49 protein-coding genes are annotated in these 57,541 nt (G+C 72.4%); 27 read left to right on the plus strand and 22 right to left on the minus strand.

Going from position 1 to position 57,541, the window contains the following annotated elements:
- Both BLT82_RS28880 and ctaC read right to left on the minus strand, forming a co-directional pair.
- On the minus strand, nt 1–1,383 hold a 1,383-nt coding region (locus BLT82_RS28880), incomplete at its 3' end, for a cbb3-type cytochrome c oxidase subunit I (protein ID WP_093660103.1).
- The gene (gene ctaC / locus BLT82_RS28885; RefSeq protein ID WP_385944425.1) at nt 1,380–2,384 is read right to left on the minus strand and encodes an aa3-type cytochrome oxidase subunit II; all 1,005 of its coding nucleotides are present in this window, start codon (nt 2,382–2,384) and stop codon (nt 1,380–1,382) included. The genes BLT82_RS28880 and ctaC, both read right to left, overlap by 4 nt.
- 285 nt (nt 2,385–2,669) lie before the next feature.
- Here ctaC and BLT82_RS28890 point away from each other — a divergent pair, with 285 nt between their 5' ends.
- A complete protein-coding gene (locus BLT82_RS28890) occupies nt 2,670–4,034 on the plus strand; it encodes a cysteine desulfurase/sulfurtransferase TusA family protein (RefSeq protein WP_093660105.1) in 1,365 nt (454 codons plus the stop codon).
- Between the two features lie 112 nt (nt 4,035–4,146).
- On the opposite strand, the gene BLT82_RS28895 is transcribed toward BLT82_RS28890, so the two are convergent.
- On the minus strand, nt 4,147–5,121 hold the full coding sequence (locus tag BLT82_RS28895) for a carbohydrate kinase family protein (RefSeq protein WP_093660107.1): 975 nt from the start codon (nt 5,119–5,121) through the stop codon (nt 4,147–4,149).
- Nucleotides 5,122–5,251: 130 nt separating this feature from the next.
- Between BLT82_RS28895 and BLT82_RS28900 the strand changes: the two genes are divergently transcribed.
- Both BLT82_RS28900 and BLT82_RS28905 read left to right on the plus strand, forming a co-directional pair.
- Nucleotides 5,252–5,482: a hypothetical protein gene (locus BLT82_RS28900; RefSeq protein WP_093660109.1), complete on the plus strand. Its 231-nt coding sequence runs from the start codon at nt 5,252–5,254 to the stop codon at nt 5,480–5,482.
- A 108-nt stretch (nt 5,483–5,590) separates the two neighbouring features.
- Complete coding sequence (locus BLT82_RS28905) at nt 5,591–7,078, plus strand: hypothetical protein (protein WP_093660111.1); 1,488 nt, start codon at nt 5,591–5,593, stop codon at nt 7,076–7,078.
- A 67-nt stretch (nt 7,079–7,145) separates the two neighbouring features.
- On the opposite strand, the gene erpA is transcribed toward BLT82_RS28905, so the two are convergent.
- A complete protein-coding gene (erpA, locus tag BLT82_RS28910; RefSeq protein ID WP_093660113.1) occupies nt 7,146–7,502 on the minus strand; it encodes an iron-sulfur cluster insertion protein ErpA in 357 nt (118 codons plus the stop codon).
- A gap of 298 nt (nt 7,503–7,800) precedes the next feature.
- Here erpA and nadA point away from each other — a divergent pair, with 298 nt between their 5' ends.
- Nucleotides 7,801–9,021 carry a quinolinate synthase NadA gene (nadA, locus tag BLT82_RS28920; RefSeq protein ID WP_404205473.1) on the plus strand — a complete coding sequence of 407 codons (1,221 nt, stop codon included), beginning with the start codon at nt 7,801–7,803 and terminating at the stop codon, nt 9,019–9,021.
- 206 nt (nt 9,022–9,227) lie between these two features.
- On the opposite strand, the gene BLT82_RS28925 is transcribed toward nadA, so the two are convergent.
- The 5 genes from BLT82_RS28925 to BLT82_RS28945 all read right to left on the minus strand — a co-directional run bounded on the left by BLT82_RS28925 (nt 9,228) and on the right by BLT82_RS28945 (nt 15,910).
- On the minus strand, nt 9,228–12,386 hold the full coding sequence (locus BLT82_RS28925; RefSeq protein ID WP_093660117.1) for an efflux RND transporter permease subunit: 3,159 nt from the start codon (nt 12,384–12,386) through the stop codon (nt 9,228–9,230).
- Between the two features lie 172 nt (nt 12,387–12,558).
- Nucleotides 12,559–13,245: a response regulator gene (locus tag BLT82_RS28930; RefSeq protein ID WP_093660119.1), complete on the minus strand. Its 687-nt coding sequence runs from the start codon at nt 13,243–13,245 to the stop codon at nt 12,559–12,561.
- A complete protein-coding gene (locus tag BLT82_RS28935; RefSeq protein ID WP_093660122.1) occupies nt 13,242–14,510 on the minus strand; it encodes a sensor histidine kinase in 1,269 nt (422 codons plus the stop codon). Before BLT82_RS28935 ends, BLT82_RS28930 begins: the two co-directional genes overlap by 4 nt.
- A gap of 320 nt (nt 14,511–14,830) precedes the next feature.
- On the minus strand, nt 14,831–15,109 hold the full coding sequence (pspAA, locus tag BLT82_RS28940; protein ID WP_093660124.1) for a PspA-associated protein PspAA: 279 nt from the start codon (nt 15,107–15,109) through the stop codon (nt 14,831–14,833).
- Nucleotides 15,110–15,121: 12 nt separating this feature from the next.
- Entirely contained in the window at nt 15,122–15,910 is a 789-nt protein-coding gene (locus tag BLT82_RS28945) for a PspA/IM30 family protein (RefSeq protein WP_093660126.1), read from the minus strand.
- A gap of 288 nt (nt 15,911–16,198) precedes the next feature.
- On the opposite strand from BLT82_RS28945, the gene BLT82_RS28955 reads away from it, so the two are divergent.
- From BLT82_RS28955 to BLT82_RS28965, 3 genes are all read left to right on the plus strand, one after another.
- Nucleotides 16,199–16,795, plus strand: a complete 597-nt coding sequence (locus BLT82_RS28955; protein WP_093660128.1) for a DUF3043 domain-containing protein — start codon at nt 16,199–16,201, stop codon at nt 16,793–16,795.
- 149 nt (nt 16,796–16,944) lie between these two features.
- Nucleotides 16,945–17,682 carry a class I SAM-dependent methyltransferase gene (locus BLT82_RS28960; RefSeq protein ID WP_244529716.1) on the plus strand — a complete coding sequence of 246 codons (738 nt, stop codon included), beginning with the start codon at nt 16,945–16,947 and terminating at the stop codon, nt 17,680–17,682.
- A 134-nt stretch (nt 17,683–17,816) separates the two neighbouring features.
- On the plus strand, nt 17,817–19,676 hold the full coding sequence (locus BLT82_RS28965; RefSeq protein WP_093660130.1) for an ABC transporter ATP-binding protein: 1,860 nt from the start codon (nt 17,817–17,819) through the stop codon (nt 19,674–19,676).
- A gap of 160 nt (nt 19,677–19,836) precedes the next feature.
- Here BLT82_RS28965 and BLT82_RS28970 read toward each other — a convergent pair whose 3' ends face one another.
- The gene (locus BLT82_RS28970; RefSeq protein WP_093660132.1) at nt 19,837–20,043 is read right to left on the minus strand and encodes a hypothetical protein; all 207 of its coding nucleotides are present in this window, start codon (nt 20,041–20,043) and stop codon (nt 19,837–19,839) included.
- 116 nt (nt 20,044–20,159) lie between these two features.
- On the opposite strand from BLT82_RS28970, the gene BLT82_RS28975 reads away from it, so the two are divergent.
- From BLT82_RS28975 to BLT82_RS37620, 3 genes are all read left to right on the plus strand, one after another.
- On the plus strand, nt 20,160–21,359 hold the full coding sequence (locus BLT82_RS28975; protein ID WP_167746118.1) for a bifunctional adenosylcobinamide kinase/adenosylcobinamide-phosphate guanylyltransferase: 1,200 nt from the start codon (nt 20,160–20,162) through the stop codon (nt 21,357–21,359).
- Between the two features lie 264 nt (nt 21,360–21,623).
- Nucleotides 21,624–22,757, plus strand: a complete 1,134-nt coding sequence (gene cobT / locus BLT82_RS28980; protein ID WP_093660133.1) for a nicotinate-nucleotide--dimethylbenzimidazole phosphoribosyltransferase — start codon at nt 21,624–21,626, stop codon at nt 22,755–22,757.
- A gap of 391 nt (nt 22,758–23,148) precedes the next feature.
- Nucleotides 23,149–23,868 carry a hypothetical protein gene (locus tag BLT82_RS37620; protein WP_208868073.1) on the plus strand — a complete coding sequence of 240 codons (720 nt, stop codon included), beginning with the start codon at nt 23,149–23,151 and terminating at the stop codon, nt 23,866–23,868.
- On the opposite strand, the gene BLT82_RS28990 is transcribed toward BLT82_RS37620, so the two are convergent.
- The gene (locus tag BLT82_RS28990; protein WP_093660135.1) at nt 23,787–24,575 is read right to left on the minus strand and encodes a hypothetical protein; all 789 of its coding nucleotides are present in this window, start codon (nt 24,573–24,575) and stop codon (nt 23,787–23,789) included. The genes BLT82_RS37620 and BLT82_RS28990 overlap by 82 nt on opposite strands.
- A gap of 68 nt (nt 24,576–24,643) precedes the next feature.
- Here BLT82_RS28990 and BLT82_RS28995 point away from each other — a divergent pair, with 68 nt between their 5' ends.
- On the plus strand, nt 24,644–25,438 hold the full coding sequence (locus BLT82_RS28995) for an adenosylcobinamide-GDP ribazoletransferase (RefSeq protein WP_093660137.1): 795 nt from the start codon (nt 24,644–24,646) through the stop codon (nt 25,436–25,438).
- Between the two features lie 130 nt (nt 25,439–25,568).
- Here BLT82_RS28995 and BLT82_RS29000 read toward each other — a convergent pair whose 3' ends face one another.
- The 4 genes from BLT82_RS29000 to BLT82_RS29015 form a co-directional block, all read right to left on the minus strand.
- Nucleotides 25,569–26,372: an endo alpha-1,4 polygalactosaminidase gene (locus tag BLT82_RS29000; protein WP_093660139.1), complete on the minus strand. Its 804-nt coding sequence runs from the start codon at nt 26,370–26,372 to the stop codon at nt 25,569–25,571.
- Nucleotides 26,373–26,385: 13 nt separating this feature from the next.
- Complete coding sequence (locus BLT82_RS29005) at nt 26,386–27,801, minus strand: hypothetical protein (RefSeq protein WP_093660141.1); 1,416 nt, start codon at nt 27,799–27,801, stop codon at nt 26,386–26,388.
- Complete coding sequence (gene pelF, locus BLT82_RS29010) at nt 27,798–29,363, minus strand: GT4 family glycosyltransferase PelF (RefSeq protein WP_093660143.1); 1,566 nt, start codon at nt 29,361–29,363, stop codon at nt 27,798–27,800. The genes BLT82_RS29005 and pelF overlap by 4 nt, the downstream gene beginning before the upstream one ends.
- Before the next feature lie 152 nt (nt 29,364–29,515).
- Nucleotides 29,516–31,666: a hypothetical protein gene (locus BLT82_RS29015; RefSeq protein WP_093660145.1), complete on the minus strand. Its 2,151-nt coding sequence runs from the start codon at nt 31,664–31,666 to the stop codon at nt 29,516–29,518.
- Between the two features lie 300 nt (nt 31,667–31,966).
- On the opposite strand from BLT82_RS29015, the gene BLT82_RS29020 reads away from it, so the two are divergent.
- The 6 genes from BLT82_RS29020 to BLT82_RS29045 all read left to right on the plus strand — a co-directional run bounded on the left by BLT82_RS29020 (nt 31,967) and on the right by BLT82_RS29045 (nt 41,942).
- A complete protein-coding gene (locus BLT82_RS29020; protein ID WP_093660147.1) occupies nt 31,967–33,475 on the plus strand; it encodes a leucyl aminopeptidase in 1,509 nt (502 codons plus the stop codon).
- Between the two features lie 401 nt (nt 33,476–33,876).
- Nucleotides 33,877–35,265: a dihydrolipoyl dehydrogenase gene (gene lpdA / locus BLT82_RS29025; protein WP_093660149.1), complete on the plus strand. Its 1,389-nt coding sequence runs from the start codon at nt 33,877–33,879 to the stop codon at nt 35,263–35,265.
- A gap of 95 nt (nt 35,266–35,360) precedes the next feature.
- The gene (gene sucB / locus BLT82_RS29030; protein ID WP_093660151.1) at nt 35,361–37,160 is read left to right on the plus strand and encodes a 2-oxoglutarate dehydrogenase, E2 component, dihydrolipoamide succinyltransferase; all 1,800 of its coding nucleotides are present in this window, start codon (nt 35,361–35,363) and stop codon (nt 37,158–37,160) included.
- A 109-nt stretch (nt 37,161–37,269) separates the two neighbouring features.
- Nucleotides 37,270–37,893: a GntR family transcriptional regulator gene (locus tag BLT82_RS29035; RefSeq protein ID WP_093660153.1), complete on the plus strand. Its 624-nt coding sequence runs from the start codon at nt 37,270–37,272 to the stop codon at nt 37,891–37,893.
- 240 nt (nt 37,894–38,133) lie between these two features.
- A complete protein-coding gene (aceE, locus tag BLT82_RS29040) occupies nt 38,134–40,818 on the plus strand; it encodes a pyruvate dehydrogenase (acetyl-transferring), homodimeric type (protein ID WP_093660155.1) in 2,685 nt (894 codons plus the stop codon).
- A 131-nt stretch (nt 40,819–40,949) separates the two neighbouring features.
- A complete protein-coding gene (locus tag BLT82_RS29045; RefSeq protein ID WP_093660337.1) occupies nt 40,950–41,942 on the plus strand; it encodes a helix-turn-helix transcriptional regulator in 993 nt (330 codons plus the stop codon).
- On the opposite strand, the gene BLT82_RS29050 is transcribed toward BLT82_RS29045, so the two are convergent.
- Nucleotides 41,933–42,853, minus strand: coding sequence for an SDR family oxidoreductase (locus BLT82_RS29050; RefSeq protein ID WP_093660157.1), 921 nt, complete (start codon nt 42,851–42,853; stop codon nt 41,933–41,935). The genes BLT82_RS29045 and BLT82_RS29050 overlap by 10 nt on opposite strands.
- 169 nt (nt 42,854–43,022) lie before the next feature.
- On the opposite strand from BLT82_RS29050, the gene BLT82_RS29055 reads away from it, so the two are divergent.
- On the plus strand, nt 43,023–43,541 hold the full coding sequence (locus BLT82_RS29055) for a DUF4240 domain-containing protein (protein ID WP_093660159.1): 519 nt from the start codon (nt 43,023–43,025) through the stop codon (nt 43,539–43,541).
- Between the two features lie 180 nt (nt 43,542–43,721).
- Nucleotides 43,722–44,387, plus strand: coding sequence for a TetR/AcrR family transcriptional regulator (locus BLT82_RS29060; protein ID WP_093660161.1), 666 nt, complete (start codon nt 43,722–43,724; stop codon nt 44,385–44,387).
- A gap of 23 nt (nt 44,388–44,410) precedes the next feature.
- Here the strand turns inward: BLT82_RS29060 and BLT82_RS29065 are convergent, their stop codons facing one another.
- Nucleotides 44,411–44,938 carry a GNAT family N-acetyltransferase gene (locus tag BLT82_RS29065; RefSeq protein WP_093660339.1) on the minus strand — a complete coding sequence of 176 codons (528 nt, stop codon included), beginning with the start codon at nt 44,936–44,938 and terminating at the stop codon, nt 44,411–44,413.
- Nucleotides 44,939–44,972: 34 nt separating this feature from the next.
- Between BLT82_RS29065 and BLT82_RS29070 the strand changes: the two genes are divergently transcribed.
- Together BLT82_RS29070 and BLT82_RS29075 are read left to right on the plus strand one after the other, a co-directional pair.
- Nucleotides 44,973–45,875 carry a TIGR01777 family oxidoreductase gene (locus BLT82_RS29070; RefSeq protein WP_093660163.1) on the plus strand — a complete coding sequence of 301 codons (903 nt, stop codon included), beginning with the start codon at nt 44,973–44,975 and terminating at the stop codon, nt 45,873–45,875.
- Between the two features lie 375 nt (nt 45,876–46,250).
- Nucleotides 46,251–47,585 carry an NAD(P)/FAD-dependent oxidoreductase gene (locus BLT82_RS29075; RefSeq protein ID WP_093660165.1) on the plus strand — a complete coding sequence of 445 codons (1,335 nt, stop codon included), beginning with the start codon at nt 46,251–46,253 and terminating at the stop codon, nt 47,583–47,585.
- Nucleotides 47,586–47,616: 31 nt separating this feature from the next.
- Here the strand turns inward: BLT82_RS29075 and BLT82_RS29080 are convergent, their stop codons facing one another.
- Nucleotides 47,617–49,068 carry an NsdA family TPR-like regulatory protein gene (locus BLT82_RS29080; RefSeq protein WP_093660167.1) on the minus strand — a complete coding sequence of 484 codons (1,452 nt, stop codon included), beginning with the start codon at nt 49,066–49,068 and terminating at the stop codon, nt 47,617–47,619.
- A gap of 270 nt (nt 49,069–49,338) precedes the next feature.
- On the opposite strand from BLT82_RS29080, the gene lipB reads away from it, so the two are divergent.
- The 4 genes from lipB (at nt 49,339) to BLT82_RS29100 (ending at nt 52,438) form a co-directional block, all read left to right on the plus strand.
- Nucleotides 49,339–50,190, plus strand: a complete 852-nt coding sequence (gene lipB / locus BLT82_RS29085; RefSeq protein WP_093660169.1) for a lipoyl(octanoyl) transferase LipB — start codon at nt 49,339–49,341, stop codon at nt 50,188–50,190.
- Nucleotides 50,191–50,292: 102 nt separating this feature from the next.
- Nucleotides 50,293–51,282 (plus strand): lipoyl synthase, encoded by a 990-nt coding sequence (lipA, locus tag BLT82_RS29090; RefSeq protein ID WP_093660171.1) that lies wholly within the window; start codon nt 50,293–50,295, stop codon nt 51,280–51,282.
- A gap of 234 nt (nt 51,283–51,516) precedes the next feature.
- A complete protein-coding gene (locus tag BLT82_RS29095; protein WP_093660173.1) occupies nt 51,517–51,720 on the plus strand; it encodes an SCO2195 family GlnR-regulated protein in 204 nt (67 codons plus the stop codon).
- Nucleotides 51,721–51,739: 19 nt separating this feature from the next.
- Entirely contained in the window at nt 51,740–52,438 is a 699-nt protein-coding gene (locus BLT82_RS29100) for a DUF4191 domain-containing protein (protein ID WP_093660175.1), read from the plus strand.
- A 315-nt stretch (nt 52,439–52,753) separates the two neighbouring features.
- On the opposite strand, the gene BLT82_RS29105 is transcribed toward BLT82_RS29100, so the two are convergent.
- Nucleotides 52,754–53,221, minus strand: a complete 468-nt coding sequence (locus tag BLT82_RS29105; protein ID WP_093660177.1) for an RDD family protein — start codon at nt 53,219–53,221, stop codon at nt 52,754–52,756.
- A gap of 300 nt (nt 53,222–53,521) precedes the next feature.
- Here BLT82_RS29105 and glnA point away from each other — a divergent pair, with 300 nt between their 5' ends.
- Nucleotides 53,522–54,931, plus strand: a complete 1,410-nt coding sequence (gene glnA / locus BLT82_RS29110) for a type I glutamate--ammonia ligase (protein WP_093660179.1) — start codon at nt 53,522–53,524, stop codon at nt 54,929–54,931.
- A 575-nt stretch (nt 54,932–55,506) separates the two neighbouring features.
- Here the strand turns inward: glnA and BLT82_RS29115 are convergent.
- From BLT82_RS29115 to BLT82_RS29125, 3 genes are read right to left on the minus strand one after another with little or no spacing between them, the layout of a single operon-like run.
- A complete protein-coding gene (locus BLT82_RS29115) occupies nt 55,507–55,779 on the minus strand; it encodes a hypothetical protein (RefSeq protein WP_093660181.1) in 273 nt (90 codons plus the stop codon).
- Complete coding sequence (locus BLT82_RS29120; RefSeq protein WP_093660183.1) at nt 55,721–55,963, minus strand: hypothetical protein; 243 nt, start codon at nt 55,961–55,963, stop codon at nt 55,721–55,723. The genes BLT82_RS29115 and BLT82_RS29120 overlap by 59 nt, the downstream gene beginning before the upstream one ends.
- A 4-nt stretch (nt 55,964–55,967) precedes the next feature.
- The gene (locus BLT82_RS29125) at nt 55,968–56,537 is read right to left on the minus strand and encodes a DUF5994 family protein (protein WP_093660185.1); all 570 of its coding nucleotides are present in this window, start codon (nt 56,535–56,537) and stop codon (nt 55,968–55,970) included.
- A 295-nt stretch (nt 56,538–56,832) separates the two neighbouring features.
- On the opposite strand from BLT82_RS29125, the gene BLT82_RS29130 reads away from it, so the two are divergent.
- Nucleotides 56,833–57,393: a DUF5994 family protein gene (locus BLT82_RS29130; protein WP_093660187.1), complete on the plus strand. Its 561-nt coding sequence runs from the start codon at nt 56,833–56,835 to the stop codon at nt 57,391–57,393.
- Nucleotides 57,394–57,541: the final 148 nt, after the last annotated feature.

The raw sequence follows: 57,541 nt of genomic DNA on the forward strand, positions 1-57,541 counted from the left end.
CATGCCCTCGGCGCCCAGCCAGTGCTGGACCAGGAACGTGCCGTGGAAGCCGATGAACAGCGTCCAGAACGTGATCTTGCCGAGGCGCTCGTCCAGCATCTTGCCGGTGAACTTCGGCCACCAGAAGTGGAATCCGGCGAACATCGCGAAGACCACGGTGCCGAACACGACGTAGTGGAAGTGCGCGACGACGAAGTACGAGTCGGAGACGTGGAAGTCCATCGGGGGCGAGGCCAGGATGACACCGGTCAGACCACCGAAGGTGAAGGTGATCAGGAAGCCGATCGTCCAGAGCATCGGGGTCTCGAAGGACAGCGAGCCCTTCCACATGGTGCCGATCCAGTTGAAGAACTTCACACCGGTCGGGACCGCGATCAGGAAGGTCATGAAGGAGAAGAACGGCAGCAGCACTCCGCCGGTGACGTACATGTGGTGGGCCCACACGGTCACGGACAGGCCGGCGATCGCGATCGTCGCCGCCACCAGGCCGATGTAGCCGAACATCGGCTTCCGGCTGAACACCGGAACGACCTCCGAGACGATGCCGAAGAACGGCAGCGCGATGATGTACACCTCCGGATGGCCGAAGAACCAGAAGAGGTGTTGCCACAGCAGGGCGCCGCCGTTGGCCGCGTCGAAGATGTGGGCGCCGAACTTGCGGTCCGCCTCCAGGGCGAACAGCGCGGCCGCCAGCACCGGGAAGGCCAGCAGCACCAGCACACCGGTCAGCAGGACGTTCCAGGTGAAGATCGGCATGCGGAACATCGTCATGCCCGGGGCGCGCATGCAGATGATCGTGGTGATGAAGTTGACCGAGCCGAGGATCGTACCGAAGCCGGAGAAGGCCAGACCCATGATCCACAGATCGGCGCCGACACCCGGCGAGCGGACCGCGTCCGACAGCGGGGAGTAGGCGAACCAGCCGAAGTCGGCAGCACCGTTGGGGGTGAGGAAGCCGCCCACCGCGATGAGCGAGCCGAAGAGGTACAGCCAGTACGCGAACATGTTCAGCCGCGGGAACGCCACGTCGGGCGCGCCGATCTGCAGCGGCATGATCCAGTTGGCGAATCCGGCGAACAGCGGCGTCGCGAACATCAGCAGCATCACGGTGCCGTGCATCGTGAACGCCTGGTTGAACTGCTCGTTCGACATGATCTGCGTACCCGGCCGGGCCAGTTCGGCGCGCATGAAGAGCGCCATGACGCCGCCGATGCAGAAGAAGAAGAACGAGGTCGCCAGGTAGAGCGTGCCGATCGTCTTGTGGTCGGTGGTGGTCAGCCACTTCACGACCACGTTGCCGGGCTGCCGGCGCCGGACGGGGAGCTCGTTCTCGTACGAGTCGTCGGCCGTCGCGGCACCCTGGGGTTCGTTGAGGATGCTCACAGTTGGTTCTTCTCCGCATTCCGGGCCGGGTCAGACTGCGCGATGCCCGACGGGATGAAGCCGGTCTGCCCCTTCTCGGCCAGCTCCTTCAGGTGCTGCTGGTAGCGCTCCGGGGAGACGACCTTGACGTTGAAGAGCATCCGGGAGTGGTCGACACCGCAGAGCTCGGCGCACTTGCCGAGGAAGGTGCCCTCCTTGTTCGGAGTGACCTCGAAGACGTTGGTGTGACCCGGGATGACGTCCTGCTTGAACAGGAAGGGAACCACCCAGAAGGAGTGGATGACGTCCCGCGAGGTCAGGATGAAACGGACCTTCTCGCCCTTCGGCAGCCACAGCGTGGGGCCGGGGTTGCCGGTCTGCGGGTTCCGGTCGCCCGGGATGCCGGCGTCGTAGACGCCCTCGGCACCCTTCGGGAAGTCGTTGGTGTACTTGTCCGGAATCGCGTTCAGGGTCTTCTGCGCCGCGGCATCGCCGGTGGCCGGGTTCCCGTCCACGTCCTCGAGGTAGTTGAAGCCCCAGCTCCACTGGTAGCCGACCACGTTGACGGTGTGGGCGGGCTTGTCGGAGAGGGCGAGGAGCTTCGACTCGTCACGTGCGGTGAAGTAGAAGAGCACCGAGACGATGATGAGCGGGACCACGGTGTACAGCGCCTCGATGGGCATGTTGTACCGGGTCTGCGGGGGAACCTCGACCTTGGTCCGGCTGCGCCGGTGGAAGATGACGCTCCACAGGATCAGACCCCACACCAGCACGCCCACGGCGAGGGCAGCCGCCCACGAGCCCTGCCAGAGGGAGAGGATCCGGGGAGCCTCCTCCGTGACGGGGGTGGGCATACCGAGGCGGGGGAAGTCCTCCCAATTGGGGGAGCAACCCGTGGCGGTTGCCACGATCAAGCCCGCCGTCAGCACCTGCGGCAGCTTCCGCCGCATCGGGCGCCGCGACATGGGGGTACCGCCCCCGCCGTTCGGGCGGTGGGGGAGGTCGGAGCCGTTGGGACTCACGTAGCGCCTTCCCGAGAGTCTCGCCCGCGCGACCGCCCGCGGCCGTCTCGCTGGTCGGTCGCCGGCCCTGACGCGGGCAGGGGTTTGGATGTTTATGCGGACCAAACCCTACTGGACGCTATTTGGGGTCGCGCATGGAGGGTGCCCAACGCGCCGTCCGACGACCCGAAGGGGTGGACCGCACGGTTCCGGAGGCCGTGCCGCGCCTGGTCACAGGCCCCCGACTGAGCGCCCGCCACCGCCTTCTGACGACTTCTCCGAGGACCCGCGCGTTAGCGTGGACGGGTGCCCTACTTCGACGCCGCGTCCTCCGCTCCCCTGCACCCCGTCGCCCGGCAGGCGCTCCAGGCCTCCCTGGACGAGGGCTGGGCGGATCCCGCCCGCCTGTACCGCGAGGGCCGGCGCGCGCGCCTGCTGCTGGACGCGGCACGGGAGGCCGCCGCCGACGCCGTGGGCTGCCGCCCGGACGAGCTCGTTTTCACCTCTTCGGGGACACGTGCCCTCCACACGGGCATCTCGGGCGCGCTCGCGGGTCGCCGCCGGATCGGCGGTCACCTGGTCGTGTCCGCCGTCGAGCACTCGGCCGTGCTGCACGCGGCGGAGGGCCGGCCCGTCAGCGAGGTGCCCGTCGACCGCTGGGGCGCGGTGTCACCGCGCGTGTTCGGGGAGGCACTGCGCGAGGACACCGCACTGGCCTGCCTGCAGTCGGCGAACCACGAGGTGGGGACCGAGCAGCCGGTCGCCGAGGTGGCCGAGCTCTGCCGGACGGCGGGCGTCCCGCTGCTCGTCGACGCCGCGCAGTCCCTCGGCTGGGGCCCGGTCGCCGGGGACTGGTCGCTGCTCACCGCGAGCGCGCACAAATGGGGCGGTCCGGCGGGTGTGGGACTCCTCGTGGTCCGCAAGGGCGTCCGCTTCGCCTCGCAGGACCCCGCGGACGAACGGGAGTCGGGGCGCGCGCCCGGCTTCGAGAACATCCCGGCGATCGTGGCGGCCGCGGCGTCGCTGCGGGCCGTTCGGGACTCCGCCGAGACGGAGGCCCGGCGGCTGCGGGAGCTGGTGGACCGGATCCGCACCCGGGTCCCGGAGCTGGTGCCGGACGTCGAGGTGGTCGGCGACCCGGTGCGCCGGCTCCCCCATCTCGTCACCTTCTCCTGCCTCTACGTCGACGGGGAGACGGTGCTGCACGAGCTGGACCGGGCGGGCTTCTCCGTGTCCTCCGGCTCGTCCTGCACGAGTTCGACGCTCACCCCGAGCCATGTGCTGCGGGCGATGGGGGTCCTGAGCGAGGGGAACGTACGGGTGTCCCTGCCGGTGGGCACGGCGGCGGAGGACGTCGACCGCTTTCTGGAGGTCCTGCCCGGAGTCGTCGCCGGCGTCCGCCGCCACCTCGGGGCGCCGACGGCCGAGGAGCCCTCCCCCGGGTCCGAGTCCCTCGTGGTCGACGCCCTCGGCAAACGCTGCCCCGTCCCGGTGATCGAACTCGCCAAGGTCATCGGGGACGTCCCGGTCGGCGGCACGGTCACCGTCCTCGCCGACGACGAGGCGGCCCGGCTCGACATCCCGGCGTGGTGCGAGATGCGCGACCAGGAGTACGTCGGGGAGTCCCCGGCGCCGGGAGGGACGGCGTACGTGGTGCGCCGCCGGGGCTGACGCCGCGCCCGCGGCGGGGCCGCGGGTTGCGACGGCCGCCGTGGGTGCGGAAGCACCGCGCCCGCAGGGCGCGGGGCTCTGCGGGCGCGGTGTTCGGGGCGCGGCCCCTGGCTCAGGAAAGGTGCTCCCGGACGTCCGCCGCCGCGTCGTGTCCGTACGCCTTCGTGAAGCGGTCCATGAAGTGGGCGCGGCGCAGGGTGTACTCCTGGGTGCCCAGCGTCTCGATGACCAGCGTCGCGAGCATGCAGCCGACCTGCGCGGCGCGCTCCAGGCCCACGTCCCACGACAGCGCCGACAGGAAGCCCGCGCGGAACGCGTCGCCGACGCCCGTCGGGTCGACCTTGGAGTCCTCCTCGGGGCAGCCGACCTCGATCGCCGGCTCGCCCTTGCTCTCGATGCGCACGCCGCGCGAGCCGAGCGTGGTGACGCGGTGGCCGACGCGGTCCAGGATCTCCTCGTCCGTCCAGCCCGTCTTCGACTCGATGAGCCCCTTCTCGTACTCGTTGGAGAAGAGGTAGGTCGCCCCGTCCAGCAGTATCCGGATCTCGTCGCCGTTCATCCGCGCGATCTGCTGCGAGAAGTCGGCGGCGAACGGGATGCCCCGGGACCGGCACTCCTCCGTGTGGCGCAGCATCGCCTCGGGGTCGTCGGCGCCGATCAGCACCAGGTCCAGTCCGCCAACCCGGTCCGCGACCGCCTTCAGCTCGATCTGGCGCGCCTCGCTCATCGCGCCCGTGTAGAAGGAGCCGATCTGGTTGTGGTCGGCGTCGGTCGTGCAGACGAAGCGCGCGGTGTGCAGCACCTCGGAGATCCGTACGGAAGCGGTGTCGACGCCGTGCCGGTCGAGCCAGGCGCGGTACTCGTCGAAGTCGGAGCCCGCCGCTCCGACCAGGACCGGGTTGGTGCCGAGCTGGCCCATCCCGAAGCAGATGTTGGCGCCGACCCCTCCTCTGCGCACATCGAGGTTGTCGACGAGGAAGGAGAGGGAGACCGTGTGGAGCTGGTCCGCGACCAGTTGGTCGGCGAAGCGGCCGGGAAAGGTCATCAGATGGTCGGTGGCGATGGAGCCGGTGACTGCGATTCGCACGGCTGAGTGCTCCTGGTGGGGAGGCGGAGTTGACGGTTAACGCTACCCGTTGACACAGGCCCTTCTGTAGCACGGAAACTACCCGATAGTAGGGCTTTTGCCTCAGCGTAACCCTGCGTACGGTGCCCGTATGCCGAACCCCACGTCGTACATCGCCCTCCCCGAGCGCCGGTCGGCCGAGCCCGGGCAGATCGAGATCAGTCTGGCGGAGCTCCGCGGTGACAGCGCCCGGATGGCGCCGCACTGGGTGGTGCCGCCGATCGCCACGGCCGGCCCGGTGTCTCCGTCGCTGATCCACGGGGTGGTCGTCTCCCCCGCCTCCGCGCGGCTGGTCGGCTCGATGTCCGTGTACGGCGACTGACCCGTACCCCAGCGCTCCGTTACGGCACACGGCGCATTCCGGGAACCGCGCGCTCCCCCACTCCGTCCCATGGGTGTCCCCCGGAAAGGGTCCCGAAGGAGCGATGCGGTGAGCAGCACAGAGCACCCCCAGAACAGCGCCGACGGCGCCGGTGGTCCCGAGGGCACCGCGGTCCGGCGTCTTCGGAGGTCTCCGCTGGCCGTCGCGTCGGTGGCCGCCGCGGTCCTGGTCGCGGGGGGCGGCGGCGCATGGTTCGCCACGACCGCCTCCGACCGCGGGGGTGGTACGCCGGGGACGGACCCCAAGCCCCCTCCGCTGGCGCTGGACGGCGGCACGGGCATCGCGGTCGGCGAGCCCAGCCCCGGCGGCGTGGAGTACCGGGCCCGGGGCGAACTGCCGGAGGGCCCCGACTCCGCTCCCGTCCACAGGGTGAACGGGACGGTCGGCAGGGAGCAGGTCGAGGCACTGGCCGAGGCACTGGGCGTGCCGGGCACCCCCCGGCTGCAGGGCGAGGTGTGGAAGTCCGGTACGGACGGGGACGGCGGCGGCCCTCTGCTCCAGGTGAACCGGCAGGCCCCGGGGACCTGGACGTTCAGTTCCCACGGCCCCCCGAAGGGCGACGACTGCGTGAAGGGCAGGGACGTCTGCGCACCCGGCGGAACGGCCCCTTCCGCACAGCGGCTGCCGCATGCGGGGACCGTGGTGGACGAGAAGGCCGCGAAGAAGGCCGCCGCTCCCGTGCTGGCGGCGCTGGGGCTGGGCGACGCAAGGCTGGACGCGACGCAGGTGCTCGGTGCGTACCGGGTCGTCCGCGCCGACCCGCGGATCGGCGGCCTGCCCACGTACGGCTGGTCCACCAGCGTCCATGTCGGCGCCGACGGGACCGTCGGGAACGGCAGCGGGCAGCTGGTGAAGCCGTCCGCAGGACCCGAGTACCCGGTGATCGGGGCCGAGGAGGCGCTGAAGCGGCTGAACGCGGAGGGCGGGGGCGGCACGGTCGGCATCGGGGGCTGCGCGACGCCCGGGCCGCTGGCGGAGGAGGAGCCGGCCGCTCCGTGCGAGCCCGGGAGTGGCACGCCGGGCCCGGCCGAGGTGGTCACCATCACCCGGGCGGAGTTCGGACTGGCCGTGCACTCGGTCGGGGGACGGCCCGCGCTCGTGCCCTCGTGGCTGTTCACGACCGGGCCGGAGACCGGCCCGGGGGGATCCACGATCACCCGGCCGGCCGTGGCGCCGGAGTATCTGAAGCCGAAAGCCCAGCAGCCGCCCGTGCCCTCGGGGACGGCGGTGCCGTCGCCACCCGACACGTCGAAGCTGCCGGAGACGACGGTGCGGGGTGTGGAGTCGTACGCCCTGGCGAAGGACGGGCGCACCCTGACACTGCGCTTCTGGGGCGGGGTGTGCAGCGACTACTCGGCGAAGGCCGAGGAGAGCGGCGACGAGGTGAAGGTGAGGATCATCGAGTCCCGTCCGGATCCGGGACGGGTCTGCATCCTGATCGCCAAGGAGCTGACGGAGAAGGTCACACTGGGCGAGCCGCTCGGTGACCGCACGGTCGTCGACGTGGAGAGCGGCGACCCCGTGCCCCGCAAGTGAGCGCGCGGACGGACGCCGGAGGGCGGTGACCCGGGACCGGGTCACCGCCCTCCGGCGTTCGGACGGCTCAGCTGAAGGAGTCGCCGCAGGCGCAGGACCCCGTCGCGTTCGGGTTGTCGATCGTGAAGCCCTGCTTCTCGATCGTGTCGACGAAGTCGATGGAGGCGCCACCGAGGTACGGCGCGCTCATGCGGTCGGTAACGACCCTGACCCCGTCGAACTCCTTGACGACGTCGCCGTCGAGCGAGCGCTCGTCGAAGAAGAGCTGGTAGCGCAGGCCGGAGCAGCCGCCGGGCTGAACCGCGACGCGGAGCGCCAGGTCGTCCCGGCCTTCCTGCTCCAGCAGGGACTTCACCTTGGCTGCGGCGGCGTCGGACAGGAGGATGCCGTCGCTCACGGTGGTGGTCTCGTCCGATACGGACATCTGCTTCTCTCCCGGGTTGTACGGAGACTGCTTGCCGACGTTGGCAACCGGCGGGGCGCCGGATTCATTCCGGACGGGCCCCGGTCTTTCCCTTTCATGCTCGCACATGCCCTCCCTTCGGGTCATCGACCAGTGGACGGCTCGGCGCCGGGAATTGCGTCACATCGACGCTATGGACATCGTCAAACTGACGTGAAGCGGTTATGATAGATAGCGTCAAATAGACGAAAAGGCTCTCCGGTGCACCCCGGGGGTCCACCGGAGGCGGCTCCGCCGCCCCGACCGAAGAGTAGAAAGGGTGCGTGACGTGACCACCGCCCAGCCCTCCCTCACCGCGCCCGGCGCGGTAGCGGGCTCCCAGGATGTCCAGCCGACGCCGCTCGCCCTGCTGCTGCTCGGCCGCGAGGCCGACCCCAGGAGCGAACGGGGCGTCGAGTGCCCCGGCGACCTTCCCTCCCCGTCCGACCCGGACCTGGTGGAGCGCGCCCGCCTGGCGAAGGAGAAGCTCGGCGACAAGGTGTTCGTGCTGGGCCACCACTACCAGCGCGACGAGGTCATCCAGTTCGCGGACGTCACCGGCGACTCCTTCAAGCTCGCGAAGGACGCGGCGGCCCGGCCGGAGGCCGAGTACATCGTTTTCTGCGGTGTGCACTTCATGGCCGAGTCGGCGGACATCCTTACCGGTGACGACCAGAAGGTCGTCCTGCCCGACCTCGCCGCCGGCTGCTCCATGGCCGACATGGCGACGGCCGAGCAGGTCGCCGAGTGCTGGGACGTCCTCACCGAGGCCGGCGTGGCGGAACGCACCGTGCCCGTCTCCTACATGAACTCCTCCGCGGACATCAAGGCCTTCACCGGCAAGCACGGCGGCACGATCTGTACGTCCTCGAACGCCAAGCGCGCGCTGGACTGGGCCTTCGAGCAGGGCGAGAAGGTCCTTTTCCTGCCCGACCAGCACCTCGGCCGGAACACCGCCGTCCGTGACATGGGGATGTCCCTGGACGACTGCGTCGTCTACAACCCGCACCGGCCGAACGGCGGGCTCACCACCGAGCAGCTGCGCGCCGCGAAGATGATCCTCTGGCGCGGCCACTGCTCCGTGCACGGCCGCTTCTCGCTGGACTCCGTGAACGACGTCCGCGAGCGCATCCCGGGCGTGAACGTCCTCGTCCACCCCGAGTGCAAGCACGAAGTCGTCGCGGCGGCCGACTACGTGGGCTCCACGGAGTACATCATCAAGGCGCTGGAGGCGGCTCCGGCGGGCTCCAAGTGGGCGATCGGCACGGAGCTGAACCTGGTTCGCCGCCTGGCGAACCGTTTCGCCCCCGAGGGCAAGGAGATCGTCTTCCTCGACAAGACGGTCTGCTTCTGCTCGACGATGAACCGCATCGACCTGCCGCACCTGGTGTGGGCGCTGGAGTCCCTGGCGGAGGGGAACCTGGTCAACCGGATCCAGGTCGACGCCGAGACGGAGAGCTTCGCCAAGCTCGCCCTGGAGCGCATGCTGGCGCTTCCCTGACGGTGACGGACGCGCGCCCGCCGCGTCCGCAAGTCCCCACGTCGCCCCGGCACACGGTCGTCCGTGCGCCGGGGCGACGGCGTTCTCCCGCGGGGCCTCACGGGGTCCGGCGCGAGGCACGAACGGGAGCCGCCCCCGGCGGCCGGGTGGGACCCGGACACCAGGGGCGGCGAGGGGTGCGGGGACGGCCGTCCCCGCGCGCACGGCTACGCGTTGGCCGGCTCCGGGGACTCCTTCTCAGCCGGCTGCGGCGACGCCTCGCCGGACTTCCGCGCCCGCTTCGCCTCGCGCTTGGCGCGACGGCGCTCCTTGCGGAGCTCGACCATCGCGTAGAGCGTCGGCACCAGCAGCAGCGTCAGCAGGGTGGAGGTCACCAGCCCGCCGATGACGACGACGGCCAGCGGCTGGGCGATGAAGCCGCCCTCGCCCGTGACGCCCAGCGCCATCGGCAGCAGCGCGAAGATCGTCGCCAGGGCCGTCATGAGGATCGGGCGGAGCCGGTGCCGGCCGCCCTCGACGACCGCCTCGACCACGCCCAGGCCCTGCGCCCGGTACTGGTTGACGAGGTCGATGAGCACGATCGCGTTGGTGACGACGATGCCGATCAGCATCAGCATGCCGATCATGGCCGGGACGCCCATCGGTGTGCCGGTGGCGATCAGCAGACCGAGCGCGCCCGTCGCGGCGAACGGGATGGACACCAGCAGGATCAGCGGCTGGACCAGCGACTTGAAGGTGGCGACCAGCAGCATGAACACGATCGCGATCGCCGCCAGCATCGCCAGGGCCAGCGAGGCGAAGGCCTCGTCCTGGTCCTCGGAGACACCGCCGATGGACGCCGTCGCACCGTCCGGCAGATCCAGCGCGTTGATCTTCGTCTGGAGCGACGCGCTCACCGCGCCCGTGTTGTCGCCGGTCGGCTTCGCCGTGATCGTCGCGGCGCGGGCGCCGTCGATGCGGGTCATGGAGACCGGGCCCGGCACCAGCTTCACCTCGGCGATGTCACCGAGCTTCACCGGCCCGAGGGGCAGCTTCTTCAGCTCGGCCATCGTCGTCGCCGGCTTGGCCGAGGTGATGACGACATCGCGCTCGGAGTCGTCGAGGATCGCCTTGGCCGCCGGCGTACCGCGGACGGCCTGGGCGACCGCGCCGCCGAGCGTGGCGTCGTTGAAGCCCGCCTGTGCGGCCTTGGCGTTGGCCTTGACCGAGATCCGCGGCACGGACTGGGCCAGGTCGCTCTGGACGTCGGTGACGTCGTCGAGCTTCGCGACCTCGTCCCGTACCTGCTCGGAAGCGCTGCGCAGGACCTCCGCGTCGGCCGCCTTCACCACGACGCTGAGGTCCTGGTTGCCGAAGCCGTCGCCCGCCGCGATGGTCGTGTCGCCGATGCCGTCGAGCTTGCCGAGCTCCTCGTCGATGCGGTCGCGGGTCCTCTCGTACGAGGCCGCGTCCTTCAGGGTGAGCTGGTACGAGGCCTGGTTGGCGCCGGTGCCCCCGCCGAAGGCCGCCATGAAGCCGGACGAGCCGACGGTGACCTGGTAGTCCTTGATCTCGTCGATGCCGTCGAGGACCTTCTCGATCTTCTTCGCCGAGGCGTCGGCCGCCTCCAGGCTGGTGCCCGGCTTCAGCTCCTGCTTGATCGACATGACCTCCTGCTCGCCCTGGTCGAAGAAGTTCGTCTTCAGGAGCGGCGCCATGCCGAAGGTGCCGACGAGCACGACGAGCGCGATGGCCACGCTGGTGAGACGACGCCGGGTGGCGAACCGCAGCACCGGCACGTACATCCGCTGGAGAAGGCTGCGGGCCTCCTTCTGCTCGGCCTTGCGGCGCGCCTCGTCCGGATCGGCGTCCCGGACGTCCTTCGGGGCGCGCAGGAACCAGTACGAGAGCACCGGCACGACGGTGAGCGAGACGAGCAGCGACGCCAGGAGCGCGGCGGTGACCGTCAGGCTGAACGATCCGAAGAGTTCGCCGACCATGCCGCCGACCAGACCGATCGGCAGGAACACCGCGACCGTGGTGAGTGTCGAGGAGGTGACGGCGCCCGCGACCTCGCGGACGGCGGTGAGGATCGCGGCCTGGCGCTCCTCGCCGTAGCCGAGGTGGCGCTTGATGTTCTCCAGGACCACGATCGAGTCGTCCACGACCCGGCCGATCGCGATGGTCAGCGCGCCGAGGGTGAGCATGTTGAGCGACAGGTCACGCGTCCACAGCACGATCAGCGCGAGGACGACGGACAGCGGGATGGAGACCGCGGTGACCAGCGTCGAGCGGATCGAGGCCAGGAAGACCAGGATGATGACGACGGCGAACAGCAGTCCGAGCGCGCCCTCGGTCGTCAGGCCGGAGATCGACTTGGAGACGGCCGGGCCCTGGTCGGAGACGACGGACAGCTCGGCTCCGGAGCCCAGGTCCTTGCGGAGCTCGGGCAGCTTGTCCTTGACGGCGTCGGAGATGGCGACGGCACTGCCTTCCTTGTCCATCGTCGCCATCACGGCGAGGCTGGGGCGGCCGTTGGTGCGGGTGATGGAGACGCGCTGCGACTCCTCCTGCTCCACGGTGGCGATGTCGCCGAGGCGGACCGGCTTGGCGGGCTTGCCCGACTCCCCGCCCGGGGCGGCCTGCGGGGCGATCCGCAGGTCCTCGATCTGCTTCAGCGAGGTGAAGCCGCCGCCGACCTGGACGGTGCGGCTGCTGCCCGCCTCCGAGAAGGAGCCGGCGGGGATCGTGGCGCCGCCCGCCTTGAGGGCCTCGGCGAGCGCCATCGTGTTCAGTCCGGCCGCGGCGAGCTTCCGGTCGTTCGGCGTGACGGAGACCTGGAGGTCCTGCACGCCGTCGATGCCGACCTGGCCGACGCCCTCGATGTCCTCGAGCGCCGGGACGACGGTCCGCTCCAGCTGGTCGGCGAGCGCCTGCTGGTCCTTGTCGGAGCTGACGGCGAGGACGACGGTCGGGATGTCGTCGGTCGAGCCGGCGACGACCTGCGGGTCGACCTCGTCGGGCAGCTGGACCCGGGCGCGGTTCACGGCCTGCTGGACGTCGGCGACGAGCTGCTTGGTGCCCTCGTCCCCGTAGTCGAACGAGGCCATGATGACGGCGTTGCCCTCGCTCGCCGTGGAAGTGATGCCCTTGATGCCGTCGACCGCCTTGATGCTGCTCTCGAGCGGCTCGACGACCTGCTTCTCGACCACATCGGGCGACGCGCCCTGGTAGGGGGCCAGCACGGACACCATCGGCAGTTCGATGGAGGGCAGCAGCTGCTGCTTGAGCTGGGGGATGGCGATCGCTCCGAAGACGATCGCCACGATCGACATCAGCCCTATCAGGGCCCGTTGCGCGAGGCTGAATCTGGACAGCCAGGACATGGGGTCTCTCTTCTGTGGCGTGTGGCCGGCGGCGTGGAATCGCTGACGCGGGAGTGGGGCGTGGTCAGGCGCCCGTCTATACGATCAGCCATCCACGGGGGCGGATCCGTCGGCCCCAGGTCCAAATCCTTATCCGCCGCATACTCCGCATGGAGTACTGCCGGGTGGAGACTCAGTCCACCCGTGGGCGTACCAGGCCCGATTCGTACGCAATGACCACCAATTGCGCCCGATCGCGGGCGCCGAGCTTCGCCATCGCGCGGTTCACATGCGTCTTGACGGTGAGCGGGCTGACCTCCAGCCGGTCCGCGATCGCGTCGTTGGAGTGGCCACCGGCGACGAGCACGAGGACCTCACGCTCCCGGACCGTCAGCGCGGCGAGCCGTTCCGAGTACACCCCGGAGTCCTGGCCGCCCTCCGAACTGCCGCCCTGGGCGAGGAACTTGGCGATGAGGCCCTTCGTCGCCGCGGGTGACAGCAGCGCGTCGCCGGCGGCGGCGATCCGGATGGCGTTCAGCAGTTCCTCGGGTTCCGCACCCTTGCCGAGGAAGCCGGAGGCCCCGGCCCGCAACGACTGGACGACGTACTCGTCCACCTCGAACGTCGTCAGCATCACCACCCGCACGTCGGCGAGGCCGGGATCGGCGCTGATCATGCGGGTGGCGGCGAGTCCGTCCGTACCGGGCATCCGGATGTCCATGAGGACGACGTCGGCACGGGCCGAACGGGCGAGCTCCACGGCCTCGGCGCCGTCCGCGGCCTCGCCCACGACCTCCATGTCGGGCTCGGAGTCCACCAGCACCTTGAACGCGCTGCGCAGCAGAGCCTGGTCATCGGCGAGCAGCACCCTGATGGTCATACGTCCTCGTCCCCCTCCGCGCGGGCCTTGACCGGCAGTATCGCCTGCACCCGGAAGCCGCCGCCGTAGCGGGGGCCCGCGGTCAGGGTGCCGCCGAGGGCCGTGACCCGTTCGCGCATGCCGATCAGGCCGTGCCCGCCCGCCGGGGTGCCGTCCGCACCGGCGCCGTCCGGGCCCAGCCGCACGGAGCCGGCGGGGCAGCCGTCGTCGAGGACCGTGACCTCGACGGTCCGGCCCACCCGTACGACGCTCACCTCCGCCTTGGCCGCGGCACCGGCGTGCTTGCGCACGTTCGTGAGCGCCTCCTGGACGATCCGGTACGCGGCGAGGTCGACGGCGGCGGGGAGCTCGGTGTCCTGGTCGGTGCGGGCCAGCTCGACCGGCAGCCCGGCCCGCCGGAAGCCGTCGAGCAACGGGTCGAGGACGGCGAGTCCCGGGGCCGGCTCCGTGGGGGCCTCCGGGTCGCCGGACTGCCTGAGCAGACCGACGGTGACCCGCAGCTCGTTCAGCGCCGAGCGGCTCGCCTCCCGCACATGGGAGAGGGCCTCCTTGGCCTGGTCGGGGCGCTTGTCCATGACGTGCGCCGCCACTCCGGCCTGCACATTGACCAGGGCGATGTGATGGGCGACGACGTCGTGGAGGTCGCGGGCGATCCGCAGCCGCTCCTCGGCGACGCGGCGGCGGGCCTCCTCGTCCCGGGTGCGCTCGGCCCGTTCGGCACGCTCCCGTATGGCGTCGACGAAGGCGCGCCGGCTGCGTACGGCGTCGCCCGCCGCGGCCGCCATGCCGGTCCAGGCGAAGATGCCGAGGTTCTCCTGGCTGTACCAGGGGGCGGAGCCGAACAGCATCGCCGAGCCGGTCAGCACCGTCATGGTCAGCAGGCCGACCCGCCACGTCGTCGGGCGGTCGGTGCGCGACGCGACCGTGTAGAGGGCGATCACCGCGGACATGGCGACGGGCGCGGGCGGATCGCCCGCGACCAGTTCGGCGACGGACACCGCACCGGTGACCGCGAGCACGGACATGGGGCGGCTGCGCCGGAACACGAGCGCCCCGGCGGCCGCCACCATCAGGAGCAGGCTGCGGAGCTCGGGCGTACGGGTGCCGAAGGTCGGCCCGTGCGGTCCGTGGGGGTCCGCGAACGACGCGACGACCATGCACACGAGCACCGCGGCGGCGAGTCCCGCGTCGAACGCCGTCGGATGCGCGCGCAGCCAGGAGCGGGGCGGCGCGAGCCGGCTGAATCCGGTCAGAGGTGCGGTCACGACAGGCAACGGTACGGGGTCGGGCGCACACGTCACCGGGCCCGGGCCGGACGTGGGGGCGGGGCGGTGGACGGGCCGAGCCGGACGGGGCCTTCCGCGGCCGGGTGCGGCGGCGGCAGCACGTGGCCGGCAGGGGCCCAGGGGCGGCCGGGTGCGGCGGCGGCAGCGCGAGGCGGGAAGGGGGCCCGGGGCCGGGCGGAAGGGCCGAGGACCGCCGGGAGGGGGCCGAACCGCGCGGCCCGCGGCCGGATGAGTCGTCCGGGCGCGGGCCGTGGTCGGAGGGCGGGAGCCGTGGTGGGAGGGCGGGAGCCGGGGCCGGGTCAGCCCGGGATGAGCCCGTCGTCACGGAGCATGGCGCGTACCTCGTCGAGCGTCGCGTCCGGGGAGGGCAGGATCAGCGCGGAGGGCTCCAGGGCGTCGTCCGGGAGCGGTGCCCCACAGCGGCGCACCTCGTCGAGCAGGGCGCACAGGGTGCGGCGGAAGCCTTCCGCGTCACCCGTCTCCATCTCGGCGAGCAGCTCGTCGTCGCGCTTGTTGAGCTCGGCGAAGTGGCTGTCCGCCACGGTCCACTGACCCTCCCCCATGATCCGTACGATCATGACGCGCCGTCCCTACTGCTTGTCGAACTTGTGCTGGGTGCGGGCCTGGTCCTGCGTCGAACCGTCGCCTCCCTCGATGGCCTGCTGCGGCGTGCCGCCTCCGGCCAGCTCCGCCTTCATGCGCTGCAGCTCCAGCTCGACGTCCGTGCCACCGGAGATGCGGTCCAGCTCCGCGGCGATGTCGTCCTTCGCCATCCCGGTCGGGTCGTCCAGCGCACCGGACGCCAGGAGCTCGTCGATGGCACCGGCCCGGGCCTGCAGCTGGGCCGTCTTGTCCTCGGCACGCTGGATCGCCAGACCGACGTCGCCCATCTCCTCGGAGATGCCGGAGAACGCCTCTCCGATGCGGGTCTGCGCCTGGGCGGCCGTGTACGTGGCCTTGATGGTCTCCTTCTTCGTGCGGAAGGCGTCGACCTTGGCCTGCAGCCGCTGCGCGGCGAGGGTGAGCTTCTCCTCCTCGCCCTGAAGCGTCTGGTGCTGGGTCTCCAGATCGGTGACCTGCTGCTGGAGCGCGGCGCGGCGGGAGAGCGCCTCGCGCGCCAGGTCCTCGCGGCCGAGCGCCAGCGCCTTGCGGCCCTGGTCCTCCAGCTTGGTGGACTGGCTCTGGAGCTGGTTCAGCTGCAGCTCCAGGCGCTTGCGGGAGGTCGCCACGTCGGCGACGCCGCGACGGACCTTCTGCAGCAGCTCCAGCTGCTTCTGGTACGAGTAATCGAGGGTCTCGCGCGGATCCTCGGCCCGGTCAAGGGCCTTGTTTGCCTTCGCGCGGAAGATCATCCCCATACGCTTCATGACACCGCTCATGGGCTTCGCGCGCCCCCTTCTGACGGACTCAGCTCCGGCTTCTCCAGAACCCACAGTACGGGCCCTGCATCCATTACCGCACTGTTCGAGCACCGATGCGCTCATCCCCAAGGACGACCTGCGGGCCGCCCCGCTCCCGCGCAAGGAGTAGGTGGCCTTCAGGGGAGAGGCGGTCGTGTCGCCCCGTGCACGTTCCTGCGGCTTCTGACCCGTACGGACGCGCGCCGTTGCCGGATCGTTCCCCAGGGGGCTGGGGCAGCCGCCCGCCACCCCGTACCCTTGTGTTTTGTGTTCCGTAGCCGTTCCAAGGAAGAGAAGGCCCCCACCGACAAGGTGACGGCGGACCTCTCCAAGCAGCCCCGCGACCCCGAGGCCCCCAAGGGCCGCCCGACCCCGAAGCGGAGTGAGGCCCAGACCCAGCGCCGCCGGGCGCAGTCAACACCCCTCGACCGCAAGGCGGCCATGCGCCGCCAGCGCGAGGCGCGCCGTGCCGACCTGGCCAGGCAGCGAGAGGCGCTGGCCGGTGGCGACGAGCGCTACCTGCCGCCGCGCGACAAGGGCCCGGTGCGGCGCTTCGTCCGCGATTTCGTGGACTCGCGGTTCTGCATCGCCGAGTTCTTCCTGCCGCTGGCCGTGGTGATCCTGGTGCTCTCCATGATCCGCGTGCCCCAGCTGCAGAACATCGCGCTGCTGCTGTGGCTCGGTGTCATCGTGATGATCGTGATCGACTCGATCGGCATCTGGATCCGGCTCAAGAAGCAGCTGAACGAGCGCTTCCCGAACGAGCCGAAGCGCGGCGCGGTGGCCTACGGCCTGATGCGCACGCTCCAGATGCGCCGGCTGCGCCTGCCCAAGCCCCAGGTCAAGCGCGGAGAGCGGCCCTGAGCGCGGACGTCTCCTCGGTTCCCGACGTCGCCTCGAAGTCCGAAGGCTCCTCCGTGCCGGACGTCTCCGCGAAGTGCGAGGTCTCCGGCAGAGGCGACGTCTCCGGTTTCGCGAGCGGCGCCGCCGCCTGGCTGAAGGGCCTCGGCGGGCTGCGCAACACGGTCCGGCAGGAGCTCGTGGCCCGGCAGCTCGACGAGCAGCTGGCCGCCCGCTTCCCCGTCGGGCAGCGGCTGCGCGTCCTCGACGTCGGCATGGGGCAGGGCACCCAGGCCCTGCGTCTGGCACGGGCCGGGCACAAGGTCACCGGACTGGAGTCCGACGCGGGGATGCTGCAGGTCGCCCGTGAGGCGCTGGCGCACGAGCCCGAGGGCATCCGGGAGCGCTTCCGGATGATCGAGGGCGACGGCCGCGACACGGGCGTGCACTTCCTGCCCGGCTCCTTCGACGTGGTGCTCTGCCACGGCGTGCTGATGTACGTCGAGGAACGCGACGCGATGCTGGCCGGCCTGGCGCGGATGCTGGCACCGGGCGGTCTGCTGTCCCTGCTCGTGCGGAACGCGGACGCGCTGGCCATGCGGTCCGGCCTGAGCGGCGACTGGGACGCGGCGCTGACCGCCTTCGACACGGACACGTACACCAACCGCCTCGGCCTCCAGGTGCGCGGCGACCGGCTGGCGTCGCTGACGGCGACCCTCGCGGGGATCGCGGCGCCGCTGCACGCCTGGTACGGGGTGCGGGTATTCACGGACACCTCGGCGGACGACGCGGAACCGCCGTCCGGGGACGAGCTGACCCGGCTGCTGGCGGCCGAGGACCGCGCGGGCCGGTCGGACCCGTACCGTTCGGTGGCGGCGCTGCTGCATCTGTGCGGAGTGCGCGGCCAGTAGCGAGCCGCTGCTGGCCGTCCGGGCCGTGGGTACGGACGGGCAGCCGCCGGTGGGAACGGGCGCCGCGGTCGCACGCATCCGCCCGGACCCGGGACCCGCTCAGGCGGGGAGGTCTCCGGTGCGTCCGTCTCGTTGTGACCACTGCATCCGACCTGTCCACGACGGACACCCCCCGTCTGCCGGCCCGCGAGACCTTCCGGGCCCTTTACCGCCATTTCCGTCCGCACCGCTGGACCGTCGCGTTCGGGGCGGTGCTCGCCCTGCTCGGGTCCGCGAGCGGGCTGCTCCAGCCGCTGGCCGCGAAGGCCCTGGTGGACCGGCTCGGCGCGGGCGAGTCGATCGACGGGATCCTGCTGGTGCTCACCGCGCTGGTGGTCCTCGGCACGGTCGTCCACGCGTTCGGCGCCTATGTCCTGGAGCGCACCGCCGAGTCGGTCGTGCTCGCCGCCCGCCGTACGCTCGTCGGCCGGCTGCTGAGGCTGCGGATACCGGAGGTGGAGCGGACCCAGCCGGGCGATCTGATGTCCCGGGTCACCTCGGACACCACCCTCCTGCGCGCCGTCACCACCCAGTCGATCGTCTCGGCCGTCACCGGTTCCCTCGCCACCGCCGCGGCGCTCGTGATGATGGCCGTCATGGACGCCGTGCTGCTCGGCGTCACCGTGGGGGTGATCCTCCTGATCGGCGGGGCCGTCGCGCTGGCGATGCCGAGGATCGCGCGGGCCACTCAGCGTGCGCAGGAGGCGGTCGGGGAGATCTCCACCGTGCTTGAGCGGGTGTTCGGGGCGTTCCGCACGGTCAAGGCGTCCGGCGCCGAGGAGCGCGAGACCACCGTCGTGGACGCGGCGGCGCGGCGGGCGTGGCGGTACGGCGTGCGGTCGGCGAAGTGGCAGTCGGTGGCCGGGGCGTCGGTGGGGCTCGCCGTGCAGGTGTCGTTCCTGGCGGTACTGGGGATCGGCGGGGCACGGGTCGCCTCGGGGGCGATTTCCGTCTCCACGCTGATGGCGTTCCTGCTCTACCTCTTCTATCTGATCGAGCCGGTGACCGAGCTGGTCGAGGCGGCGTCCCAGTACCAGGTCGGCTCGGCTGCGGTCGCACGGATCGCGGAGGCGGAACGGCTGGAGACCGAGGAGCTGTCGCCGGCCGGCCCGCGGCGGCAGGCGGGGGCGGCGGGACCGGGGCGGCCGCTCGGCGCGGAGCGGGCGCTCGGCGCGGAACGGCCGGGTACCGAGGTGGCCGATGCACCCGGCGGCGCGGCGTCCGTGCGGTTCGAGGACGTGACCTTCCGCTACCGGGACGACCTGCCGTACGTCCACCACGGCGTCGGCTTCGAGGTGCCCGGTGCGGGGATGACCGCCTTCGTCGGCCCCTCGGGCGCCGGCAAGACGACGGTCTTCGGTCTCGTCGAGCGGTTCTACGAGGCGACCGGCGGCCGGGTGCTGGTCGACGGCAGGGACGTGCGGGACTGGCCGCTGGCCGAACTGCGCGCCGCCATCGGATACGTGGAGCAGGATGCTCCGGTACTGGCCGGGACCCTGAGGGAGAACCTGGTGTTCGCGGCACCCGGCGCGACGGAGGACGAGATCCGGGAGGTGCTCGTCCGGGCGAGGCTGGACGCGCTCGTGGACCGGTTGCCCGACGGGCTGGAGACCGTGGTCGGGCACCGCGGCTCGAAGTTGTCGGGGGGTGAGCGCCAGCGGGTCGCGATAGCCCGCGCTCTGCTGCGCCGGCCCCGGCTGCTGCTCCTCGACGAGGCGACGTCGCAGCTCGACGCGGTCAACGAACTGGCACTCCGGGACGTCGTCGCCGAGGTCGCCCGCGACGTGACGGTCCTGGTGGTCGCCCACCGGCTGTCGACCGTGACGCTGGCCGACCGGATCGTGGTGATGGACGCGGGACGGGTCCGTGCGGTCGGCACCCACGCGGAACTGGTGGCGGAGGACCCCCTGTACGGGGAACTCGCGGCGACCCAGTTCCTGTCCGCGGCGCGGTGAGGCAGCGGCCCCGCCGGACGTGAGCCCGTGGGGGCCGTGGCCCGGCCCCCGGAACGCCGGCCCTGCGGGACGCCAGCGGTGGGAGGCCGCGGCCTCGGCGGGAGGACGGGAAGCCGCGGCCCGCCGCGCCGCGTGGGCGGCACGGCGGGCCGCGGCTGCGTCAGCTCTCGGCGTTCAGGCTCATGGGGCCGTAGATGCGGCTGCCGTCCTCGTAGAGGAAGACCTGCTCGGCGCCGCCCTCCAGGAGGTCGCGCCACACCTCACCGATCCAGGACTCGGCGTCCCCCTGCGTGCTGAACTCCTCCGGCTCGACGGCCGGCTGGACCTCCGTCCCGTCGGACTTCTCGAACCGCCACGTCCATGCCATGTGCGCCTCCTGGTCCCACCACGTGATCGCTGTGCCGATGGTCCTTGCCGATCACCTTGCTGCCCGCAGCGTATCCGGGCGCGCACCCGCCGCGGGTACGCGGGAAGATCGTGACCGTGGAACTGACTCTGCTCGGCACCGGAGCCCCCACCGGGCTCCCCCGCCCCGACTGCCCCTGCGCCGTCTGCGCCGCCGCCCGCGGTGACCGGGCGCGCGCCGCGACGGCCCTGCTCGTGGACAGCGCGCTGCTGCTCGACCTGACGCCGGGTGCCGCGCTGGCGGCGGCGCGCGCGGGCCATTCACTCGTGGGCGTACGGCAGGTACTGCTGTCGCATCCGCACAACGGGCCCGCGGTGGAACTGCCCGCGGGGCTGCCGTCGGCCGGGCGGGTGCCGGACGGCCAGGAGCTGACGCTGATCAGCGGGCACCGGGTGAGGGCGGTGGCCCTGGACTCGCCGGGCACCGGCTACGAGGTCACCTCGCCCGACGGGGAGCGGCTGCTCTACCTTCCGCCCGGCGGGGCGACCGCCGGGGCCACGGACGGCGATCCCCTCCCGTACGACATGGTCGTCGCCGATGTGCTGGGGCGGCCGGACGCGCTGGCGAAGCTGCGGGCGAGGGGCGCGGTGGGGCCCACGACCGACGTCATCGCCGTCCACATCGACCACGACGTGCCGCCCGGCCCCGAGCTGGACCGGCGGCTGGCGGCGGCGGGGGCCAGGACCGTACCCGACGGTACGACGCTGTACGTCGGCGAGTACCAGGACGTGCCGGACGTGCCCCGGCGGACCCTCGTCACCGGCGGGGCGCGGTCCGGGAAGTCGCTGGAGGCGGAGCGGCGGCTGGAGACGTTCCCCGACGTCGTGTACGTGGCGACGAGCGGGACGCGCGGCGACGACACGGAGTGGACGGAGCGGGTCGCGGCCCACCGTGAACGCCGGCCGGGGAGTTGGCGGACCGTGGAGACCTGCGACCTGGTCCCGCTGCTGGCCGAGAACGGGCCGCCGCTGCTCATCGACTGCCTGGCGCTGTGGCTGACGGACGCGATGGACCAGGTGGGCGCCTGGGACGACGAGCGCTGGGAGACGGTCGGCCGTACGGCCCTGCGCCATCGCACGGCCGCCCTCGTCGAGGCCCTGCGCGCCACACGCCGCACGGTCGTCGCCGTCACCAACGAGGTCGGTTCGGGGGTCGTCCCCGCGACCGCGTCGGGTCGCCGCTTCCGTGACGAACTGGGCCGTCTGAACGCCGCGTTCGCCGCCGAGTGCGAGCATGTACTGCTGGTGGTCGCCGGGCAGGCCCTGCCGCTGCGGTGACCCCCCGGGCGGGCGGCGGACCGCGCGGGGCCGTGGCCCACCGGGCGCCCGCCGCCGTCGGAGCGGACGGACCGGGCCGCTGCCGCGGCTCCCGTACCGCCCCGCCCCAGTGCCCGACCCGGGCCCCGGGCGCCGCGGTCCGGCGGCGCGCGGCACGGTCCGGCCGGACCGCGGCCGGGAGCGCTCCGGGACACGTCCCGTCCGCCGGGATACCGACGCGGCCCGGCGGCGGAACAGCGGGCACGGGCCGGTACTGTTCGGCGAATGAGCTCGCTGAATCTCGACGACTTCTCCGACCTGATCGAGCGCCCCGACAGCGGTGTGCGGCGCGACGCCGAGGAACGCCGGGAGCGGCTGGCCGTGCCGCCCGGCGCGCTGGGGCGGCTGGACGAGCTGGGCGAGTGGCTGTCGGCGGCGCAGGGTGCCGTGCCGGTACGGGCCGTCGAACGGCCCAGGCTGGTGCTGTTCGCCGGTGACCACGGCGTGGCGGAGCTGGGTGTGTCCGGCCGCGCGCCGGGAACGGCACACGAACTCGTGCGGTCCGTGCTGGACGGTGCGAGCCCGGTCGCGGTACTGGCCCGGCGGATGGGCGTGCCGGTGCGGGTCGTGGACGCCGGTCTGGACTGCGACCCGGATCTGCTGCCGGAGGACGTCGTCCGGCACCGGGTGCGGCGCGGGAGCGGGCGGATCGACGTCGAGGACGCGCTCACCCCGGAGGAGGCCGAGCGGGCCGTACGCCTCGGTGTGGCGATCGCCGACGAGGAGGCCGACGCCGGCACCGACCTGGTCGTGCTCGGCGACCTCAGCGTCGGCGGTACGACCCCGGCCTCCGCGCTGGTGGCCGCGCTGTGCGGTACGGACGCCTCCGTCGTCACCGGCCGCGGCGGCGCCGGCATCGACGATCTGGCGTGGATGCGCAAGTGCGCGGCGATCCGCGACTCGCTGCGCCGGGCCCGGCCCGTGCTCGGCGACCAGCTGGCGCTGCTGACGGCCGTGGGCGGCGCCGATCTGGCCGCGACGACCGGGTTCCTGCTGCAGGCCGCGGTGCGGCGGATGCCGGTGATCCTGGACGGGGTCGTGTCGGCCGCCTGCGCCCTCGTCGCGCAGCGTGCCGCGTTCCGGGCGCCGGACTGGTGGCTGGCGGGGCAGGTCAGCGGGGAGCCGGCCCAGACGAAGGCGCTCGACCGGATGGCCCTGGAGCCCCTGCTGGAGCAGGGCGTCACGGTCGGGGAGGGCACCGGAGCCCTCCTCGCCCTCCCCCTCGTCCAGGCGGCCGCCGCGCTCGCGGCGGAGCTGCCCGAGCGTCCGGCGGGCGACGACCCCCAGGACGCCGAGGACACGGCCCCGGCCGAGGCGGGGAGCGAGAGCGTGGCCGCCGGCGACGGCGAGGCACGCTGAGGCGAGCGGGTACGACGGACGACCGCCACCCGGCGTCACCCGTCACCCGTCACCCGTCACCCGTCACCCGTCACCCGTCACCCGTCAAGAGATCCGGATCACTCCGGCCCGAGTCAACTTCCGGGCATTCCGCCGGGTCTTGGAACATGGCGCGACGCTCGGGCGGGACGGCGCTCAGGCCGTGGCGTCCGCGGCCCGGCGCCCCCGCTCTCCCGTGGTGGATCGAGTCGTCGTACCGCGCCCACGCCGAGTACCGACCCGCCCGGGAGCCACGTTCCATGCTCGCCCACGAGAGCGCCGATCCGCTGCGGACCGGCACGATCCACCGCCCGCCCGCACGGCTCCACCAGGCGCCCCCGCCGCCCCGCCGCGCGTCCTCGGCGGACGGCCGGTGAACCGGGCGCGCGCGTTCGCGCGCCGTGAGTGGGGGCCGCTGCACGGGACCGTGCGGACGGCACTCACGACGAGGACGTGGCGCGCGATCCCCCTGACGCTCACCGCGGTCTGCCTCACCGCCCTCTGCCAGCTCGTGCAGAACCAGTCCTGGGGTTACGCGCCGGTGCAGAGCATCGGCTCGGTACGGGCCGAGGACCCGCTCTGGGTCGCACTGCTGCGAACCCCGCTCTCCCTCTTCGTCCCGGCGCTCGACCTGCCCGTGTGGGGCGCGCTGGCGCAGATCCTGCTGGTGTTCGGCATCGCCGAGATCTGCCTGGGGCGGCCGCACACGCTGGTGATCGCGTACGCGGCGACGCTCGCCGGGACGATGTACGCACGGGCCGGGGTCGCGCTCGGGCCGGATCATCCGCTCGGGCTGCCCGCCTCGGACGCCCACGTCGTGGACACCGGCCCGTCTGCCGCGGTGGTGGGCCTCGCCGTGTACGTGTGCGTCCGCTGCGCGGCCCGGCTGACGGCGGGTCTGGTGGTCGTCGCCATGGTGGTGGAGGTACTGGTGAAGCCCAATCTCGCCGGCCGGGAGCACCTCGCGGCGATCGCCGCGGTGCTCGTGGCGATGGCCGTCGCGGCCTGCTTTCAGCGTGGTCCCCGGTCCGGGCCCGATCCGGAGGGGCCGGTCACCGGCAGCCGGTCCGGGGCACCGCCGATCAGGTCCTGAAGCTTGCGGCGCGGCCCGCTCCAGCGCCTGTCCTGGCGGAAGGCACGCAGCATCGCCCTCGCCCGGGAGCGCGGCCGGCGCCGGTAGAGGCGTTTGGCCCAGGGCGAGGTCGGCCTGGCCAGGCGCAGCGCGCCGATGATCGCGACGAACGGCACCAGCGTGCCGATGATCGCCATGCGCAGCTTGCCCTTGAAGAGGGAGATCAGGACGAACATGAAGTTGACGGCGAGGGTGAGCAGGAAGGCGCGCCGGTCGTCGCGTTCGTCGGCGGTGAGGTCGTTGACGCCGAGGGGTGCGAAGCCGCCGAGGGTGAGCAGCAGCACGGACGCGGTGAGGACGACGACCTCGACGCTCTTGCGGCCGTCCTCGGTCCAGTAGACGTCGTCCAGGTGGAGGATCAGCGCGAACTCGTCCAGGACGAGCCCGGCGCCGACGCCGAAGACCACGGCGAACACCACGGTTCCGGCACCGGTGTGCTGGCTGCTGGCGACCGAGCCGAAGCCGCCGACCACGGTGAGCACGACGCCGGGCACCACGTGGTGGATGTGGAGTCCGCCCGCCTTGACGTTCCCGAAGGGCCCCTTGCCCGCCCGGATCATCCGGGTGACCGTGCGGGTGATCAGGAAGGTCAGGACGAAGGAGGCCAGCGCGAGGAGCAGCGGGAGCTTCCCGGGCTCCACGATGTTGCGGTAAAACCAGTGACCCATGCCACCCGCTCCCGTTTTGTCCGTCATGCGCAATCTATCGTCGCGGCGCACCGGCTACCCTGCGCGCGGTGAGCTCCCTCAACACAGACGGCCCCGTGGGCATACGGTTCGCCTTCGGCACCCTCACCGTGCTGCCCGTGCGCGTGACCCGCTGGGACCGCGACGCCGCACGCGCGGGAATGCGCTGGGCCCCGCTCGCCGGACTCGTCGTCGGCCTCTGCGCGGCGGCCGCCGGCGGGCTGCTCCTGCTGCTCGGCACGGGTCCGCTGCTCGCCGCGGTCGCCTCCGCCGCCGTGCCCGCCGTCCTCACCCGCGGTCTGCACCTGGACGGACTCGCCGACACCGCCGACGGCCTGGGGAGCGGCAAACCCGCCGAGGACGCACTGCGGATCATGAAGCAGTCGGACATCGGGCCGTTCGGGGTCGTCACCCTGCTGTTCGTGCTGCTGGCCCAGGTCGCGGCGCTCTACGAGCTCTACGGCCGCGGCTGGGCGTACGGGGCGACGGCGGCGGCGACCGCCGGCGTCGCCGCACGGCTCGCGCTCACGCTCGCCTCCCGCACCGGCGTCCCGGCCGCCCGGCCGGAAGGGCTGGGCGCGATGGTCGCCGCCACCGTCCCCGTACGGCAGGCGCTGGGGGTCGCTCTGCTGGTCACGGCAGGCTGCGCCGCCTGGGGGCAGCTGTTCGGCGGGTACGGGGCGCTGCGGCTCGCCCTGTGCGTACTCGCCGGGGCGGCCGCCGCCGAACTCCTTCTGCGGCACTGCGTACGGCGCTTCGGCGGGGTGACGGGCGATGTGTTCGGGGGGCTCGCCGAGGCGGCGGCGACGGCGGCGCTGGCCGCACTCGCCGTCGGGTCCTGGTAGCCGGTCGCCGCGCTCCCCGGGGGACCGCGGCCAGGTCCGACCGGACGCACGGCTCACCGGCCGCCGCCGGTGCCCGCCCCGGCAAGCGGTCCGTCCGCACCCGGTGGGTGCCGGCGCCCGCGGGCCGGTGTCAGCACGGCCGGCGCCAGGCGTCCAGCTCGTAGCGCTTCAGCATCGAACTCAGCCCGAGCCGCCGCGCCTGGGGGCAGAAGCGGCCGGCCGGGACCTCGTACTCGACGTGGAAGACGGCCTTGCCCGCCTCGACGAACGGCCTCAGCGCGTCGCACTCCCCGTACTGGGCGCACTGTTCGTTGACGGCGAAGTCGAAGTCGCCGACGAGGGCCGGGATCTGGTCCAGGTCGTTCTTCAGCCCGACGGACAGCCCTCGTTCATGGGCCATCCGGGCGATCAGCCGGTTGTAGCGGAGCTGGTCGCCCGCGGTGAGGGGGAAGCCCGTGTCGTTGGCGTAACCGTCCATGTTGTCGGGTTCGATCGCGTCGAACCCCTTGTCCCGGCACATGTCGAAGCGTCTGGCCATCAGCGGCTCGAGGACGTCCGTGCGGCGGATGTCGAGCCAGCGTTCCCCCTCCCAGCCGTTGCCCTTGCCGAGCAACTCCTCGGGGAACTCCCCGGCGTCGGGGCGGAACTCCTCCCAGGCGCCGGTGGACAGGTAGCAGATCACCTTGCGGCCGCGCCGCTGGAGGTCGGCGACCGTGGACCTCGGATGCTCGAAGCCGTCGATGTCGTACACCGGGACGTCCACGGCCGGGTCCAGCCGGCCGCTGAGCTGCCACTGCCACGGCGTCCCGGGGCCCGGCCGCCAGCGGGTGGTGCGCGGCGGCGCGGGGTCGTCCGGTACGGAGGTGCAGCCGGCCAGCAGCAGGAGGGCCACCAGCGGCAGCAGAAGACTTCTCGACCGGGCCGAAAGGCTCATGTCCTGGGCTCCCTCAGCGATGTGCGGTGATCCGGCCCAGCTGAGCACAGACCAGCAGGACGAGCACTCCTGACGCGCCCGCCGGCACGAGCAGCCGCTCCGAACCTGGCAGGAGCAGCGGGGCGAGCGCGGCCGCACAGCACACCGCGGCAGGGCTCAGCACCGCCCCGAACGCCTGGAGCAGCAGCCCGGTCCACAGCACGGCCCCGAGCAGCAGCACCCCGGCCGCCGTGGCCGCGTCCGGCCCGTCGCCGGCGCCGGGCCACAGCAGCATCGCCGCCGCCATGAGCGTCAGCAGGGCGCCCGCGTACCCGGCCAGGGAACGCGCCAGCGCCGCCGCGACCGAGATCCGGAAGGCACCCGGCGAGGTGCAGGCCCGCAGTCCGGCGAGGCTGTCCGCCCGGAAGCGGTACAGCAGCCACTCCGCCGGCCCCATGCCGAGAGTGAGGGCCACCGCGAACGCCGGTGCGTCCAGGGCGGCATGGAGCACCAGCGCCCCCGAGCCGAGCCCGAAGAGACCGTACGGCACCGAGCCGCCGAGCCCCCTCGGCCCCACACCCCGGCGCCGGTTCCCGCGCCGGCCGCCCGGGTCCGCCCGCCGGAGCACCCCGGCGACCGCCCCCGCCGCCGCCCCCGTGGCCGCCGTGACCGAGACCAGGGGCAGCACGATGTGCGCCCGGGCGGGCATCGGCTGCAGCGCGGCGAACAGCGCCCCGCCCACCAGTGGCAGCAGGACCGGCAGCAGGACGCGCTCGCGGGACAGCACCAGCAGCACCGTCGCCGCGGCGAGATAGAGCGACTGGCCCGCAGCGAACAGCACCGCCGGGACGTGGAGCGGGGCGACGGCCGCGGCGGCTGCCGTGCCGAGCACCACCCCCACCGGCGCGCCCCGCAGCAGCGCCCCGGCCGCCGCAGGGCGGTCGCCGAGGCCCAGCCAGGTGTAAGCGCGGTGGGCGAGGGCCTGGTTCCACGTCCAGCCGGCCAGCGCCGCCGCCAGCAGCGGGGCGTAGGCGGTGCGGCCGCCGCCCGCGAGGACCGGCGCGGCCAGGAGGTGGCCCAGCCCCGGGAGGGTGAACAGCAGGCCCCGCAGCAGGCACACGAGGAGCGTCGGGCCCGCGGGGCCGGGAGGCGGGTCCCCGGACGGCGGGAAGCGCCGCTCGACGCGCGCGTAGAGCTCCTCGGCCAGGGCGAAGGAGTCCTCGTGCCCGTAACGCCGGCGTATCCGCTCGTCGGTCAGCCCGTCGGACTCCAGCAGCGCCGCCACCTCGTCGGGATGGACGGCGGCCGCCACGAAGTCGTCCAGCCGGTCTGCCAGTTCGCCGACCGGGTCGGCCCCGGCCGGGCCGGTCGGGCGGGGCTTCTCCGGCACGCGCGGCAGGGCGTCGCGTACGGCCGCCCCCGGGTCCTTCAGCCACAGCGAGCCGCTCACCGGACGCCCCCTGTCTCGGGCTCGGAGGGTTCGGACCAGTGGTGCCCCCACGCCGTGTGCTCCTGGTACCAGGGGTCCCTCAGCTCCAGGGTCCAGTCGGCGACCGTCTCGGCCGCCGGCGGCTCGTACACCGCGCCCGGTGTTCCGGCCAGTTCCAGATAGATCTGCCGGAAGGCGTCCACCGAACGCCGCAGGGTGAAGAGGTCGACGACGCGCTGCCGGGCGCGGCGGCCCAGTGCGGCGCGGCGCTCGTCGTCGCGGAGCAGTTCCAGTGCGGCGGCCGCCAGCGCCTCGGGTTCCCGCGGCGGGACCACCAGCCCGGTGTCGCCGACGGCCTCGCGAACGCCGCCCACGTCGGTGGACACCGTCGTGCGCCCGCAGGACATCGCCTCGATGATCGAGAACGGGAAGCCCTCGCTGATGCTGGAGAGCACCACCACGTGCCCGGCGGCGTAGGCGCGTGCCACGTCGCCGGCTCTGCCCTCCCAGAACACCCCGTCGGCGACGCCCAGTTCGGCGGCGAGCTTCTCCAGCCCCGTGGCGTACCACTCGCATCCGGCCGGGGCGGCGCCGAACAGCCGCAGCCGCAGGGCCGGGAGTTCGGCGCGGGCCAGGGCGAAGGCCCGGATCAGCGTCTCGAGGTCCTTGATGGGGTCGATCCGGCCTGCCCAGCTCAGGGTGGGCACGGACGGTTCGGCCCCGGCGTGCGGGAAGGCGTGGGGGTCGACGCCGTTGTAGACCGTGCGGATCTTGCCGGGGAGGGCGCCGCCGCGCTCCTCCCAGCGGCGGTTGTAGCGGTTGCACGGCGTGATCAGATCGGCGCGCTCGTAGCCGAGGGTGTTCAGCTCCCGGTAGAAGCCGAGCATCAGCGCCTTGACCGGCCAGCGCTGTGCCTCGGTGCGGTAGCCGAGGTAGCGCTCGCGCAAGTAGATGCCGTGCTCGGTGAGGAGGAACGGCACGCCGTCCAGGCGCTGCGCGGCGAGCGCGGGCAGGGTGGCGAGCCCGCTGCTGACGGCGTGGGCGACGCTGTCCTCGGGGATGCGTACGGCCAGCGGACGCAGGGCGTGTTCGAGCAGGTCGACGGCGGTCAGCGCGTCGTGGACGGTGGGCCCGGCGGCGGCGGTGGGCAGTGACGGCCGGGTCCACAGGCGCATCAGGGTGCGGACGGCGGTCTCGGTGCGGAGCGCGGCGGAGAGCCGGCCCGCCCGCGCCTCGTCGGTGAGCGCGTCGAGCGCGGCGCCGAAGTCGCCGTGTGCGTCCGGGTCGAGCAGGGACAGCAGGAAGCGCTCGAAGGAGTGGAGGAAGCGCCGGCGGTCGGCGCCGCGGCGCGGGGCGTGGGCGCGCCCCGGCCGCGGCCCCCACAGCGGCACGGCGGTGTGGGTGCGGACGTTGGGAGGCAGCTCCCAGGTGACGGGCTCACGGCCGCTGCCGGTGAGGGAGGTGACGGTGAAGCCGACCTCGGGCATGCCCCGGATCAGCTGGTCGCACCAGGTGCTGACGCCGCCGTGGACATGTGGATAGGTGCCTTCGGTGAGCATGGTGACATGGCGTCCCTGGCTCATCGTGCTGAGTCCCCCTGGACATAAGGGTGCTGAGGGTGCGTGGTGCCCGGGCACGCGGAAGTCGCGCGGGGCATCGGGAGCTGCGCGGGCACAACCGGGCGCGGCGCACCCCGGCCGTGGGGCCGGGGTGCGCGCGGTACCGCCGCGGCGGGTCAGGAGGGCAGTCGCAGCGTGACGGCCGACTGCAGCAGCTCCGGCTGGGTCCACGCCGAGCGCTGACCCGCGTACGCGGTGCCGAAGACGGCCGTACCGAGGAGGAGTTGCTTGCGGGTGCCCTCGGGCGCGGTGACGGGGACGACGACCCCGCCGGGCGCCTGGACGGTGACGGTGGTGCCGATGCGGTACGCCGTGACCCGGCCCGCGTCCAGGGCCGACTGCCAGGCGGCGCGGCGGCTCAGCTCCGTGCCGGCGTCGCGGTGGCGCGGGTTGACGAGGGGCGTGTTGTCGGCGAACAGCGCCCGGTAGTCGGCGAGGATCCGGTCGAGGACCGGGTAGAGGATGCGCCCCTCGGCGAGGTTGGACTGGTGGACGTAGTGCGGGCGCGGGTCGTTGGCGACGACGTGGCCGAGCGCGATCCCGGCCTCCTGCGGGACGATGTACGTCCCGTAGCCGGTGGCGACGTCGAGGGGCTCGTCCAGGCAGGTGGAGGCCGGGTTGGTCTCGCAGATGCCGCTTCCGCCGTCGGCCCTGGAGGTGTAGATCCAGTTGTACTCGTCGGCCATCTCGGCCGCCGTGCCCACGTTGTAGTACACGTTCATCGGGTGGCGGGGCACCGTGACGGCGCTGCCGACGGGACGCTGCTGCGGCTCGCGGGAGTTGTCGCTCGCGATCCACTTGACGCCGTTGTCGGCGAGCGCGGGCGCCAGGTTCGGGTTGTCCACCGGCTGCTGCGGAAGCGTCCTCAGGCCCGAGTGCTCTCCGGTGACGAGCTCCGCGCGGTCGACCGAGATGCCCTTGCTCACGGCCCAGTTGTGGTTGTCGCGGATCTGGGCGGAGATCTCGGCGCGGCTCATCCAGCGCGTGTTGCCCGCCGCGTCCTTCGAGCACTGCCAGGGGACGACGGACACGTCCTGGACGCAGCCGAGGAACGGGTGGGTGTACGTGTGGTTGACCCAGCGGTACTGCGCCCGGTCGGCTAGCAGCTGCGCGGTGAGCGCGTCCGTGCCGCCGTTCTCGGCCTTCCACTCCTCGCCCGCGCCGGCGTTGTAGACCATGTCGAGGGTGAAGCCGCTCGTGCGCTGCCACTGGGCGGCGTACTGCGCGTCGGCGGCGGTCATCCGGATGTCCGGGGCCTGCTCCCCCGCTCCTCCGGCGCAGTCGATGTCGCCGGGCGTGCAGTTGCGCTCGGTGTCCCAGCGGGCGTCGGGCGCGAAGACGTCGTCGACGTGGACCGAGAAGTAGTTGCGGCTCTGCCCGAGGTGGACGCCCTGGGTGAGCCATTCGACGATGCCGCGCGCCAGCAGCCGGAACTGCCGCTGGTGCTGGTTGTACGCGAAGGTGACGACGAGTTCGCGGCGCCCGTCGTACGCGTATTCCCCGAGGAGGCTGGCGCGGCCCTCGCCGCCCGGCACGGGCGCGTCGACGTAGCTGGTGAAGCCCTCGCGCGGCCGGGCCAGGTAGCCGTAGCTCTCGCTGATCTCCGGCGCGTTGTCCTCGAAGGTCAGGGCTCCGTCGAGGTAGCCGAACGGACCGGAGCGGCCCGCCGCCGTGACCGCCGCGGCCGCGCCGTCGAGCGTGCCGGACCAGCCGCCCTCGCTGGTGTAGTCGAGCCCCACCCCCGGGTGGGCCCAGGTGTAGGCGTCGACCTGGCGCACGCCGAACCGCTTCTCGTACGCGACGAGCGCGGCCTGCTCCGCCGCCCCCGCGGAGTCCGCCCCGAACGGCGCCTCGTTCGGCAGCACCACGCCCTGGTACTTGGCGCGCGGACGGCCGCTCACGCTGTCGCTCAGGAACGCGGCGTCGATCTTCGGGCGGCCCGGGTCCCCGAGATCGAGCACGCTGTACGGGACGCCGGTGCTGCGCAGCTCGGAGGTGACGGCGGCGACCGCCGAGCCTCCGTCGTCCACGACGAGGACCTTCAGATCGATCCGTGGCACCGGGTCGGCCGCCGCCGCCGTGGACGCGGGCAGAGCCGTGGCGAACAGCGCCGACGTGGTGAGCGCGACCGCCGCCGCGCCGAGCCTGCCCCCTCGGCCGGACCCCCGCCGGGCCGCTCCCCCCTGATGTGCGCCGCGCGCGGAACCCCCGTCCGATCCGCTCGTCAGTGCACGTGTGCCGAACCCCGTGGCGAATACGGGTGCCATGGTGTTTCCCCCACCCCTTGTTGATCCCCCCTCGCGCAGACCCCGGGGAGGACATGTGGAAATCATGCAAAGCAGCCACTTGCTCCCTTGCGCATTCGGGCCGAGTGTGACGTAGGACTCGCCGTTCGGACGGGGAACCCGGCGGAGACACCACGGATGGGTGAATCCCCGTCGGCACGAGCGAACATCGCGGGCGCGCGTAGGCTCGTGACGGCGCTCCGACCGCCCGACTTACGATGCGCCGGGCGGCCGACCCACCTCTTCGGCCCAGGAACTCAACGGAAGCGAGATTTCACCACCGTGACTGCTCTCACTCTCAGCACTGCCGGCGCTGCGACGCTGCGCGCCGACGCGGTCGTCGTCGGCGTCGCCAAGGGCGCCAAGGGCCCGGTCGTCGCGGCCGGCGCCGAGGCCGTGGACACGGCGTTCGACGGGAAGCTCGCCACCGTCCTCGAGACCCTCGGCGCCTCCGGTGCCGAGGGCGAGGTGACCAAGCTGCCGGCGCCGTCGGGACTGAAGGCCCCGGTCGTGATCGCGGTCGGGCTCGGCGCCGCCCCGGAGAAGGACGACGCGTACCCGGCCGAGACGCTGCGCCGCGCCGCCGGTTCCGCGGCCCGCGCGCTGGCCGGCTCCAAGAAGGCCGCGTTCGCGCTGCCTGTCGAGGCCGCCGAGGACGCCCAGGCGATCGCGGAGGGCGCGCTGCTCGGCGCGTACGCCTTCACCGCCTACCAGGACGAGAAGAACGGCAAGAAGCCGCTGGCCGAGGTGGCCCTGCTGGGCGCCAAGCCGCGCGACAAGGCCTTCAAGGCGGCCGCCGAGCGGGCCGTCGCCGTGGCCGAGGAGATGAACCGCGCCCGCGACCTGATCAACACGCCGCCGAACGACCTCTACCCCGAGTCGTTCGCCGCCGTCGCCTCCGCCGCCGGCAAGGAGCACGGCCTCAAGGTGCAGGTCTGGGACGAGAAGGCGCTCGTCAAGGGCGGCTTCGGCGGCATCCTCGGTGTCGGCCAGGGCGCGGCCCACGGCCCGCGCCTGGTGAAGCTGGCCTACACGCACCCGGAGGCGGAGAAGTCCCTCGCCTTCGTCGGCAAGGGCATCACCTACGACTCCGGCGGCATCTCGCTCAAGCCGGCCGGCCACAACGAGACGATGAAGTGCGACATGAGCGGCGCCGCCGCCGTGTTCGCCGCCGTCGTCGCGGCGGCCCGGCTCGGTCTGCGGGTGAACCTCACCGGCTGGCTGGCACTGGCCGAGAACATGCCCTCCGGCACCGCCACCCGCCCCGGCGACGTCCTGCGCATGTACAGCGGCAAGACCGTCGAGGTGCTCAACACCGACGCCGAGGGCCGGCTGGTGCTGGCGGACGCCCTCACCAAGGCGTCGGAGGAGAACCCGGACGCGATCGTGGACGTGGCGACGCTGACCGGAGCGATGGTCCTGGCGCTGGGCCACCGGCGCTTCGGGATCATGTCCAACGACGAGGCCTTCCGCACCTCGGTCCACGAGATCGCCGAGGAGGCCGGCGAGGACTCCTGGCCGATGCCGCTCCCCGCGGACCTGCGCAAGGGCATGGACTCCCCGACCGCCGACATCGCGAACATGGGCGAGCGGATGGGCGGCGGCCTCGTCGCCGGCCTGTTCCTGAAGGAGTTCGTCGGCGAGGGCATCACCTGGGCCCACCTGGACATCGCCGGCCCGGCCTTCCACGAGGGTGCGCCGTTCGGCTACACCCCCAAGGGCGGCACCGGCTCCGCGGTCCGCACCCTGGTCAGGCTGGCCGAGCGCACGGCCGACGGCGACCTGGGCTGACGCCCCCGGCCGTGTCCGACGAATCCCGCCCGGCCCGCCCTGCGGGCGGACGGCGCGCTCGATCGGACACGGCCCGGCACCGGGTTCCGGGGACGCTCCCGGAGCCCGGTGCCCCGGGCAGGTGCCCGGGCTCCGCGGGAATATCGGGCGCCGGCCTTCAGTTCGCCCTCGACGAAATCCGCAGGTTCCTGCGTACGGGCAACAGCCGGGGACAGCCGAACCGCCGTCCCGTATCCCGGCCCCGCGTCCCGCCTTCCGTCGACAAGTGCGAAGATGGGTTCTCGGCAGGACAGGGCCCCCACCACAGGGCCGAAGACAAGCGGCCGAACACCAGCCGCCGCCCGGTAGTCCCCCGCCCTGGGAGACACCGGCGCCCGGCGCACATGCATGGAGGACGTGACGTGGCGAACGACGCCAGCACCGTTTTCGACCTAGTGATCCTCGGCGGTGGCAGCGGTGGTTACGCCGCGGCCCTGCGCGGAGCTCAGCTGGGCCTGGACGTCGCCCTGATCGAGAAGGACAAGGTCGGCGGCACCTGCCTGCACCGCGGATGCATTCCCACCAAGGCCCTGCTGCACGCCGGCGAGATCGCCGACCAGGCCCGCGAGAGCGAGCAGTTCGGCGTCAAGGCCACCTTCGAGGGCATCGACGTCCCGGCCGTGCACAAGTACAAGGACGAGGTGATCTCCGGGCTGTACAAGGGCCTGCAGGGTCTGATCGCCTCCCGCAAGGTCACGTACATCGAGGGCGAGGGCCGGCTGTCGTCCCCCACGTCCGTCGACGTCAACGGCCGCCGGGTCGAGGGCCGCCACGTCCTCCTCGCCACCGGTTCCGTGCCGAAGTCGCTGCCCGGTCTGACGATCGACGGCAACCGGATCATCTCCTCCGACCACGCGCTGGTCCTGGACCGCGTGCCGAAGTCCGCGATCGTCCTGGGCGGCGGCGTCATCGGTGTCGAGTTCGCCTCGGCCTGGAAGTCCTTCGGCACCGACATCACGATCATCGAGGCCCTGAAGCACCTCGTCCCGGTCGAGGACGAGAACAGCTCGAAGCTCCTCGAGCGTGCCTTCCGCAAGCGCGGCATCAAGTTCAACCTCGGCACCTTCTTCGAGAAGGCCGAGTACACCGAGGACGGTGTGCGGGTCACCCTCGCCGACGGCAAGACCTTCGAGGCCGAGGTGCTGCTGGTCGCCGTCGGCCGCGGCCCGGTCTCCCAGGGCCTGGGCTACGAGGAGCAGGGCGTCGCGATGGACCGCGGCTACGTCCTGGTCGACGAGTACATGCGCACGAACGTGCCGACCATCTCGGCCGTCGGCGACCTCGTCCCGACCCTCCAGCTCGCGCACGTCGGCTTCGCCGAGGGCATCCTGGTGGCGGAGCGTCTGGCCGGTCTGAAGACCGTCCCGATCGACTACGACGGTGTGCCGAAGGTGACGTACTGCCACCCCGAGGTCGCCTCCGTGGGCCTGTCCGAGGCCAAGGCCAAGGAGGTCTACGGCGCGGACAAGGTCGTCGCTCTGAAGTACAACCTGGCGGGCAACGGCAAGAGCAAGATCCTGAAGACCGCCGGCGAGATCAAGCTCGTCCAGGTCAAGGACGGTGCCGTCGTCGGCGTCCACATGGTCGGTGACCGTATGGGCGAGCAGGTCGGCGAGGCTCAGCTGATCTACAACTGGGAGGCTCTGCCGGCCGAGGTCGCGCAGCTCATCCACGCGCACCCGACGCAGAACGAGGCGCTCGGCGAGGCCCACCTGGCCCTCGCGGGCAAGCCCCTCCACTCCCACGACTGATCTCGGTCAACGGGCGCGACGACCACTACCGCACTTCCCCCGGCCGGCGCCCAGCGCCGGCCGGGGAGACCCCACCGTAAGGAGCATCCGAAACCATGCCGGTTTCCGTAACCCTCCCGGCGCTCGGCGAGAGTGTCACCGAGGGCACCGTCACCCGCTGGCTGAAGGCCGAGGGCGAGCGCGTCGAGGCCGACGAGCCGCTGCTCGAGGTGTCGACCGACAAGGTCGACACCGAGATCCCCGCACCGGCCTCCGGTGTCCTGGCGTCCATCAAGGTCGCCGAGGACGAGACCGTCGAGGTCGGCGCCGAGCTGGCCGTCATCGACGACGGCACGGGTGCGGCGGCCGCCGCACCTGCGCCCGCCGCCGAGCAGGCCCCGGCCCCCGAGCCGGAGCAGCCCGCCCAGGCCGCCCCCTCCACCGAGCAGGCCGCCCCCGCACCGGCCCCGACCGCCGAGGCCGCCGCCGGTGGCGGCGGTGCCGAGGGCACCGACGTCGTCCTGCCCGCGCTGGGCGAGTCGGTCACCGAGGGCACCGTCACCCGCTGGCTGAAGGAGGTCGGCGAGGAGGTCGCGGAGGACGAGCCCCTGCTCGAGGTCTCCACCGACAAGGTCGACACCGAGATCCCCGCCCCGACCTCCGGTGTGCTGCTGGAGATCGTGGTCGGCGAGGACGAGACCGCCGAGGTCGGCGCGAAGCTCGCCGTCATCGGTGCCCCGGGTGCCGCTCCGGCAGCCCCCGCGGCCGCCGCCCCGGCTCCGGCGCAGCCCGCTCCGGCTCCGGCTCAGCCGGCCGCCCCGGCCTCCGCTCCGGCGCAGCCCGCACCCGCTGCCGCTCCGGCCCCGGCGCAGCCCGCGGCCCCGGCTCCCGCGGCTCCGGCCCCGGCTCCCGCGGCTCCGGCTCCGGCTCCGGCTCAGCCCGCAGCCCCGGCCCCGGCTCCGGCCGCCGCCGCCGCGGCCACGGACGAGGGCGCCTACGTCACGCCGCTGGTCCGCAAGCTCGCGGCCGAGAGCGGTGTGGACCTGGCGTCGGTCAAGGGCACCGGTGTCGGTGGCCGTATCCGCAAGCAGGACGTCGTCGCCGCCGCCGAGGCCGCGAAGGCCGCCGCCGCTGCCCCGGCTCCGGCCGCCGCCGCCCCGGCCGCCAGGAAGGCCCCGGCGCTCGAGGTGTCCCCGCTGCGCGGCCAGACCGTCAAGATGACCCGCATGCGCAAGGTCATCGGCGACAACATGATGAAGGCGCTGCACGGCCAGGCCCAGCTGTCCTCGGTCGTCGAGGTCGACGTCACCCGGCTGATGAAGCTGCGCGCCAAGGCCAAGGACGGGTTCGCGGCCCGCGAGGGCGTCAAGCTCTCCCCGATGCCGTTCTTCGTCAAGGCGGCGGCCCAGGCGCTGAAGGCCCACCCGGTCGTCAACGCCCGGATCAACGAGGACGAGGGCACCATCACCTACTTCGACTCGGAGAACATCGGCATCGCCGTGGACTCCGAGAAGGGCCTGATGACCCCGGTCATCAAGGGTGCGGGCGACCTCAACCTGGCCGGTATCGCGAAGGCCACCGCCGACCTGGCGGGCAAGGTCCGCGGCAACAAGATCACGCCGGACGAGCTGGCCGGTGCGACCTTCACGATCAGCAACACCGGTTCGCGCGGTGCGCTGTTCGACACGATCATCGTGCCGCCGAACCAGGTCGCGATCCTGGGCATCGGCGCCACGGTGAAGCGTCCGGCCGTCATCGAGACCGCCGAGGGCACCGTCATCGGCGTCCGGGACATGACGTACCTGACGCTCTCCTACGACCACCGTCTGGTGGACGGCGCTGACGCCGCCCGCTACCTGACCGCGGTCAAGGCGATCCTGGAGGCCGGTGAGTTCGAGGTCGAGCTCGGCCTCTGAGCGCCTCGGCTGTAACCAGCCTCACCAGCGGCGGCCCCGCCCGGGAGTACTTCCGGGCGGGGCCGCCGCCGTATTGTCTAGGGGTCTTCTCTTCTTGAAGGAGCGGTTCATGACCATGCCCGTCGTCCACTCGCTGCGCGATCAGATCCGCGAGCACATCGTGGAGGGCATCGTCAGCGGCCGCTGGAAGCCGGGCGAGCGGATCGTGGAGCGCCGGATCGCCACGGAGCTGGCCGTGAGCCAGACGCCCGTACGGGAGGCCCTGCGCGAGCTGGAGTCCCTGCGGCTGATCGAGTCGGCGCCCAACAAGGGCGTGCGGGTGCGCAACCTCACCGCGGCCGACCTGGAGGAGAGCTACCCGGTCCGGGCCGGACTGGAGCAGATCGCCGCCGAGCTGGCGGCCGAGCGGCTGGCCGCCGACTGCTCGGCGCTGGAACCGCACGTCGCGGCGCTGTACGAGGCGGACCGCGCCGCGGACGGGACGGCGCAGGTGCGGCACACGGTGGCGTTCCACCGGGAACTGGTGAAGGCCGCCGGCAACGGGGTGCTGCTGCACACCTGGGAGGGCCTCGGGATCGAGGTCTTCACCGCGCTGTCCATCCGGTGGCTGGGCACGAAGCAGAAGTCGTACGCGGAGGAGCACGAGGAGCTGGTGGAGGCGTTCCGCCGACGCGATCCGCAGATCGGCGCGCTCGTCAAGGCCCACGTCCTGGGCTGCGCGCCCCGCGCATAGCGGCGCGCGCGGGGGACGCACCGCGGACATGCCCCACCCGGGCGCATCACACCGGCACCCGGTGCCCCATTTCGCGGCACCCTGTGCCGACTTTCTCGATCTGAAGAAGTTTTTCGCTCAACGCTTTGATCGATCATCGATCGTCGGCTTACAGTTCACCACGGACTCACCAGTCCGCCCGGCCCCGTCCTGCCAGACAAGGCCCCTCTCCACCCCTCCTCCTCTCCGGAAGGCGGTGTCATGACCGACCCCGTTGCCATGCTTCCGAGCGAGCTCGACCAGCTCCCGGACCGTGACACCGAGGAGACCGCCGAATGGGCGGCCTCCCTCGACGCCGTCACCAAGGCCGCCGGCCCCCATCGCGCCGCGTACCTGATGCGTCGCACGCTCCAGCACGCCGAGGGCGTCGAGGGGCTCGATCTGCCGAAGCTCCTGGAGACGGACTACGTCAACACCATCCCCACCGCCGCCGAGCCCGTCCCGGCCGGCGACGAGGAGATGGAGCGCCGGATCACCGCCTGGAACCGGTGGAACGCCGCCGCGATGGTCACCCGCGGCGCCAAGCACGGCGTCGGCGGCCACATCGCCACCTTCGCCTCCGCCGCCTGGCTCTACGAGACCGGCTTCAACCACTTCTTCCGCGGGAAGGAGGCGGACGGCTCCGGCGACCAGCTGTACATCCAGGGCCACGCCTCCCCCGGCATCTACGCCCGCGCCTTCCTCGACGGACGCCTCACCGAGGCGCACCTCGACAACTTCCGCCAGGAGGCGGGCGGCAACGGCCTGCCGTCGTACCCGCACCCGCGCCGGCTTCCCTGGCTGTGGGAGTTCCCGACGGTCTCCATGGGCCTCGGCCCGCTGTCGGCGATCTACCAGGCGCGCTTCAACCGCTATCTGACCAACCGCGGCATCAAGGACGTCTCCGCGTCCCACGTCTGGGCGTTCCTCGGCGACGGCGAGATGGACGAGCCCGAGTCGACGGCGGCACTCGCGCTGGCGAGCCGCGAGGGCCTGGACAACCTGACCTTCGTGATCAACTGCAATCTGCAGCGCCTCGACGGCCCGGTCCGCGCCAACTTCAAGATCGTGCAGGAGCTGGAGGCCCAGTTCCGCGGCGCCGGCTGGAACGTCGTGAAGACGCTCTGGGGCAACGCCTGGGACGAGCTGTTCCAGCTCGACACCACGGGCGCCCTGGTCCGCCGGCTGCGCGAGGTCCCGGACGCGCAGGTCCAGACGTACCAGACCCGCGACGCCGCCTACATCCGCGAGGACTTCTTCGGCAAGGACCCCGCGCTCGTCGAGATGGCGAAGCTGCTCAGCGACGACAAGATCCTCGAGTGCTTCCACCTCTCGCGCGGTGGCCACGAGCCGCGCAAGGTGTACGCCGCGTACAAGGCCGCGCTGGAGCACAAGGGCGCCCCGACGGTGATCCTGGCCCAGACGGTCAAGGGCTACACGCTCGGCGAGGGCTTCGCCTCCAAGAACGCCAACCACCAGATGAAGAAGCTGTCGGCGGACGAGTTCAAGGCGATGCGGGACCTGCTCGACCTGCCGATCAAGGACAGCGCCTTCGCGGACGGTCAGGTGCCCTACGGCCACCCGGGTGCGGACTCCCCCGAGGTCCGCTACCTCCAGGAGCGCCGCGCGGCCCTCGGCGGTCCGGCCCCGGCCCGCCGCGTCCACCCGGTCGCCCCGCTGCCCGCGCCCTCCGAGAAGTCCTTCGCCGCCTTCGACAAGGGCTCCGGCAACCAGTCAGTGGCGACGACGATGGCCTTCGTCCGCCTGGTCAAGGACCTGATCCGCGACAAGGAGACCGGCAGGCGCTGGGTGCCGATCGTCCCGGACGAGGCCCGTACCTTCGGCATGGAGTCGCTGTTCCCCTCGCTCGGCATCTACTCGCCGAAGGGCCAGACGTACGAGCCGGTCGACCGCGACCAGCTGATGTACTACCGCGAGGCGAAGAACGGCCAGATCCTCAACGAGGGCATCACCGAGGCCGGCTCGATGGCGGACTTCATCGCCGCGTCGTCGTCGTACTCGACGCACGGCGAGACGATGATCCCGTTCTACATCTTCTACTCGATGTTCGGCTGGCAGCGGACCGCCGACCAGATGTGGCAGCTCGCCGACCAGCTCGGCAAGGGCTTCCTCGTCGGCGCCACGGCCGGCCGTACGACCCTGACCGGCGAGGGCCTTCAGCACGCGGACGGCCACTCGCCGATGATCGCGGCGACGAACCCGGCGGCGCTCACCTACGACCCGGCGTTCGCCTACGAGGTGGCGGCCATCGTCAAGGACGGTCTGCGCCGGATGTTCGGCGAGGCCCGACCGGACGAGGACCCGGACGTCTTCTACTACCTGACGGTCTACAACGAGCCGATGCCGCAGCCCGCGAAGCCGGAGGGCGTCGACGAGGGCATCGTGCGTGGCCTGTACCGCTTCAAGGAGGGCGAGGGCGCGGCGGACGACCCGCGCATCCAGCTGCTCGCCTCGGGAACGGCGATCCACTGGGCGCTGGAGGCACAGCGGCTGCTGGCCGCCGAGTGGAACGTCACGGCGGACGTCTGGTCGGCGACCTCCTGGACGGAGCTGCGGCGCGACGCGCTGGAGGCGGACGAGGCGCTGCTGCGCGGCGAGTCCCGTGTCCCGTACGTGCGCCAGGCGCTGGAGGGCGCCGAGGGCCCGGTCCTCGCGGTGAGCGACTACATGCGGCAGGTGCCGGACCAGATCGCCCAGTGGGTGGAGCAGGACTGGTCGTCGCTGGGAGCGGACGGCTTCGGCCTGTCGGACACCCGTGAGGCGGCGCGCCGTCACTTCGGTGTCGACGCCCAGTCGATCGTGGTCGCGGCGCTGGCGCAGCTCGCGCGGCGCGGCGAGGTCCCCGCGTCCGCGGTGAAGGAAGCCCGCGAGCGCTACGGCTTCTGAGCCCCGGGCCGTCCGCGGACGCCCCCGCAGCCCCTCGGGCCGTGGGGGCGTCCGCGTGTTCCCGCCGGACGCTCCGGGGCCGTCACGCGGCGCCCACCGCCCCGCGCGCACGAGCCGCGACAATGGCCACCATGCGCGCTGCCCGGCTCATCAAGATGGTTCTGCTGCTCCAGTCCCGGCCCTCCATGACCGCCGCCGAGCTCGCCCGGGAGCTGGAGGTCTCCGAGCGGACCGTCACCCGGGACGCGCTCGCGCTGTCGGAGGCGGGAGTGCCGGTGTACGCGGACCGGGGAAGGGCCGGCGGCTACCGGCTCGTCGGCGGTTACCGGACCCGGCTGACCGGGCTCGCCAGGAGCGAGGCCGAGGCGCTGTTCCTGTCCGGGGTGCCCGGGGCGCTGCGCGAGATGGGGCTGGAGGACGCGGCCTCGGCCGCGCGGCTCAAGGTTTCCGCCGCACTGCTCCCGTCGCTGCGCGACGCCTCGGACTCCGCGGCGCAGCGGTTCCACCTGGACGCGCCCGGCTGGTACCAGGAGCCGGAGACCCCGGACCTGCTGCCGGTCGTCGCCGAGGCCGTGTGGGACGACCGCGTGGTGGCCGCCCGATACCGGGACGCCGAGCGGCGGCTGGAACCGTACGGCCTCGTGCTGAAGGCCGGGGTCTGGTACCTGTGCGCCCTCGCCGACGGCACGTCGTTCCGGGTCTACCGCATCGACCGGTTCACGGCCGTCTCCCTGACCGCCGAGCGTTTCGAGCGGGACGCGTCCTTCGACCTGCCGGCCTTCTGGGAGGAGCGCGCCGCGCAGTTCGCCCGCTCGATCCTGCGGGCCGAGGTGGTGCTGCGGCTGTCCCCGGAAGCGGCCCACCGGCTGCCCCACGTCACGGACCGGGCGGCGGCCCGGGAGGCGCTGGAGGCGGCGGGCCCGGCGGACGAGCGGGGGTGGCGCACGATCACGCTGCCGGTGGAGTCCGAGGCGGTCGCGTTCACCCAGCTCCTGTCGCTCGGCGCGGAGTTGGAGGTGCTGCGGCCGGACGGCCTCCGCGAGAGGTTCGCGGAGACCGCGGCCCGTATGCACGCCCGCTACGGAGGCCCGGCGGCCGGCACCGGCCGCGCCCCTCAGCGGTAGTCGTCCGCCGACCCCTCCTTGCCGCCGTACACGACCTCCTCGAAGTACGCCCAGGCGTCCGGCCTGCTCCCGTCGGTGTCCGTGAAGCCGTACTCCTTGGCCAGCTGCCCGCTGGAGAGGGACCGGCCGTTCCAGCGCGCCCGGTCCGGATCGGCGGCCAGGGCGGCGACCGCGCGGCCTACGTACGCCGGCGACTCGGCGATGGCGAAGTGGGGTTGGCCCTCGACCGCGTCCCGCCAGTTGTCCTCGCGGACACCGAAGGCCTCCAGCATCTGCTCGGAGCGCAGATACCCCGGCGTCACGCACACCGCCGTGCAGCCGGTGTCCTTCAGGTCCTCGCCGAGGGTGAACGCCATCCGGATCGGGGCGTTCTTGGCGAGGTCGTAGTAGAAGTTCTCGCGGAAGCGGCGGTTGGTCTCCGCCGTGCCGTCGGTGACCTCGACGACCAGCCCGCCGGGCCGGCGCACGAGCAGGGGCAGGGCGCAGCTGCTGGTGATGATGTGGCTGCGGACGCCCAGCTCCAGCATGCGCAGTCCGCGGTCGAGGTCGGTGTCCCACATCTTGGTGTCCCAGACGACGAGGTGCTCGCCGCCCCACACGTCGTTGACGAGGACGTCCAGCCGGCCCTGCTCCTCGTCGATGCGGGCCACGAGCGCGCGCACCCGGTCCACGTCGAGGTGGTCGGTGGGGACCGCGATGCCCCGGCCGCCCGCGGCGGTGACCAGTTCCGCCGTCTCCTCGATGGTCTCGGCCGCCCGGCCGACCTCGCTGACGCGCTCCCTGGTGGTACGTCCGGTCACATAGACGGTGGCGCCCGCCGCGCCCAGTTGTACGGCGATGGCCCGCCCGGCGCCCCGTGTCGCGCCCGCGACGAGCGCGATCTTCCCCTGCAGTGCTGTTTCGGTCGTCATGCCGTGACGCTCGCACGGAAATCCGACATCCTCTGTCCGCATTTCCCGGTCACTCTCAGGTCACCCTCCGGCCGGGGTCGCGGCCGGCGTCGCGGCCGCCCTGCCGAAAGGCAGCAATTCGGTCGCTCCACGTGCGCGGTCACCCGCGAGCCCCGATGCTTGTCCCGTGATGGACGAGACGGAGTTCTGGGAGATCATCGACAGCACGCGCGAGGCCGCCGAGGGCGACCCCGAGGACCACGCCGACCTGCTCGTCGAACGGCTGCTGCAAATCGACCCCGACTCCGTCCTCGACTTCGCGCGGCACTTCGAGGCCCGCTACAACCGCGCGTACCAATGGGATCTGTGGGGCGCGGCCACCGTGCTGCTCGGCGGGGCGAGCGACGACGCGTTCGACTACTTCCGCTGCTGGCTGATCGGTCAGGGCCGGGAGGTCTTCGAGGGCGCGGTGCACGCCCCGGACTCCCTCGCGGAGCTCCTCGACGACTTCGACGAGGAGATCGACGGCGACGGCGAGGAGCTGGGGTACGCGGCCGACGAGGCGTACGAGCAGCTCACCGGAACGGCCGCACCCGATCTGGGGATCGCGGCGCAGCCCGCGGAGCCGGAGGGCACTCCGTTCGACCTCGAGAACGACCGTGTGCTCGCCGAGCGGTTCCCGGCGCTGTGGGAGCGCTTCGGGTCGTAGGCCCGCCCGGAACGCACGCCCGCGCACGGGCCCGCGTGCGCACGGGCACGGACACGGACACGGACCACGATTCCCCCCTGGGTGCACGGACGGAGTACGTACGGTGCACGGACGGGTGATGCGTACGGCCCTGACGTACGGTCAGGCCCGTCGGCCGGTGGCGAGCGTACGCTTCGTCCGGTGAACACCACGCCGCCGTCACCGCGCCGGCCGCTGACCGAACGCCGCAAGGCCGCGACCCGGCTCGAGATCGCCCGCGCCGCCGCGGAACTGTTCACCGAACGCGGCCCTGACGACACGTCGGCCGAGGACGTCGCGGACCGCGCCGGGGTGGCCCTGCGGACGTTCTACCGGTACTTCCGCAACAAGCAGGAAGCCGTCGGGCCGTTGCTGGCCGTGGGCGCCGAACGCTGGCTGGCGCTCCTCGCGGCCGCGGCTCCGGGCACTTCGCTCCCCGAGACGCTGGAACGGACCCTCGCCGAGGCGCTCGCGGTCCCGGAGGACGGAACGGCCGTGGGGATGCACCGTACGCGTGCGCTGCTGCGCGCGGTGGTACGGGATCCCGCGCTGCGGCCGGTCTGGTACCGGGTCAACCAGGAGTCGGAGGAGCGGCTGGTCCCGGTGCTCGCCATGCTGGCCGGGCCGGACGCCGGCCCGCTGGAGGCACGGCTCGCCGCGGCGGTCGCCGCGGACGCGCTGCGGATCGGGATGGAGGTCTGGGCCGAGTCCGAACCTCCGCCCGGGACTGCCGGCGCCGGGTCACCGGCGGAACCTGCCGTGCGGTGTCTGCGGGAACTGTCGGGCGGGCTGCGGCCGTTGGCGCCCACGATGCGGCTCACCCGCTGAGCGGGCTTCCCCGAGCACGTCGGTCACCCGCCGAGCGAGCGCCCCATGAGCACGTCGTCGACGTACCTGCCGGCCAGGAAGAACTCGCCGGGCAGTACTCCCTCGACGGCGTAGCCCTCGGACTCGTACAGCCGGCGGGCCGGGGTGTTGTGCCCGAGCACCCGCAGGGTGAGGCGGATCGCGCCCTGCCGGCGTGCGGCGTCACCCGCCGCGCGCAGCAATGCCCGCGCGACTCCCTGTCCGCGTGCCCAGTCGGCCACCGCGAGCCCCTGGATCTGGCGCACGTGCTGGTTGCAGGAGAGCGGTGTGGGGGCGCAGAGCCGGAGGTATCCGGCGATTCTTCCGTCACCGATCGCGCCTTGGGTCACGGGCTCGGCGACCAGGTGCTGCTCCGGCGGGTGGGTCTCGTCGAAGAAGGGCCGGTACGGCGGCAGCGGGCGCGGCTGCACGGCGTGCAGCGTCGACCAGGTGGCGCGGTCGAGCTCGGCGAGCGCGTCGTCGTCGGATCTCTCTGCCGGACGTATGACGAACGGCGTGCCGGGTTCGGACATGGCGGTCACTCTGTCATGGGGCAGGATGTGACGCATGCGTATTGCTGTGACGGGCGCGAGCGGTCTGATCGGTTCGGCCCTGGTGCGTTCCCTGCGGGCCGGAGGCCCAGGTGGAGGGCACGAGGTGGTACGGCTCGTCAGGCGGGCGCCTGCGGCCGCCGACGAGGTCCGCTGGGATCCCGCGCGGCAGTACGTGGACGCCGCGGGCCTCATCGGCTGCGAGGCGGTCGTCCACCTCGCGGGCGCCGGGGTGGGCGAGCGGCGCTGGAGCGAGGCGTACAAGAAGGAGATCCGGGACAGCCGGGTGCTCGGCACGGCCGCGCTCGCGGAGGCGCTGGCCTCGCTGGAGGAGCCGCCGCGGGTGCTGGTGTGCGGCTCGGCGATCGGGTACTACGGCGACACGGGCGACCGCGCGGTCGACGAGAGCTCACCTCCCGGCACGGGCTTCCTCCCCGGTGTCTGCGAGGAGTGGGAGGCCGCGGCGGCACCGGCCGAGGAGGCGGGCGTGCGGGTGGCGTTCGCCCGCACGGGGCTGGTGGTGGCGCGTGAGGGCGGCGCGTGGGGCAGGCTCTTCCCCCTGTTCCGCGCGGGTCTGGGCGGGCGGCTGGGCAGCGGAAGCCAGTACTGGAGCTTCATCTCGCTCCAAGACGAGGTCGCGGCGCTGCGCCACATCGTCGACACGGACACCCTCTCGGGCCCGGTCAATCTGACGGCCCCGGATCCGCTCACCAATCGCGAGGTGACGGCGGCGATGGGCCGGGTGCTCCACCGTCCGACCCTGTTCACGGTGCCGCCGATCGCCCTGCGGGTGTTTCTCGGCGAGTTCGCGGAGGACGTCCTGGGCAGCCAGCGGGTCCTGCCGCGGAAGCTCCTCGAATCCGGGTTCGTCTTCTCCCACCCGTCCGTCGACGCGGCGATCCGCGCGGCGCTCGCCTGACGCGGCACGTGCGGGGCCTGCCGGCCCGCGAACGGTTCACCGGCCCGCCTCCTTCCGTGGACCGTTGCGTACGCCGCGGGCGCGGCGAGACCGACGGAGGCTGCCGGCAGGCGCAGGCGCAGACGCTGCCCCGGCGGGCCGCTTCGCGCCCGGCGCTTCTGTGCGCGGACCGGTAGCGCGCCCCACGCGCCCCGGCGCGCACGCCGGCCCGAAGCCGGTCGCACGCCTGTGCCACCCCGTGCTCCCGGGCGCCCGCCGCGCGCGCGTGGATTCCCGCGGCCGGGTTTCTACCCTCGTTCCGAACTTCGGCATTCCGGCCGCCGGTTGGGGGCATGAGCACCCCACAACAGCCGCGCCGACCTCGGGGAGGGGCACGTGCTCAGCAGCGCACGCCACGCGGACGTCGTCATCGTCGGAGCCGGGATCGCCGGGCTCGCGGCGGCTCATCGGTTGACCAGTGCGGGAGTCACGGTCGTCGTACTGGAGGCCGGACCGAGGGTGGGGGGCCGGACGGCCACCGGGGAGCTGGACGGGTTCCGGCTCGACCGGACCGTCCAACTGCTCAACACCTCCTATCCGGAGCTCCGCCGCACCCCCGCCCTGACCGGCCTCCCACTGAGCCGGTTCTCGCCCGGTGTGCTCGTGCACAGCGAGGGCCGGCACCACCGAGCCGGAGAAGTCCTCGGGATGCGCGGGGGCGGTGGCGCGCGGCGCGCGAGGGGCGCACTGACTGCGGCGCGCGCCCTGGCAAGCGCCCCCCGGACGCCCCTCGGTGGCGCCTTCGACCAGGCCCGGCTCGCGGCAGCACTCGGACGGCTCGCCGCAACCCCGCCCCGGCGGCTGCTGACGCGCCGTGAACTGCCCGCGCACGAGTCGCTGTCCGGCCGCGGCCTGCCCCCGCGCACCGTCCAGACCTTCCTCCGGCCGCTGCTCAGCGCGCTGCTGGCCGACGCCGAGCTGGTCTCCTCCAGCCGCGCGGCGGACCTCGTGCTGCGCGGTTTCGCCCGTGGCCGGCTCTGCGTGGCGACGGGCGGCGCCGACAGGCTTCCCCGGTTGCTCGCGGACGCGCTGCCGCCGGGCACCGTGGTCACCGGTGCCCGGGTCACGGAAGCGTCCATCTCCTCCGTCACCACCGAGGAACACGGCACCTTCACCTGCCGGTCCCTGCTGGTTGCGACGGGAGCCCGGGCGGCTGCGGAGTTGCTCCCGGGACTGCGGGTGCCGGACTTCCACCCCGTGACGGTCCTGCACCACTCCGCCCCGGCGTCACCGCTGACCGAGCCGGCCCTGGTGCTGGACGCGGACGGCTCCGGCCCGGTCGCGCACACGGCGGTGATGAGCGAGGTCGATCCGTCCCGCGCGCCCGAGGGCAGGGTGCTGGTCACCTCCGCCGTGCTGGGCCGCCCTCCGGCCCGGCTCGACGCACGCGTGCAGGCCCATCTCGCCACGCTGTACGGGACGTCCACCGCCGAGTGGGAGCTGCTGGACGTGCACCACGACCCGGAGGCCGTGCCCGCGATGCCCGCTCCCCACGACCTGCGCCGGCCGGTGCGGCTGCTGTGCGGGCTCTACGTCTGCGGCGCCCACCGGGACACGAGCACCGTCCAGGGCGCGCTGTACTCGGGGCGCCGGGCGGCGCACGCGGTACTGCGCGACTTCGGCATCCAACCGGAGCTCGCGCCCGCGCTGCTCGGTACGGCCGCGGCCTGACGACCGCGGCCGGCGTCGGGCGATCAGCCGGTCAGCCGAGCGCCGCGACGCGGTCCCGGTAGGTGCGGACCGCCGCCGCGTCGCGGTAGGGCTCCAGCCGGCGCTCGAAGTCGCGCACGTACTCGATGGCCCGCGCCGACCGCATCTCCGACGCCTGCTGCGCCGCCTCCGCACCCAGTGCGCACGCCTGGTCGAGCTCCCCCAGGCCGAGCCGGGAGGTGGCGAGGACGACACGGCAGAAGAGCCTGCTGCGCGCGAATCCGGGGGCGCGCAGCTGGAGGGAGCGCTCCGCGTGCTGGACGGCAGCACGGTACTGCTGCAGGTCGCGGTGGCAGTGCCCGAACTCGTCGGCCAGCTGCGCCTCGTCGAAGAACCGTGCCCAGTGCGGCACGTCGTCCCCCGGCCGGGCGGTGTCCAGCGTGCGCTCGGCCCGGACGAGCGAGGCCGTGCAGGACCTGACCTCCCCGAGCACGCCGTGGCCACGGGCCTCGACCGCGTGCAGGAGCGCCTGGACGGCGGGCGGGGCGGAGGAGCCGACGCCCTGCTGGGCGACCCGGGTGAGCTGGACCGCCTCCCGTCCGTGCCCGAGGTAGACGGCCTGCCGGGCCATCGTGACCAGCACGTACGCCCCGTAGGCCCGGTCCCCCGCCGCCTGGGCCAGCCGCAGCGCCTGGACGAAGTACCGCTGGGCGAGGCCGTGGGCGGCGATGTCGAACGACGTCCAGCCCGCGAGCCGGGTGAGGTCGGCGACGGCCCCGAACAGCCGGCGTCCGGCGCTCTCCCCGTACGTGCCGCGCAGCATCGGCTCGGCCTCGTGCTCCAGGTAGCGGACGAGCGCCTGGCGGGCGTGCCCGCCGCCGTAGGCGTGGTCGAGGGTCCGGAAGAGCTCGCCCACCGATCGCAGGGCCGCGATGTCGCCGGGGCTGACGCGCTGGCCCGGGCCCCGGTCGGTGCCGCGCTGCCGCGGCACGGACGTGCGGACGCCCTGGCCCGGCACTCTGACCTGCGCGCCGTTCTGCGCGGGCTCCCCGCGGCCCACCCGCTCGTCGGCGCGGCCGATCAGCCAGTCGCGGCTCGGGACGACGAGACCGGCCGGGGTGAACGCGATCTTCCGCAGTTCGGCGTGGCTGCCCGAGTCCTTGCGCCAGAGCCCGCTGACGATGTCCACGGCCTCCTCGGGAGTGGCGGCGAACTCCAGCCCCGCGTACACCGGCGCACAGGCGTCCAGGCCGAGGTCCTGGGCCGACAGCCGCCTGCCGAGCCGCCGGGTGAAGACCTCGGCGATCAGGGCGGGTGTGGTGCCGCGCGGCTGCTGCCCGCGCAGCCAGCGCGTCACGGACGTCTTGTCGTACCGCAGGTCCAGGCCGTGCTCCAGGCCGAGCTGGTCGACCCGGCGGGCCAGCCCCGCGTTGGAGAAGCCCGCTTCCGCGATGAGCGCGGCGAGCTGGCGGTTCGGGGTGCGCTGCGGGGGTCGGTCCGTCATCAGCTGTGCGGTCTCCTGCCTTCCGGGCCCGGGTGCGGCCCTCGCAGCCTGGGGGTACCTCCTGTGGTCCCCCCGGGCGCAGCTCTGGGGGAGAAGCTCTGGAGGGAGGAACGGCGCGAATTTAGCGGCCCATACCGGCGCAACCGCCGCCTTCGTCCCGCATTCATCCGATCGTGTGAGGATTGAGGGCAGCGCTGACGGGTTCGACACGAGTCGTAGAGTGGCCGGAGCGTGATGAGTGCACCGTGAACGCTTTAGGGAGGCACAACGGTGAGCGAGCTGCGATTTGTCCATCTGGGCTTCGGCGAGGACGCCGTGGAGTACCAGGCGGCGTGGGACGAGCAGCGCCGTGTGCACGCGGCCCGCTTCGCCGGCGACGTCCCCGACACCTGTCTGCTGCTGGAGCACCCGCCGGTCTACACGGCCGGACGGCGTACGGAGGACAGCGAGCGGCCGCTGGACGGCACCCCCGTCATCGACGTCGACCGCGGCGGGAAGATCACCTGGCACGGCCCCGGCCAGTTGGTCGGCTACCCGATCATGCAGCTGCCCCGGCCCGTGGACGTGGTCGCCCACGTGCGGCGTCTCGAGGAGGCGCTGATCAGGACCTGCGCGGACTTCGGTGTGGAGACCTCCCGGGTCGAGGGCCGCAGCGGCGTCTGGGTGCTGGGCGACCCGGTCGAGCAGCGCCCGACGCCGGGCGGGCTGTCGCTGGACTTCGACCCCCGGCTGCACGACGAGGAGTTCGACCCCCGGCTCAGCGGCCCGGAGTACGCCCCGTCCAACGCCGGCCAGCGCCGCGAGGACCGCAAGCTCGCCGCCATCGGCATCCGCGTCGCCAAGGGCGTGACGATGCACGGCTTCGCCCTGAACGTGAACCCGGACAACACCTGGTTCGACCGGATCGTGCCCTGCGGCATCCGGGACGCGGGCGTGGCCTCGCTCGCGAACGAGCTGGGCCGTGACGTGACGATCGCCGAGGTCCTGCCGGTCGTCGAGAAGCACCTCCGCGAGGTGCTGGAGAACGCCGATCCGAGGCCGCGGGCCGTGGAGCGCGGGTCCGGCCCGGAGACCGCGACGGAGGCCGCGGGCCCGGCGCCGGAGCCCGCCCCGGCAGCCTGAGGAATGCCCGCCCCTGGCCAGAGGTTGGCCACGGGTGAGGGCATCACAATCAACGGGCGTACCCTGGGGTCCGCCGAGGAATCGAAGTGTAGGGAGCCGGTCGTGTCCGCTGTAGCACCCGACGGACGCAAGATGCTGCGCCTGGAGGTCCGGAACAGCCAGACCCCCATCGAGCGCAAGCCCGAGTGGATCAAGACCCGGGCGAAAATGGGTCCCGAGTACAACCAGCTGCAGAAGCTCGTCAAGAGCGAGGGTCTGCACACGGTCTGCCAGGAAGCCGGCTGCCCGAACATCTTCGAGTGCTGGGAGGACCGCGAGGCCACCTTCCTCATCGGCGGTGACCAGTGCACCCGGCGCTGCGACTTCTGCCAGATCGACACGGGCAAGCCCCAGGCGCTCGACCGCGACGAGCCCCGCCGGGTCGGCGAGTCCGTCGTCACGATGGACCTGAACTACGCCACGATCACCGGTGTCGCCCGCGACGACCTGGAGGACGGCGGCGCCTGGCTGTACGCGGAGACCGTGCGCCAGATCCACGCGCAGACGGCGGAGCGCGAGGCCGGCCGCACCAAGGTCGAGCTGCTCATCCCCGACTTCAACGCGGAGCCGGACCAGCTGGCCGAGGTCTTCTCCTCCCGCCCCGAGGTGCTGGCGCACAACGTCGAGACGGTGCCGCGGATCTTCAAGCGCATCCGCCCGGGCTTCCGCTACGAGCGCTCCCTTAAGGTGATCACGGAGGCCCGCGCCGCCGGACTGGTCACCAAGTCGAACCTGATCCTCGGCATGGGCGAGACCCGCGAGGAGGTCAGCGAGGCCCTGCAGCACCTGCACGACGCCGGGTGCGAGCTGATCACCATCACCCAGTACCTGCGTCCGTCGGTCCGGCACCACCCCGTAGAGCGCTGGGTGAAGCCGCAGGAGTTCGTGGAGCTGAAGGAGGAGGCCGACGAGATCGGCTTCTCCGGTGTGATGTCGGGACCGCTGGTGCGTTCCTCGTACCGGGCCGGGCGCCTCTACCAGCAGGCCATGGACCAGCGCCGGTCCGCCGCCGCGCAGCAGAGCGGGGAGATCGCGGCCGCCCAGGTCGTGTGAATTCGCGCACAAGAACTTACCGGTCAGTAATGGCCGATTCGGCGCGGCCCGTACGCGCCCCGCAGGTCGGGGGCGCGTACGGGCCGCGTCATGCTTCCGGCGGTGCGCGGAAAGGTTTCATCAGTGTTTGACCGGCGGGTCACGCCCTGGTAACACCAGTCAGTGACTCTGGCTTTACGCACAGCACGCACGCTCCCACCGTTCACCACACCGCCCCCGAGGGAGACCTCCGCCATGCAGGCCGCGACTTCCGTACGCGCCAACGCCTTCCCGAGCCTCACCCAGGCCCTGCTCGCCGTCGAGTCCGTACTCCTGGGCGGGGGCCAGCGAACCGCCCGCCGCAACGCCTGGACCGCGGTCATCGAGGACCGCCGCCGCGCCAAGGACCGGGTCGAGGCGCAGCACGTCCTGGAGGCCGTGGCGACTCGCTCTTCCTGAGGCACGTAAACTTCAGGACATGGCGAGGAAGGATCAGGCAGAGAACTCTGCGAACCCCGGGCGACTGAAGCAGATCGCCCTTACCTACAAGATGACCCGACGGGTCGACTCCAAGGTCGGTCTTGTCGTCGCGGGTGTGGGAATCGTCACCTTCGGTGTCTTCCTCGCGATCGGTTTCCTGATCGACCACCCGATCTATCTGGGCATCCTGGGCTTCCTGCTGGCCTTCCTCGCGATGGCGATCGTCTTCGGACGCCGCGCCGAGCGTGCCGCCTTCGGGCAGATGGAAGGACAGCCGGGAGCGGCGGCAGCCGTGCTGCAGAACGTGGGCCGAGGCTGGACCACGACCCCTGCCGTCGCGATGAACCGCAACCAGGACGTCGTCCACCGGGCCGTCGGCCGCGCCGGCATCGTGCTGGTGGCCGAGGGCAACCCGAACCGGGTCAAGACCCTGCTGGCGGCGGAGAAGAAGCGGATGGCGCGGGTCGCCGTGGACGCCCCGGTGCACGACATCGTCGTCGGCAACGAAGAGGGCCAGGTGCCGCTCAAGAAGCTGCGCACCACGATGACGAAACTGCCCCGTGTGCTGACCGGGCCGCAGGTGACGCAGACGAACGACCGTCTGCGCGCGATGGGCGACCTGATGAGCAACATGCCGCTGCCGAAGGGCCCGATGCCGAAGGGCATGCGGATGCCGCGAGGCGGAAAGATGCGCTGACGCCGTACCTGTCCCCGGCTCCGGCCGCGGACGAGCACGGCTCACGACACAGACGAAGAGGGCGCCCCGGTCGGACCGGGGCGCCCTCTTCGTGTGCGGCGGGTGCGGAAGGCGCTGGTGCGGAAGGCGCTGGAGGCGCTGGTGCGGGGATACCGCACCAGCGCGCGGGGTGCGTGCCCGGCTGACGGGGTCACGCGACTAGGGGGCCGCCTGCGGACGGCCCTGGGCTCACGGTGTGCCCGGAACGCGCTCCGCGGACGGACCCGATCCGCTCCCCCGGGCTTTCGCCCGGGCGGCGCAACCGGCGCAGACGCGTCAGATCCGTACCTGGACCGCGCGGGCGAGCCGATCGTGCAGACCGCGGCCGTCGCGGTCCCAGACGAGTGCCGGGACGGCCAGGCACAGCAGCACGCTGCGGACGAGGACCCAGCCGGGGCCCAGCCGCCCGCCGTTCTCGCTGACGACCCTCAACCCGAGGATCCGCTTGCCGGGGGTGCTCCCGACGGTACCGAGGGTCAGCACGCTGAGGACGAGGAAGACCACCAGGGCCGGGTTGCCCGCCGCGGCCCAGTCGCGACCGGTGATGAGGCCGTATGCGATGAGCATGCACAGGCCCCAGTCGATGAAGAGCGCGCCGAAGCGCCGCCCGAGCGGGGCGACGGAGCCCGGCCCCTCGGCCGGCAGCCCGAGCCGTTCGCCGCGGTGGCCGAAGTCGGCGCCCATGTCCTCGGCCGCCGCACGGGGCCCGGACAGCCACGATCCGATTGCTTGCCTGTTGTCCACCCGACCACGGTACTGTGCACGTTTCCGATCACGGCCTCCCGGGTGCCCGGAAGGCCGTGGCGGAGCGGATCTCGGGGCCGGACCCAACGGACCCGTGGGGTCCGGGCGAGGCAGCGCGAGCGCCGCGCGAGGCGTGTCGCGGCACCGGGCACCGGCGGCCCGGTTAACTTCCGCGAAACAAATGAGTCATGCTGGAGAAATCCCGGCTGCCTAGGGTCGTGTCCTGCGTGTGCCACCGCACTGGCCGCACGACCGAGTCACAACCCCGCCCCTCCCCGGGACGGGAGTAGGAGGAGTTGGATGTTCCAGAACGCCGACGACGCCAAGAAGTACATCGCGGACAACGACGTGAAGATGATCGACGTCCGGTTCTGCGACCTTCCCGGCGTGATGCAGCACTTCACGATTCCGGCCACGGCGTTCGACCCGTCCGAAGAGCTCGCCTTCGACGGCTCGTCGATCCGCGGCTTCCAGGCCATCCACGAGTCCGACATGGCGCTGCGCGCGGACCTCTCCACGGCGCGTCTGGACCCGTTCCGCCGCGACAAGACCCTCAACATCAACTTCTTCATCCACGACCCGATCACGGGCGAGCAGTACAGCCGTGACCCGCGGAACATCGCCAAGAAGGCCGAGGCCTACCTCGCCTCCACCGGCATCGCGGACACCGCGTACTTCGGCCCGGAGGCCGAGTTCTACGTCTTCGACTCGGTGCGCTTCGCCACCTCGGCGAACGAGGGCTTCTACCACATCGACTCCGAGGCGGGCGCCTGGAACACCGGCGCGATCGAGGACAACCGCGGCTACAAGGTCCGCTACAAGGGCGGCTACTTCCCGGCCCCGCCGGTCGACCACTTCGCCGACCTGCGCGCCGAGATCTCGCTGGAGCTGGAGAACGCCGGCCTGCAGGTCGAGCGCCAGCACCACGAGGTCGGCACCGCCGGCCAGGCCGAGATCAACTACAAGTTCAACACGCTGCTCGCCGCGGCCGACGACCTGATGCTCTTCAAGTACATCGTGAAGAACGTCGCCTGGCGCAACGGCAAGACCGCGACCTTCATGCCCAAGCCGATCTTCGGTGACAACGGCTCCGGCATGCACGTGCACCAGTCGCTGTGGCAGGGCGGCTCGCCGCTCTTCTACGACGAGCAGGGCTACGCGGGCCTCTCGGACACCGCCCGCTACTACATCGGCGGCATCCTGAAGCACGCCCCGTCGCTGCTGGCCTTCACCAACCCGACGGTGAACTCGTACCACCGCCTGGTCCCGGGCTTCGAGGCGCCGGTGAACCTGGTGTACTCGCAGCGCAACCGCTCGGCCGCGATGCGTATCCCGATCACGGGCTCGAACCCGAAGGCCAAGCGCGTCGAGTTCCGCGCGCCGGACCCGTCCTCGAACCCGTACCTGGCCTTCTCGGCGCTGCTGCTCGCGGGCCTCGACGGCGTCAAGAACAAGATCGAGCCGGCCGAGCCGATCGACAAGGACCTCTACGAGCTCGCCCCCGAGGAGCACGCGGGCGTTCCGCAGGTCCCGACCTCCCTCCCGGCGGTCCTCGACGCCCTCGAGGCGGACAACGAGTACCTCCAGGCCGGCGGCGTCTTCACGGCGGACCTGATCGAGACCTGGATCGACTACAAGCGGACGAACGAGATCGCCCCGATCCAGCTGCGTCCGCACCCGCACGAGTTCGAGCTGTACTTCGACATCTAGAGTGCAGGGCGGGCTTTCCTGGGTCTGACGTCGGGAGACGTGCTGTGACCTGCGGGAGCACGGATCGACGGTTCCCGCTGTTCTCGGCTGCTTTCCAGGGTCCCGTGCGCCGGATACACACAGGTCGGGCCGATACCTGATCTACCGTCAGATGCGGCAGCAAGGCCGCCGTCTCCGAAGAGGAGGCGGCGGCCTTCGTTGCGATGAACCAGTCGCGCTGCCCCGTCCGGGCAGCCGATCCGGAGTGCCCCATTGCGCGCCCCGGCTCCGTCGACGACGGGGCGGCCATCGGCTCGGCCCGGTCGGCGAGGTGGTCGGCGGCGCCCCGCCGTCTGTTCGATGCGGTGGGCCCATCGGCGGGGTGCGGTGTGTCCCGCGTTGCGGTCCGTTCGTTCCCCTGCGGCCGCGTCGACAGTGCGCAACGGCCCCGGTGTGGAAACACCGGGGCCGCCCTTCCGGGTCGGTTGCACGTGAGAGTGCACCGGCCCACTGACCATGCTATGCCTGTGCCGCTTTTCCGGCACAGGGGATTCTCGGTGACGGGATCTGCGGTCGGAGAGGGCTTCAGCGCCGCGTCAGCCGCGCTCCTCCTCTTCCGCTTCCATGAGCCGGATCCCCTGATGCGTCAGGGTGACCATCGCAGGGGTGTTTCCCCGTGCCCAGTCGACGGTGATGAGTCCCTCGCCCGCCAGGTACGCACACGCTGCGGCCAGGTCCTGCTCGGGCATGCGGAGGTCGTCGCGCAGCTTCGTCCCGGTGACGCCGAGGAGGCGATTGCCTTCCGCGGCCTCATACAGGGTCTTCATGATCGCTTCGCGGTGGTTCTTCCGCTCGTGGAGTGTTGCCATGATTGCCGCCCGGCATGCTCTGCGGCCGTCGGCCCTTCCGGCTGCGCCGGCCGAATCCCGGCAAGGTGTCGCTGTAGTGGAATGCCGCGATCCGCTCGTCGTGCTGGCCGTTGAGCAGACGGATGAGCAGCACTCCGATGACGATCATGGCGATGATCACGGACACGGTGACGGCGATCCCCATGACCTCACATCCCCCCGGCGCAGCTCATGTATCCGGGCGGGTTCGGGCTTTCAGCCGCCGCTGTCGCGTGCCCGCCCTCGGTCTCCCACTCCTCTTCCCGGTCGAGCGACTCCTGCGCCTCACGGGAGGTGTCCTCGTTCGTCATCAGAGCGCTGGCGGTGAGGGGGCTGCCGGGGGTGGCTGCGGCGGCCATCAGCCGGGCGGCGGTGGCCGCGTCGGTCTCCGGCGGGATCACCAGCAGGTCCCAGCGGCCCGCGGTGTAGGAGAGGAGGAGCAGCTTGTGCGGGTCCTGCTCGCCGGCGAACCAGCCCACATGCACCGTGTGCCCCGCCACGGGCACCTTTCGCGGGATCACGGGCCAGTAGGTCGGGTTCACCGTGACACGCGTGATCCGGCCCCAGCGCGTGTCCAGCACGTCGATGAGGGCGGGTAGTTCATGGAGAAGATCGCGGGAGCGGGGCCACCAGGCGCCGTCCAGGAGACCCGGGGCGGATCCCTCCGGAGTCACGGACAGGCGGGCCGGTGGCGAGGTCGAGCGCTCACTGGTCGGCATACGGTCGATGGTCGCGGTCATGGCGCGGACCTGTCCCCGGGACGCCGTGGACGCCCCGGCGTTGTGGCTCGCCGAGAACGAAACCGGCGTGGGAGCCGGTATGCGAAGTGCTCCCGGTACGCCCACTCTACTCCGGGCAAGGTCCGGTGAACCCGAATGTGACCAGCCATTTCATCGGGACCGCGGGTCCGGGTCCGCGGTGCGCAGGTGAGCCTGGACAGGGGCTCACGGAGTACCGTGAAACCGGTAGCCGCGCCAACGTCCTCTCAGTCGATCAGCGAACGCATGCCGAACCCTGCAGACGGGTGAGCACACCATGTCAAACGCCGACACCCCGCGTGAAGCGAAGCTTCTGCCGGACGCGATCCACAAGGTCGTGAAGCCTGGAACCGCTCTGCTGCGGCTGGAGACGACACATGCCCGTCAGGGAATTCTCGACGGCGCGTGGTGGCCGCGTTCCCGCGACATCGGCGCCGAGCTGCCGAGCCTCATCAGCGCGCTGACCGAGCACCTCGGACCCGTCGGCCGCGTCGGCCTGGACTCCGGTGCCTGGGAAGACCTGCCGACACGGCTGGTCATCGACGACCGCGTCGTGCACATCGACTCCTTCCCGGTCGGTGACGACACCGTCCTCATCACCCGAGGCGATCGAGACCACTTCTCCCTGCTGGTGATCCCACCGGAGACGGCTCCCGACGCGGCGCGCGCAGCGATGGCCCGGGCCGTCAGCGCCGACGACGCCACAGCCGAGCAGATCCTGATCGACACCGGCACCGGCCGGACTCGCCAGATCGCCGCGGAAGACCCGGAGACGGGCCAGAAACGCCGCGTGGGTCGGCCGACGGCGCGCGGGGACACGCCGGCCGGCAACCGGTGACCGACGTTCCACGACAGGGGCCCGACGATCTCGGACCGTCTCCGGTGCCCCGTGGTCCCGCATGCAGCACCGCGGGGGGGGCTGCTCCGGGCCGGGAGGGGGATCCGCGCCGGGCCCTGCGCGCAGTCCGCGGGCGCCGGCGGCTGCG

Source organism: Streptomyces wuyuanensis, from assembly GCF_900103455.1.
Classification (GTDB): Bacteria; Actinomycetota; Actinomycetes; order Streptomycetales; family Streptomycetaceae; genus Streptomyces; species Streptomyces wuyuanensis.

Bases quoted from the DNA above. Each gene is read 5' to 3' on its own strand.
- cobT (WP_093660133.1), top strand. From the start codon at position 21,624: ATGAGCTCGCTGAATCTCGACGACTTCTCCGACCTGATCGAGCGCCCC.
- BLT82_RS29130 (WP_093660187.1), top strand. From the start codon at position 56,833: ATGTCAAACGCCGACACCCCGCGTGAAGCGAAGCTTCTGCCGGACGCG.
- BLT82_RS28970 (WP_093660132.1), bottom strand. From the start codon at position 20,043: ATGGCATGGACGTGGCGGTTCGAGAAGTCCGACGGGACGGAGGTCCAG.
- BLT82_RS29050 (WP_093660157.1), bottom strand. From the start codon at position 42,853: ATGACGACCGAAACAGCACTGCAGGGGAAGATCGCGCTCGTCGCGGGC.
- BLT82_RS29080 (WP_093660167.1), bottom strand. From the start codon at position 49,068: ATGACGGACCGACCCCCGCAGCGCACCCCGAACCGCCAGCTCGCCGCG.
- pelF (WP_093660143.1), bottom strand. From the start codon at position 29,363: ATGAGCCAGGGACGCCATGTCACCATGCTCACCGAAGGCACCTATCCA.
- pspAA (WP_093660124.1), bottom strand. From the start codon at position 15,109: ATGATCGTACGGATCATGGGGGAGGGTCAGTGGACCGTGGCGGACAGC.
- BLT82_RS28990 (WP_093660135.1), bottom strand. From the start codon at position 24,575: ATGGGTCACTGGTTTTACCGCAACATCGTGGAGCCCGGGAAGCTCCCG.
- BLT82_RS29055 (WP_093660159.1), top strand. From the start codon at position 43,023: ATGGACGAGACGGAGTTCTGGGAGATCATCGACAGCACGCGCGAGGCC.
- BLT82_RS29015 (WP_093660145.1), bottom strand. From the start codon at position 31,666: ATGGCACCCGTATTCGCCACGGGGTTCGGCACACGTGCACTGACGAGC.
- glnA (WP_093660179.1), top strand. From the start codon at position 53,522: ATGTTCCAGAACGCCGACGACGCCAAGAAGTACATCGCGGACAACGAC.
- BLT82_RS29070 (WP_093660163.1), top strand. From the start codon at position 44,973: ATGCGTATTGCTGTGACGGGCGCGAGCGGTCTGATCGGTTCGGCCCTG.
- BLT82_RS29115 (WP_093660181.1), bottom strand. From the start codon at position 55,779: ATGGCAACACTCCACGAGCGGAAGAACCACCGCGAAGCGATCATGAAG.
- BLT82_RS29100 (WP_093660175.1), top strand. From the start codon at position 51,740: ATGGCGAGGAAGGATCAGGCAGAGAACTCTGCGAACCCCGGGCGACTG.
- sucB (WP_093660151.1), top strand. From the start codon at position 35,361: ATGCCGGTTTCCGTAACCCTCCCGGCGCTCGGCGAGAGTGTCACCGAG.
- BLT82_RS29065 (WP_093660339.1), bottom strand. From the start codon at position 44,938: ATGTCCGAACCCGGCACGCCGTTCGTCATACGTCCGGCAGAGAGATCC.
- BLT82_RS29095 (WP_093660173.1), top strand. From the start codon at position 51,517: ATGCAGGCCGCGACTTCCGTACGCGCCAACGCCTTCCCGAGCCTCACC.
- BLT82_RS29000 (WP_093660139.1), bottom strand. From the start codon at position 26,372: ATGAGCCTTTCGGCCCGGTCGAGAAGTCTTCTGCTGCCGCTGGTGGCC.
- erpA (WP_093660113.1), bottom strand. From the start codon at position 7,502: ATGTCCGTATCGGACGAGACCACCACCGTGAGCGACGGCATCCTCCTG.
- BLT82_RS29045 (WP_093660337.1), top strand. From the start codon at position 40,950: ATGCGCGCTGCCCGGCTCATCAAGATGGTTCTGCTGCTCCAGTCCCGG.
- aceE (WP_093660155.1), top strand. From the start codon at position 38,134: ATGACCGACCCCGTTGCCATGCTTCCGAGCGAGCTCGACCAGCTCCCG.
- BLT82_RS28900 (WP_093660109.1), top strand. From the start codon at position 5,252: ATGCCGAACCCCACGTCGTACATCGCCCTCCCCGAGCGCCGGTCGGCC.
- BLT82_RS29035 (WP_093660153.1), top strand. From the start codon at position 37,270: ATGACCATGCCCGTCGTCCACTCGCTGCGCGATCAGATCCGCGAGCAC.
- BLT82_RS28930 (WP_093660119.1), bottom strand. From the start codon at position 13,245: ATGACCATCAGGGTGCTGCTCGCCGATGACCAGGCTCTGCTGCGCAGC.
- BLT82_RS28925 (WP_093660117.1), bottom strand. From the start codon at position 12,386: ATGTCCTGGCTGTCCAGATTCAGCCTCGCGCAACGGGCCCTGATAGGG.
- BLT82_RS29125 (WP_093660185.1), bottom strand. From the start codon at position 56,537: ATGACCGCGACCATCGACCGTATGCCGACCAGTGAGCGCTCGACCTCG.
- BLT82_RS29120 (WP_093660183.1), bottom strand. From the start codon at position 55,963: ATGGGGATCGCCGTCACCGTGTCCGTGATCATCGCCATGATCGTCATC.
- BLT82_RS28945 (WP_093660126.1), bottom strand. From the start codon at position 15,910: ATGAGCGGTGTCATGAAGCGTATGGGGATGATCTTCCGCGCGAAGGCA.